The sequence below is a fragment of the Pseudomonas sp. PvP027 genome (assembly GCF_017833005.1).
In the GTDB taxonomy this organism is placed as follows: domain Bacteria; phylum Pseudomonadota; class Gammaproteobacteria; order Pseudomonadales; family Pseudomonadaceae; genus Aquipseudomonas; species Aquipseudomonas congelans.
Window position 1 is genome coordinate 2,367,501 of record NZ_JAFIBK010000001.1, and the last position, 57,671, is coordinate 2,425,171.

The window sequence follows — 57,671 nt, forward strand, 5'->3', positions numbered from 1 at the left end:
CATCGGCGGCACCGGCCCAGCGCGGCATTGCGGTGACGGCAAGACCTGCAAGCGAGCTGGCGAGCAATGTGCGTCGCGAGAGATAAATGGATTCGGGCGTGACGTCCGACTCTTTGGAGTCGGACGCAGAAGGAAGTTTGATTAACATGATGACTCCGCAGGCCAGGGAACTGATGCACCAATAGACTACGGAGTATGGTGGAAATTAGATCCTTGACTAGGCCTTGCGGCGACGAAGTAGATACTGAATCGGCCCGGACAAAGCGTAGGCGAGGAATATCAGCAGCAAAATGCGCGGCGGGTCGCTGAATACGACAGCAAACACCAAGACCACTGCCAGAATCGCAACGAAAGGCACGCGCCCCTTCAAGTCCAGCTCCTTGAAGCTGTTGTACTTGATGTTACTGACCATCAGCATACCGGCGGCCGCGACCAGCAACGCAACGAGAAACGACAGCTTGGAGCCCTGAATCCCGAAGTCGCTGAATGCCCAGACCGTGCCGGCCACCACACCTGCCGCAGCCGGACTGGCCAGGCCGATGAAATAGCGCTTGTCAGCCTTGCCGACCTGAGTATTGAAGCGCGCCAGACGCAATGCAGCGCCGGCTACATAGATGAAGGCAACCATCCAGCCCACCTTGCCCATGTCACCCAGTGCCCAGCCGAATGCCAGTAACGCCGGGGCCACACCGAAGGCGACCATGTCGGACAAAGAATCATACTCGGCGCCAAACGCGCTTTGCGTATTGGTCATGCGCGCAACACGACCGTCCAGGCCGTCGAGCACCATGGCCACGAAGATAGCGATCGCAGCGAATGCGAAATACTTGCTTGCCCCGGCAAAATCACCGGCACTCATGGCGCTTTGCGCACTCATAGAGCTGATGATGGAGTAGAAACCCGCGAACAGATTCGCCGTGGTAAACAGATTGGGAAGCAGATAAATACCCCGATGCCGGACCTGCCGGCCGTCGGCGTCATGGCCCTCTTCCACATGTTCATCGATAGGTAGCAGACTTTCAGCGTCAGAGGCCTTAATGGGCTCTTCAGGACGTTCGCTCATGGAGATTACCTTGCAGCGGTATGAAAAGGTTCGACACAGGTCTGCGGCGAGGGTTCGCCTGCAAACGATGCAGCTTTATACCAGAGCCTGACCCATAACGAAAAAGCGCGACCGGTTGGTCGCGCTTTTTCCTGTAAACCAGCTGTAGTCCGGCAGTGAACCGGAAAAGCTTAGTTCTTGTCCTTGTCGACGATTTTGTTCGCCGCGATCCAAGGCATCATCGAGCGCAGTTTTTCACCGATGATTTCGATACCGTGCGCAGCGTTGTTACGACGCTTGGCAGTCATCGATGGGTAGCCGGTGGCGCCTTCGCTGATGAACATCTTCGCGTATTCGCCGTCCTGGATGCGCTTCAGAGCGTTGCGCATGGCCTGACGGGATTCGGCGTTGATGACTTCAGGGCCGGTGACGTATTCGCCGTATTCGGCGTTGTTGGAAATCGAGTAGTTCATGTTGGCGATACCGCCTTCGTACATGAGGTCAACGATCAGCTTCAGTTCGTGCAGGCACTCGAAGTAAGCCATTTCCGGCGCGTAACCAGCTTCGACCAGTGTTTCGAAACCAGCCTTGACCAGCTCGACAGTACCGCCGCACAGAACAGCCTGCTCGCCGAACAGGTCGGTTTCAGTCTCGTCCTTGAAGGTGGTTTCGATGATGCCGGTACGGCCGCCGCCAACGCCCGAAGCGTAGGACAGGGCAACGTTCTTGGCGTTGCCGGAAGCATCCTGATAAACCGCGATCAGGTCAGGGATACCGCCGCCCTTGACGAACTCGGTACGCACGGTGTGGCCTGGAGCCTTCGGCGCGATCATGATCACGTCGAGGTCAGCGCGCGGTACGACCTGGTTGTAGTGAATCGCGAAGCCGTGGGAGAACGCCAGTGTTGCGCCCTTCTTCAGGTTCGGCTCGACTTCGTTCTTGTACAGCTGAGACTGGAACTCGTCCGGGGTCAGGATCATGACCAGGTCGGCAGCAGCAACGGCAGAAGCAACGTCAGTCACTTTCAAGCCATGAGCCTCGGCCTTGGCGACAGTGGCCGAACCTTTACGCAGACCGACAGTGACATCAACGCCGGAGTCTTTCAGGTTGCACGCCTGAGCGTGGCCTTGCGAACCGTAACCGATGATGGCGACTTTCTTGCCCTGGATGATCGAAAGGTCACAGTCTTTGTCGTAGAAAACTTTCATGGAAATCCCCTGTTATCTTGGCCACGCAGGCCATTTGCTTAATTGATTTAAATGCTCAGCACTTTGTCGCCACGGGCAATGCCCGTTACGCCACTGCGTACTGTTTCCAGGATAGCGGCGGTGCCGATGGCCTGAATGAAGCTGTCCAGTTTGTCGCTCGTGCCGCTCAGCTGCACGGTGTAGACGCTGGCGGTCACGTCGACGATCTGCCCGCGGAAGATATCCGTGGTGCGCTTGATCTCCGCACGCTGCGCGCCGGTGGCCTTGACCTTGACCAGCATCAGTTCGCGCTCGATATGAGCGCTTTCCGACAGGTCGACCAGCTTGACCACTTCGATGAGCTTGTTGAGGTTCTTGGTGATCTGCTCGATCACCTCATCATGACCTACGGTGGTGAGCGTCAGACGCGACAGGGTCGGGTCTTCGGTCGGCGCAACCGTCAGGCTTTCGATGTTGTAGTTACGCTGGGAGAACAGACCGACAACGCGCGACAATGCACCCGGTTCGTTTTCCAGCAGCAGGGAAATGATATGGCGCATGATTATGTCCGCTCCGTCTTGCTCAACCACATATCGCGCATGGAGCCGTCCTTGATTTGCATCGGATAGACGTGCTCGGTCACATCGACCTGAATATCCATGAACACCAGCCGGTCAGTCATGGCAAAGGCTTCTTCCATCTTCGGCTTCAGATCCTTCAGGTCCGTGACACGCATGCCGACGTGGCCATAGGCCTCGACCAGCTTGACGAAATCAGGCAGCGACTCCATGTAGGAGTGCGAGTGACGCGCGCCGTAGCTCATGTCCTGCCACTGGCGGACCATGCCCAGCACACCGTTGTTGAGCAGGATGATCTTCACCGGCAGGCCGTACTGCAGGCAGGTCGACAGCTCCTGGATGTTCATCTGGATGCTGCCTTCACCGGTCACACACGCGACATGCGCATCCGGAAAGTTCAGCTTGACGCCCATAGCAGCCGGGAAGCCGAAGCCCATGGTGCCCAGACCGCCAGAGTTGATCCAGCGGTTCGGCTTGTTGAAGCGGTAGTACTGCGCAGCGAACATCTGATGCTGACCGACGTCCGAAGTGACATAAGCGTCGCCCTTGGTGACTTCGCACAGCGTTTCGATAACGGCCTGCGGCTTGATGACCGTGCCATCGCCACGGTTGTACGGGAACAGATCACCCGTGCCGCGCCACTCGTCAATCTGCTTCCACCACGCGGCAACGGATGCCTTGTCGGGCGTCTCGCCGATCTCTTTCAAAGTGGCGACCATTTCGGTCAGCACGCTTTCGACAGGACCGACGATAGGCACGTCGGCCTTGATGGTCTTGGAGATCGAAGCCGGGTCGATATCGATGTGGATAATCTTGGCGTTCGGGCAGAACTTGCTGGCACCGTTGATGACACGGTCATCGAAGCGCGCGCCGACTGCCAGGATCACATCGGTGTGGTGCATCGCGAGGTTGGCGGTGTAGCTGCCGTGCATCCCCAGCATACCGACGAACTGACGATCAGTGCCCGGATAGCAACCAAGCCCCATCAGGGTGTTGGTTACCGGAGCGTCGAGCAGTTGTGCCAGTTCGGTCAGTTGCGCCGAAGCATTGCCCATGATCACCCCGCCACCGGCGTAGACGATCGGACGCTTGGCAGCCAGCAGCATCTCGACGGCCTTGCGGATCTGACCGGAGTGGCCACGAACCGCCGGGCTGTAGGAGCGCAGCTTGGCTTTTTTCGGGAAGACGTATTCGAATTTTTCGGCAGGGTTGGTCATGTCCTTCGGAATATCGACGACCACCGGGCCCGGACGACCGGACTGTGCCAGGTAGAAAGCCTTCTTCAGGACTTCAGGGATTTCCGACGGGTGCTTGATCATGAAGCTGTGCTTCACGATCGGCCGGGAGATACCGATCATGTCGGTCTCCTGGAACGCGTCGGTGCCCACCAGCGTACTGGCTACCTGGCCGGACAGGACCACCATCGGAATGGAGTCCATGTACGCCGTGGCGATACCGGTAATGGCATTGGTTGCACCCGGACCCGAGGTCACCAGCACCACGCCCGCCTTGCCGGTAGCCCGCGCATAGCCGTCAGCCATGTGCGTGGCAGCCTGCTCGTGGCGAACAAGGATGTGGCTCACCGCCGGTTCTTTGAACAGGGCATCGTAGACATGCAGGAGGGCACCACCCGGGTACCCATAGATATGCTCAACGCCTTCGTCACGCAAAAAGCGGACGACCATTTCAGCGCCAGATAAAAGCTCCACGTTGTTCACCTCTAAAACGCCAGAATACCGTCCACTCCGGGACGGGTCTTAATAGGTTTACTGCCAGCAGAGCATGAGCGACGGTGGTCGCCGACTACGTCAGCACTGACTGAGCAAGTATTGGGAGGTCCCTGAGTGTTGCGGAACATTCCCACCCAGCGCGAGGTAACGCGTTGCGGGTGTTACAGGTCGGCGCGGGTGTGCGCCTCATGATCTACCGAGAGGGTCTGCTTCTGGCAGTCCTTCTACAGCGAACTTTGGATTGTTGTGATTCCCCCCCTTCAAGTCAAGCGATCCGTGCGCTTTCTTGACACCCGACAAGTGAAATCGCACCGTTTCGGACTGAAATGCACTGTTATGGTAGCTTTCTGCATGCACAGACTTTCAAGGACCCGACATGCATTGGATGATTCTCGCCGCCGCGCTGGCCATCAGCGCAACCAGTCAGGCCGCTTCGATCTACAAGTGGGTGGATGCTCAGGGTGTGACGCACTTTGATGCCCAGCCCCCCACTGGCCAGCCAGTGCAGGAAATCAATGTGCAGACGCCGCCACCTGCCGCCCCGCCCGGCATCGCTGCAGACGACGGAGCTGCGCAGCAGCGCGAGATTGACCAGAAAGTCAAAAGCCAGGTGAAGGTTCAGGAAGCGAAGCGCGCGGAAAATTGCGAAAACTTGCGCACCAATCTCGCGCAACTGCAAAACAATCCGCGGGTGCGCGAGCAAGTGGGAGGGGTATCAAGGCGCCTTACGGATGAGAACCGCAAGACGCGTATCGAAGAGACCAACAGGGCTATCAACGACTACTGCCGCTAGAAGCGTGCCGATCAGCGAGCCGCTGTAATCAACTGGTCGAACCGCGCCAGATGCGCCTGCAGTTGCCGGGTTTCACTCATGCACCCGGCATAGACCATCTCGGCCATTTCCAGAATGCCGGAGGCATTCGGCAATGGCAGGTCGCGCTCAAGGATGACCTTCATCCGCGGCAGGAAAATCCATTGCAGCCACTGGGCGAACTCCAGGGTATCGACGCTGAACGGTTCCTGACTGGCGAGCGCCTGCTCGCTGGGCGGTGTCGCATCCCACCAGCCCAGCAGGCGCAACTCGCGCTCTATCAACAGCAACTGCTCGGCAACCTCAGGCAAACGTCCGTCCATCAGCGAGCCTTTTGGCGAGCCAGGGCAGCACCGGCCGCATCACCCTGCTTTTCGCGTGACTGAGCGATCAATCCCCACAGGCTGGCCTGAAGGCTGGTACGTCCATTGGCGTAAGTCAGAGCGCGACGGGCGAGTTGCTCGGCCTGGGCTGCATCGCCCTGAGCCAGACGCACCTGAGCCAGACGATAGAGCACTTGCGGCTCGCGCGGTGCAACCCGCTGCGCACGCTCGAGACTGGACGACGCGCCGTTGAGATCGCCACTGGTCTGCTGTTGCTGTGCGGTGGTCAGCAATGCCAGTACGGGCCCGTCAAGCTGCTCGTCCTCTGACAGACCGCCACCGTTGGACGGTATTCCGGTCGGGGCAGAGGCAGCCGGCATGCTGTAGCTGTTGTTCACAGGAGCCTGACTGACCGGGGCCTGATTGACCGGGGTAGCATCGACAGGCGGAGTGTTTACACTGAACGGCGCCTGACTGGCTGGCGCAGAGAAACTCTGCCCGGCATCGGCACCACCCGCGCCCGGCACCATCACCACAACGCCCGAGTCCTGCGGTACGGCTTGCGGCTGCTGTTGCACCGGAGCAGTGTTGGTGCGGTAAGTACCGGTACGCGACGCTGCCGCACGTTCGCCGTTGGACACCTTGGAGCTCGAATCCACGACCGGAATCGAGCCGCGTTCCACACTGGCGCAGCCGTTCAGCAAGGCCAGTGCCGTTAAAGCTGGAATCCACCATTTATTCACTTCAAAACCTCGATTGCCTAGTTCAACCAACCCTTGACCCAGTCCATCACCTCAGTGGCAGGTGCCGGAGCGCCGCCGCATGTCGCGCCGGGCTGGGGCTCACTGCCGCGAATATACGGCATCTGCACGGCATTCGGGCAGCTTGCATCCGAACCCTGACCGGTCTGTGCATCGACCCACGCCTGAACGACGTTGTCCGGCATCGCCATGTCCAGGGGTAGCGGACCGGCCTTGCGCATGAAACTGGTCCAGACCTGCAGGGCACCGGTGGCACCGGTAAACGGTGTCTTGCCGTTGTCGTCGCGGCCCATCCACACCACGGCCAGGAGGTCCTGACTGAACCCGGCAAACCAGCTGTCGCGCGAGTCATTACTGGTGCCGGTCTTGCCTGCCAGATTCAACGAGCTCGGCAACACGTTGTAAACAGATTTGCCCGTACCTTCACGCATTACCCGCTGCATCGCATTCTGCACCAGATAAATCGCACCTGGATCGAAGCGCTGTTCGATCTGGAACGGATAACGTTTGAGCGGCTCGCCTTCAGCGGTGAGTACGCTGCGAATACCACGCATCGGCGTATTGAACCCGCCGCTGGCGATGGTCTGATACATGGTGGCTACTTCCATCGGACTCAAGCCGCCCGCACCCAGCAGCATCGACGGGTAGGCAGGCCATTCGCGCGTCACACCCAGCCTGGCCAGAGTCTTGAACACGTTTGGAATGCCCAGTTCAAGACCCAGCTTGGCGGTCGACAGGTTGTACGAATGCGCCAGCCCCTGATACAGGAAGATATTGCCGTGTGACTTGTGATCGTAGTTCTGCGGTTTCCAGATCTGGCCATCGGCGCCTTTGACCTGGAACAATTCGTCGGCGATCCAGCTAGTCAACGTGTACTGGCTTGGTCGTTCGAGAGCCGTCAGGTAGATAGCAGGCTTGACCAGCGAGCCGATCGGCCGCACCGCGTCAATCGCCCGGTTGAAGCCCGAAAAACCGGCCTCACGCCCACCGATCAACGCCTGCACTTCGCCGGTTTCCGGGTTGGTGACGACCATGGCCGACTCCACCTCATCAGAGCCCTTGCGCCCGGCGAGCTTCTTGAACGTATCGTCCATGGCAGCCTGGGACTTCATCTGCAAAATCGGATCGAAGCTGGTAAATATCCGCAGTCCTTCTTCGGTCAAGTCTTCGTCGCGATAGTCTTCGCGCAGCTGACGCTTGACCAGATCGAGGAACGCCGGGAACGAGCTGTCGGCGAGGGTCCCGGTCTTGGTCACACCCAGTGGCATTTTCTTCGCAGCGGCAACCACTTCCGGCGTCGCGACGCCCTGCTGCTCGAACAGATCGAGCACCAGGTTGCGACGTTCCATAGCACGTTCCGGATTGCGACGCGGGTTATAGAAAGACGGCCCTTTGACCAGACCGACCAGCATCGCCACCTGATGGATCTTCAGTTCGGAGAGCGGCTGGCTGAAGAAATACTGACTGGCCAGACCAAAACCGTGAACGGCACGCTGGCCGTCCTGCCCGACGAACACTTCGTTGAGATAGGCCTCGAGGATTTCCTGCTTGCTGTAATGAATCTCCAGCAGGATCGCCATCATGGCCTCGGTCAGCTTGCGGGTCAGGCTGCGCTCGTTGGTCAGGTAGAAGTTCTTGACCAACTGCTGGGTCAGCGTACTGCCGCCCTGCCGCATCTGCCCCTTAGAGCTGTTGACCCAGATCGCCCGGGCGATGGATTTGGGTGACACACCGAAGTGGTGATAGAAATCCCGGTCCTCGACCGCCACTAGCCCGTCGAGTAGATAAGGCGGCGCCTGATCCAGCTTGATCAGAATCCGGTCTTCCAGATTCTTCGGGTACAGGCCGCCGATCAGCAACGGCTCAAGCCGCGCCACTGCAAGCTTGGCACCATTGCCCGAGGACAGGTCGGCTACGTAGTCACCGGAAAAGCGCACGCGCACCTGTTGCGCTGCGTCGGTGCCTTCGTAGAACTGAAAGCCACGCGTGTTGAGATCGACAGTATTGCCGTTCACCGCCGCGGCGCCGGGGCCGTTCGCCACGCTTTCGCGGCGATAGCCCAGGGCGTCCAGTTCGAGGAGAAAGTCATCGCGGCTCAGCTTCTGTCCGACGAACAGCTCCAGCGGTCGTGCATAGACCTTGGCCGGAATGGTCCAGCGCTTGCCGGAGAATTTCTCCTGAACGATTGCATCGAGGTAAATGGCCAGGCCGCCCAGCAGAACCAGGCCGACAATACCGAGCTTCAACGCCCAGCCCAGCCACTTGTTGAGGCTGCGGGGGGGTTGTTTTTTTGCAGAACGAGAGGTGCGGGATCGAGTCATGGGCGCGGATTATACGCACTTTGCCAAGGATCGACAGACGCCCGAGTCAGCGGTTTGCAGCCTCGCGCCAAGCGGCCATAATGGCGGCATCGTGTACTTACATCTTGAACACATTCCTGAAGGATCGACCGTGAGCCAGTCTTTGATTGCTGCCCTGCAGAACCCTGCCCTCTTCCCCCATCCGGTGGAGAGTTTCCAGGTCATCGAAACGCACATTTCCTGGGTGCTGCTGACGGGTCCGTATGCCTACAAATTCAAAAAACCGATGAACTTCGGCTTTCTGGATTTCACCACCCTGGCCCTGCGCAAGCATTTCTGCGAGGAAGAGTTGCGTCTGAATCAGCGTCTGACCAAAGACCTCTACCTCGAGGTTCTGCCGATCACCGGTACAGCGGACGCGCCGCAACTGGGTGGCGATGGCGAAACCATCGAATACGCGCTCAAGATGAAACAATTCTCGCAGGATGGCCTGCTGAGCACACTGCAAGCCAACGGTGAGTTGACGACTGGGCACATCGACGAGCTGGCACACCAGATTGCCGGTTTTCACCTCACCTCACCGCAGGTCGGGGCCGAAAGTGAACTCGGCTCGCCTGAAAGCGTGATGGCCCCAGTGGTACAGAATTTCGAGCAGATTCGCCCGCTGATCAGCGAAAAAGCCGACCTGGCACAGCTTGATGCACTGCAGGCGTGGGCAGAGTCGAGCTTTGCGCGTCTCAAGCCGTTGCTGGCTCGCCGCAAGGCCGACGGGTTCATCCGTGAGTGCCATGGCGACATCCATCTGGGCAACGCGACGGTGATTGATGGCAAGGTCGTGCTGTTCGACTGCATCGAGTTCAACGAGCCGTTCCGCAAGACCGACGTCTATGCCGACATCGGTTTCCTGGCAATGGACCTTGAAGACCGTGGCCTGAAATCGCTGTCACGACGTTTGATCAGCCAGTACCTGGAAGTCACCGGCGACTACGCAGGCCTGGAGCTGCTGAATTTCTACAAGGCCTACCGTGCAATGGTCCGCGCCAAGGTGGCACTGTTTAGCCAGCCGGCCGATGCCGACGGTGTGCAGCGCGCGGCGACACTTCGTCAATACCGCAACTATGCCAATCTGGCCGAGAGCTACAGCGCCATCCCTTCACCGTTCCTGACGATTACCCACGGTATATCTGCCGTCGGCAAAAGCCATGTTGCGATGCGTCTGGTGGAATCGCTGGGCGCCATCCGCCTGCGCTCGGACGTAGAGCGCAAGCGCTTGTTTGCCGGCAAGGATCAGGATCTGTACGACGCGCAAGCCAGCAGCGCAACCTATGCACGCTTGCATGAGCTTGCCACTGCAACCCTGCGCGCGGGCTTCTCGGTGGTGATCGATGCCACCTACCTGAAGCGCGAGCAACGCGATGCGGCGGCGAAGATTGCCGAAAACACCGGTGTCCCGTTCCTGATTCTGGATTGCGAAGCGCCGCAGGCAGTGATCGCGGGCTGGCTTGCGCAGCGCCAGGCACAGAGCAACGACCCATCTGACGCGACACTGGAAGTCATCGAAGCTCAGCAGGCCAGTCGCGAGCCGCTCGGCGCCGAGGAAATCCTGCGCAGCAAGAAGGTTGCAACCAACGTCAGCAGCGAACTGGACAGCCTCATTGATAACCTGCGTCAGCGCCTGCCGGGCCTGTGAAAAGACACATGGCCGTTGAGCGGTTAACGCTTCACGGCCTCAAGATGATGGCGATATACTGGCGCCATAATTCCAACGCAATGACATGTCCGAGGCCATCATGAGCCATCCCAAACAGATCGACTCACCGCTTTATATGCTGCTGCGCAAAGATGATGTCGAAGGTTTCAATCAAGAGAAACCGCGAACCGGCACCATCGATATGGCCGGGGGCGACTTCAGAGGGTTGGACCTGCGCGAGCTGGACACCGCCGGTATCGACTTCACCGACGCCTACTTTCGCTCTGCCGACCTTCGTGGCCTGGACCTGCGCAACACGCCGATGGAAGGTGCGAGCATCGCTCACGCACAGATTTCAGGGGTGTTCTTCCCGGCCGAACTCTCGGCTGACGAGATTCTGATGTCAGTGAACTTCGGCACGCGCCTGCGCTACCGTACCCGCTGATACCGCAAAAACGTTGCAGCCTGCATGCGCTACGCACAGCAGGCTGGCGATGTATTGTCCTGTTTTCACCTCCCCTCCTCGCTTGCATGCGCAACCCGGTCGCCGCTGAGGCTACGCTGTGCCCGCCACTTTTAATCCCTTGATGTTTGTTCTGAATCAGGTGCAAGCGCCGGCATGCGTACGGTCAAAAGAAAAGTTTGACTTACAAATGAGAATCGTTATGATTATCACATCCGGTCGCGAGACTGGACGGTAGCCTGAAAGACCTTGGTTCGGACTTTCAGATTATCTCCTCATCAGGCTAATCACGGTTTTTGACCCGGCTCTTTGCCGGGTCTTTTTTTGCCCGGCGCAAAGCTACCGATCATTCAAAAGCCATCGCCGCCGCCATGCGATTCGAGCAGGCCGAGCCTTGCCAGCAAGTCGTCCAGCAAGCTCGATCCCCCCAGCCGTAGGCGCCCGGCGTTGATCCATTGCAGACCAAATCGCGCGCGGACCAATGCCATGTAAATACGTGCCTCGTCGAACGTACGGATCCCGCCTGCAACCTTCAGTCCCACTTGCCCGCCTACGTCCGCAATGGACTCCAGCATGACCCGCGCAGCCTGCGGCGTGACATGAGTGGCGGCCTTCCCCGTGCTGGTCTTGATGAAGTCGGCGCCCGAAACAATCGCATCGCGACAAGCGTCGAGGATCATCTGCGAGTCACGCAAGTCACCGGTTTCAAGTGTCGCTGTAAGCCTGACATGCCCCGCGCACAAGGCAGAGCACGCCGAGATCATCGCAAGACCGGACTGCCGATCTCCGCCAAGCAGCGCGCGAAAGGGATAGACGACGTCGATCTCGTCCGCGCCGGACATCAGCGCAGCGCGTACCTGCGCGATGACTGACTGAACATTGCTGCTGCCATGAGGGAAATTGACCACGGCGACGACCTTGATGTGACGAGCCTGTATGCGATCCAGCGTGGTGCGCGCCAGACACACGAAACGTTGCTGAACGCTGACCGCTGCAACCGGCCCCACAGGCGTGCATGCACGCCGACAGATGCCGACAATGCGCCGCTCCGTGTCGTCTGTATTGAGGGCGAACAGCTCAAGCAGCCCGATGACCTGACGTGCCAGCCGCTCATCATCTGCTGTCATATCTTTCATAGTGTTTCCGCTCTGCAAAACATCAGCGGACGATATACGGCTGCACGGCTTGCAGCCGCGAGTAGTGTGCTTAGAGACGAAGGCTACAAAAAGACAGGAAAGAACCGACGCAGCCTGTAATGACTTCAACGTAACTCAGCGCATCAATCCGAAGAAAATGCCAGACTTGTCCGATCAGGCATCGACCCTGAAGCCGGGTCCCAGAAGAAATGGCCAATGGAGGCTTCTTGATATTCCTTTGCACTTCAAGCCACCTGCCCGAAGCCCATAGCAAAGGCTTCGAGCTGGGCGAACATGCGCTGTTTGCCGTGCGCCGCCAGGGCGAGGTGTTCGTCTACAAAAACCGCTGCCCGCATCGCGGCGTTCCCTTGGAATGGCAACCCGATCAATTTCTGGACAGCAGTGCAAGCCTGATCCAGTGCGCTACGCATGGAGCGTTGTTCCTGATCGAGAACGGCGAATGCGTGGCCGGGCCTTGCGAAGGCCAGTCCTTGACCGTCATCAAAAGCCGTGAAGACGCCGAGGGCATCTGGGTGTCGCTGCATCGGGATGCAGACGGAGCCTGAACCGCCGCCTGTAGCCAGATGCCTCAATCCAGTCCGTGCACCTGCAGGCACCGGTCGATAAAAATCTCTTCCGACGTCAGTTGCGCACCGTAGGCGAGAATTTGCACACCGGCAGCAATGGCTTCACGCAACGCCGCTGCGTAGGCAGGATCGATCTCCTGCGCAGGCCGCACAGCGTCGATACCGCTGAGATTGACGCAATACAACAGCACGGCGCGCACACCCTCGCGTGCCAGCGTCGCCAGTTCGCGCAAGTGCCGCGCGCCACGCTGGGTAACGGCATCGGGGAATGCCGCCACGCTGGAGCCATCGAATCCCAGCGTGACACTTTTCACTTCCAGGTACAGGTAGCCATCCGGATACTCCAGACGAAAGTCCACACGGCTTTTTTCCTGTCCATAGGCCACCTCGCGCTTGAGCGCCGTGAAACCCGTCAGTTCGCTGATGACACCGGCACGCAGGGCCTCTTCAACCAGCGTATTGGCCCGTCCGGTATTGATACAGGCCAGGCGACCCTGCGGGGTTTCGCTGATCTCCCAGGTCCCCGGCAGTTTGCGCTTGGGGTCATTCGAGCGACTGAACCACACGCGCCCGCCGGGCATCATGCAGTTGAGCATCGAGCCGGTGTTAGGGCAGTGAATGGTCAGCAACTCACCGCTATCGGTTTCGATATCAGCCAGAAAGCGCTTGTAACGTACCAGCAGACGACCCTGTTCAAGCTGCGGAGAAAAACGCATCAGACGCCCCAGCTACGCAGACCGCGAGCGATTCGTTCGACCGCCTGTTCAAGGCGCGGCAGGCTTTGCGTGTAGGCAAAGCGCACGTGGTGCCCGGCCTGAAAACGGCCAAAGTCCAGCCCCGGTGTAAAGGCGACGTGCTCGGTTTCCAGAAAGTGTTGGCAAAAGGCAAAGGCATCGCCGCCAAACGCGGAGATATCGGCATACAGATAAAAGGCCCCTTCCGGCTCGACGGCGATACCGAACCCCAGTTCGCGCAGCGCTGGCAGCAGAAAGTCCCGGCGGCGGCCGAACTCGGCGCGCCGTTGCTCGAGTATGGCCAGTGTCTGCGGCTCAAAGCAGGCGAGCGCGGCGTATTGCGCCATGCTCGGCGCGCTGATGTACAGGTTCTGGGCCAGCTTTTCCAGATCGGCCACCGCATCCTGTGGCGCGACCAGCCAACCAAGACGCCACCCGGTCATGCCGAAATACTTTGAAAAACTGTTAAGGACGAAAGCGTCGTTGTCCACTTCCAGCACACTGCTGGCGTCCACGCCGTAGGTCAGGCCGTGATAGATCTCGTCCACCACCAGATGGCCATTGCGGACTTTCAGTGTCTGAGACAAGGCTGCCAGTTCTTCACGACTCAATAGAGTGCCGGTCGGGTTGGCGGGGGATGCCACCAGAGCGCCGACACTGTTCTGGTTCCAGTGCGTGGCCACCAGTTCGGGGGTCAACTGATAGCGCTGTTGCGGACCGACCGGCACCAGTTGCGCCTCACCTTCTATCAGACGCAAAAAGTGTCGATTGCACGGATAGCCAGGGTCGGCCAGCAACCAGTGCTTGCCCGGATCGACCAGCAGACTGCTGGTCAGCAACAAGGCACCCGAACCACCCGGCGTGACCAGAATTCGCTGAGGATCAATGTTGACGCCGTAGCGCTGAGCGTAAAACCCGGAAATGGCCTCGCGAAGCTGCGGCAGACCGCGCGCAGCGGTGTAACGCGTCTTGCCGTCTGCCAGTGCCGCCTGGCCAGCCTTAATGATGGGCTCTGCAGTCGTGAAATCGGGCTCGCCGATTTCGAGGTGAATCACATCATGACCCGCCGCCTGCAATTCATTGGCACGCGCCAGCAGCGCCATGACGTGAAAAGGTTCTATGGCGCGACTGCGCGCACTGTAAGGCTGGCTCATGGATATTCCTTTATGAGGGCGGGCGTTAAAACATGATTGTCATCACGGCACGCCATGATTCTACCCAAGCACCCGCCCGACGGTGCGTTTGCGGACTGAAAAACCTGGCCCCCAAACGCTGAATAAAAGAAAGCTACGACGGTGCGCAGCGACTAGAGTTCATTTAGATGCAGGGCAGATGCGAAATGGCCATCTCCATAGGAAGACGGCGTCGTCATGCTCGACAACCGGGAGTAGCGCACTCCGATTTGATCTGGTAAGTTCGCCCGCTTGCAGCTGCAGGGCCGACGGGTGTCGGTGATGGAACAATCCTGCGCAATAGATTAGAAGAGTGAGAGGCGGTCCAGACATGCCCACCCCAGAAAAGCAACAGAACCATCTAATCAGCGGCTTTGAGCCCTACGTGCAAACGAAGGGTGAAGAGTACATGGGCGAGCCGATGCGCGCGCACTTCACCAAGATCCTGAACAAGTGGAAGCAGGACTTGATGCAAGAGGTCGACCGAACGGTAGACCATATGAAGGATGAAGCTGCCAACTTCCCTGATCCGGCCGACCGTGCCAGTCAGGAAGAAGAGTTCAGCCTCGAACTTCGTGCCCGCGATCGCGAACGCAAGCTGATCAAGAAGATCGACAAGACGCTGCAATTGATCAAGGACGAAGAATATGGCTGGTGCGAATCCTGCGGCGTAGAGATCGGCATCCGCCGTCTTGAAGCACGCCCGACTGCAGACCAGTGCGTCGACTGCAAGACCCTTGCAGAAATCAAGGAAAAACAGGTCGGTAAATGACCTGGGGCCGCCTTTGACTGAAAAGACGCTTCGGCGTCTTTTTTTGTGCCTGAGAGTCCAACTGAATCCGATTCGACGCAACATCATGTCCTGCCCATAGCGACTGCCACCCAAGCGCTCTTTGATCGCGATGGCACTGACGACGCAAATTGCGACGTAAGTGACGGCTGAGTCCTGGCGCTGATCCGGGGGCGCCCCCCGGATCAGTGACAGGGCGAAGGAACCCGACGAAGTCGGGCCGAAAACGGAGCTGGGACTTTGCTCACTTTGGTCCCTCAAAGTGAGTCGCCGAGGGGCGAAAAGGTGAACTGAGTCGAACGCCAATCCACCTGATGTCGCGGAACCGCCGTATGACGCAGAGCGTCACGAACTGCATTCCCACGCGGAGCGTGAGGAACGATAGTCAGGCGTTGCCCGCAGCCACTGCTACAAAAGCGCTTTTCGATCACGGTGGCACTGACAACGCAAATTGCGACGTAAGTGACGGCTGAGTCCTGGCGCTGATCCGGGGGTAGCCTGGCAGGACGCCAGGCTAGCCGCACCGCGCCATGGATGGCGCGTTGCGGCGACCCCCGGATCAGTGACTGGGCGAAGGAACCCGACGAAGTCGGGCCGGAAACGGAGCCAGGGGCTTTGGTCACTTTGGCCCCTTCAAAGTGACTCGCCGAGGGGCGAAAAGGTGACCTGAGTCGAACCCCGCCCCATCTGACATCGCAGAACCGCTTTGCCATCACGCCCGAAAAGCACTTCAAATAGCAGCCCAGCATAACCACCCACTGCGTTCCACTTGCCCGCCCAAGCCCGTCACCCGTAACATCCCGCCCATGAAAAAACCGGCCTATATCGGGCGCTTTGCGCCGACTCCCAGTGGTTACCTGCATTTTGGCTCGCTGATCGCAGCCCTCGCCTCCTATCTCGATGCGCGCGCGGCAGACGGTCAGTGGCTGTTGCGCATGGAGGATCTCGACCCGCCGCGTGAAGTGGCCGGCGCGCAGGCGGCGATTCTCGAGACGCTTGAGCGCTACGGTTTTGAATGGGACGGCCAGATGGTGCGACAAAGCGAGCGCCATGACGCCTACGCCGAGATCCTCCAGCGCTGGTTCAATCATGGCCTGGCCTACGCCTGCACCTGCTCGCGCAAACAGCTTGAAGACTTTCAGGGTGTCTATCCGGGTTTCTGCCGCAATGCAGGACATTCGCCGGACAACGCCGCGATCCGCATTCGCGTACCGGAGCTGGAATATCGCTTCGAAGACCGGGTTCAGGGCACCTTCAAAATGCACCTGGGGCGCGAAAGCGGTGACTTTGTGATCCGCAGGCGCGACGGGCTATATGCCTATCAACTGGCCGTGGTCATTGACGACGCCTGGCAAGGCATCACCGATATCGTCCGCGGTGCCGACCTGCTCGACTCGACCCCCCGCCAGCTGTACCTGCAGGAACTGCTGGGCCTGCCCCAACCGCGCTACCTGCATGTACCGTTGATCACCCAGCCGGATGGCCACAAGCTGGGCAAGTCCTATCGCTCGCCACCGCTGCAGGCCGATCAGGCGACGCCACTGCTGCTGCGGGCCTTGCGAGCATTGGGCCAACCGCTCGATGCACACATGACCGATGGCACTGCGCAGGAAGTGCTTGCCTGGGGCATCCGTCACTGGAACGCTGACCTGATACCTCGACTGCGCAATATTGAGGAAGCCCGGATAGACTGATCCAGAGCGGTCGCCGCAAACTGCGACGCAAGGATACTTGCAGGTTATCCGGCATCCGTTAACATGCCGCTCCTCATCTACCAGCGCAGGGAGACCAGATGTACATATACCGGTTGGTTTTGCTTCTGGTGGTCGGCATTTATCTGTTCTCTCCAGCCATCATGGACTGGTGGATCGATGCCACCGGTGCCTGGTATCGGCCTTACATGTTGTGGCTGATCCTGATTGTGGTGACGTTCATTCTGCAGAGCCAGCGAGATGCCGATGAGCTTTAGTCTGACGCAGATGTTGCTGGTCAGTGCCGCCTACCTGCTGGTGCTGTTCGGTGTAGCCTGGGTCAGCGAACATGGTCTGATTCCGCGCTGGATCATTCGTCATCCGCTGACCTACACCCTGTCACTGGGCGTCTACGCCAGCGCCTGGGCGTTCTATGGCACGGTCGGCCTGGCCTATCAGTATGGCTATGGCTTTCTGTCCAGTTATTTGGGGGTGTCCGGGGCCTTCCTCCTCGCGCCGGTGCTGCTTTACCCGATCCTCAGAATTACCCGCACCTACCAGCTGTCATCACTGGCCGATCTGTTCGCCTTTCGTTTTCGCAGCACCTGGGCCGGCGCGCTGACCACCGTATTCATGCTGATCGGCGTGCTGCCACTATTGGCCTTGCAGATTCAGGCGGTCGCCGACTCCATCGGCATTCTGACCCGCGAGCCGGTGCAGGATCGGGTCGCAGTGGCGTTCTGCGCATTGATCACGCTGTTCACGATTTTCTTTGGTTCACGGCACATCGCGACCCGCGAGAAACACGAAGGGCTGGTATTTGCCATCGCCTTTGAATCGCTGATCAAGCTGATCGCTCTGGGCGGCGTCGGGCTGTACGCCTTGTACGGGGTGTTCGACGGCCCGCAACAATTGGAACTGTGGCTGCTGCAGAACCAGACCGCTCTCGCCTCGCTGCACACACCTTTGCAGGAAGGCCCGTGGCGCACGCTGCTGCTGGTGTTCTTCGCCTCGGCCATCGTCATGCCGCACATGTATCACATGACCTTCACGGAAAACCTCAACCCGCGCTCGCTGGTCAGCGCGAGCTGGGGTCTGCCGCTGTTTCTGCTGTTGATCAGCCTGGCAGTGCCGCTGATCCTCTGGGCAGGGCTAAAGCTGGGCGCCACCACCAGTCCGGAATATTTCACGCTCGGCATCGGTATCGCTGCCAACAGCAAGTCCCTGGCCCTGCTCGCCTACATCGGCGGGCTATCGGCGGCCAGCGGGCTGATCATCGTCACCACGCTGGCGTTGTCCGGCATGGCCCTCAATCACCTGGTGCTGCCGCTTTATCAGCCACCCGCCGAGGGCAATATCTATCGCTGGCTGAAGTGGACGCGACGCGGACTGATCGTGGCGATCATCGCGCTGGGTTACGGCTTCTACCTCATGCTCGGCGCTCAGCAGGACCTGGCCAATCTGGGCATCGTCGCCTTCGTTGCGACCCTGCAATTCCTGCCGGGCGTGCTGTCGGTGCTGTACTGGCCGACCGCCAACCGGCGCGGCTTCATTGCCGGGCTGCTGGCCGGCATTTCGGTCTGGGCGGTCAGCATGCTGTTGCCGCTGATCGGCAACCTGCAGGGCTTCTATATTCCCTGGCTGAACATGATCTATGTGCTGGACGACACCAGTTGGCACATGGCAGCCATCGCCTCGCTCGCCGCCAACGTATTGCTGTTCACCCTGATATCGCTGTTCACCAATGCCAGCCCTGAAGAAGCCGGGGCCGCCGAGGCCTGCGCGGTCGATAATGTGCGCCGCCCGCAACGCCGAGAACTGCACGCCGTGTCGCCGCAGGAGTTCGCCACGCAACTGGCCAAGCCGCTGGGCGCGAAAGCCGCGCAGAAGGAGGTCGAGCAAGCACTGCGCGATCTCTACCTGCCGTTCGACGAGCGCCGCCCTTATGCCCTGCGCCGCCTGCGCGACCGTATCGAGGCCAACCTGTCCGGGCTGATGGGCCCGAGTGTCGCGCAGGACATGGTGGAAACCTTTCTGCCGTACAAATCGGGCAGCGAAAAATACGTCACCGAAGACATACATTTCATTGAAAGCCGGCTTGAGGACTACCACTCGCGCCTCACCGGCCTTGCCGCGGAACTCGATGCCCTGCGCCGCTACCATCGCCAGACCCTTCAGGAACTGCCGATGGGGGTGTGCTCGCTGGCCGAAGATCAGGAGATCCTGATGTGGAACAGGGCCATGGAAGAATTGACCGGAATCGTCGCCCAGCGCGTGGTCGGTTCACGGCTGGAAACCATTGCCGAGCCGTGGAAGGGCCTGCTGACCGGTTTTACCAGCCTGCCCGATGAGCATTTGCACAAGCAGAAACTCGGCCTGGACGGTCAGACACGCTGGCTCAATCTGCACAAGGCGGCTATCAACGAGCCCCTGGCGCCGGGCAACAGCGGCCTGGTGGTGCTGGTCGAAGACCTGACCGACACGCAGATGCTCGAAGACAAGCTGGTGCATTCGGAACGCCTGGCCAGTATCGGCCGGCTGGCCGCCGGGGTGGCGCACGAGATCGGCAATCCGATCACCGGCATTGCCTGCCTTGCCCAGAACCTGCGCGAAGAACGTGAAGAAGACGGCGAGCTCAAGGAAATCAGCAGCCAGATCCTCGAACAGACCAAACGCGTATCGCGCATCGTCCAGTCATTGATGAGCTTTGCCCACGCAGGCGCCCATCAGCATAGCGACGAAGCCGTCTGTCTGGCCGTGGTGGCTCAGGATGCTATTGGTCTGCTGGCGCTGAACCGGCGCAATTTCGAAGTACACTTCTACAACCTGTGCAACCCCGAGCACTGGGCTGTCGGCGATCCGCAGCGGCTGGCGCAGGTATTGATCAATCTGCTCTCCAACGCCCGCGATGCCTCCCCGGCAGGCAGCGCAGTCAGGGTCAGAAGCGAAGTATCCGAGCACACTGTGGACTTGATCGTCGAAGACGAAGGCAGTGGGATTTCAAAGGCAATCATGGACCGATTGTTCGAGCCGTTCTTCACCACCAAGGATCCTGGCGAGGGAACCGGACTTGGCCTGGCGCTGGTCTATTCCATCGTTGAAGAGCATTATGGACAAATCACCATCGACAGCCCGGCCGATCCCGAGCAGCAGCGTGGAACCCGAATCAGGGTGACCTTGCCACGCCATGTCGACGCGACGTCCACCGCGAACTGAGACCGTCGAGAGAACTGAATCAATGCCGCATATTTTGATCGTCGAAGACGAAACGATTATCCGCTCAGCCCTGCGTCGCCTGCTTGAACGCAACCAGTATGAAGTCAGTGAAGCAGGCTCCGTTCAAGAGGCTCAGGAACGCTTCAGCATCCCGTCGTTCGATCTGATCGTCAGCGACCTGCGCCTGCCCGGCGCACCCGGCACCGAGCTGATCAAGCTTGGCGAAGGCAAACCGGTGCTGATCATGACCAGTTACGCGAGCCTGCGTTCGGCAGTCGATTCGATGAAGATGGGCGCGGTGGATTACATCGCCAAACCCTTCGATCACGATGAAATGCTGCAGGCAGTCTCGCGGATCCTGCGTGATCGGCAAACGGTCAAGCACCTTCAGGACGAACGCAGCACCACTGCCAAAACCAGCAGCGCTGAAAAAGGCCCGTCTCAGAACCATAACGGCGAGATCGGCATCATCGGCTCATGCCCACCCATGCTGGATCTCTACAGCAAGATCCGCAAAGTCGCCCCGACTGATTCAAACGTCCTGATTCAAGGGGAATCGGGCACCGGCAAGGAACTGGTCGCCCGCGCCCTGCACAACCTCTCACGCCGTGCCAAGGCGCCGATGATTTCCGTCAACTGTGCGGCCATTCCCGAATCGCTGATCGAGTCCGAACTGTTCGGTCACGAGAAAGGCGCGTTCACCGGGGCCAGCGCAGGCCGCGCAGGGCTGGTCGAGGCCGCTGACGGTGGCACGCTGTTTCTCGATGAAATCGGTGAACTGCCGCTGGAAGCCCAGGCTCGACTGCTGCGCGTATTGCAGGAAGGCGAGATTCGTCGCGTCGGTTCGGTGCAATCGCAAAAGGTCGATGTGCGCCTGATTGCCGCGACCCACCGCGACCTGAAAACGCTGGCCAAAAATGGCGAGTTTCGTGAAGACCTGTTCTATCGCCTGCACGTCATCGCCCTGAAACTCCCCGCGCTGCGGGAACGGGGCAGCGACATCCTGGAAATCGCCCGTGCGTTTCTGGTCCGCCAGAGCAGCAAGGTCGGGCGCGACGACCTCACATTTGCACACGACGCCGAACAGGCGATCCGTCATTACAGCTGGCCGGGTAACGTACGCGAGCTGGAAAACGCTGTGGAGCGCTCGGTGATTCTGTGCGAGAACCCGGAAATCACCGCTGACCTGTTGGGTATCGACATCGAACTCGACGGTCTGGATGACGACGAGTATATGGGCATGGCGCCGTTGCCGGGCTCTTCCGGCTCGTCGGGCAACGAGCCTGCCGAAGACCTGTCCCTCGAAGACTATTTTCAGCACTTCGTTCTGGAACATCAGGACCACATGACTGAAACCGAGCTGGCGCGCAAACTGGGCGTCAGTCGCAAATGTCTGTGGGAACGCCGTCAGCGTCTGGGCATCCCGCGACGCAAGGGCGTCGCCAGCGAGACATAAAACCAGCCCAAGGCTCTGGCACGCGGTGCGCAGGGCGGGGACAAACTGTTACCTCAAGCGCTTCACGTAACAAAAGCCGGGTCTTACGGTAACGCAGGCCCGGCTTTTTTTTGTGAGCAAAAACCGTCTGATGCCCGCAAAGGCCCGGTTTACGGGGCTTGGTAAAAGTTGGCACAGCTTCTGCTATATCCTTAGTACAAGAAGAACAACAAGCAGTACGACACCTACAATAAAAACAATACGAATCGACTCACGCATAACAAGAACAACACGGCGGAGGCGCAGCTAACTGATTCTTTTGGAGAGGAGTTGTATTTGGGGCTTGCCCCGCAACCAGGCCGAGAACAACAAAAACTACCCTTAGGTAGCGCCTGAACTGGTTGGATCGAATGATCATTGCAACGCAGCGACCAAAGCAATCCGTTTGCTCTTGACTCCCGACTGGGAGGTTTCACAGACGCAAGTCTCGTGAATGGGCACTCAACAAAAACAAGAAGCCCAGGCAGAAAACAATAATAAAGAGCACACACTTTGGGGGAGCTTCGGCTCCCCCAGTAGCTTCCCCGCCTTTATCCGCGTCATCGTTTGTCCTTCAGCGACAGCTTCCTACACCATCACTCGACTAAATGCTAGAATCCCCGCCCATCATGCGGTCATTCCACGTTTTTGGCCGAATATTCCTTCAAACAGTGCATCCCATGCTGAAGAAGTTGTTCCAGTCATTTCGTTCCCCACTGCGCAAACCGCAGCAACATACGCGCACCACGCCTGAAGTGCTCAACAGCAGCCAACACTCGCTGCAACGCAGTCAGTTCAGCCGCTATGCCGTGAATATCGTCGAGCGCCTGCAGAATGCCGGCTACCAGGCCTATCTGGTCGGTGGCTGCGTACGCGACATGATGCTCAACATCACGCCCAAGGACTTCGACGTCGCCACCAGCGCCACGCCCGAACAGGTGCGTGCCGAGTTCCGCAACGCGCGGATCATCGGCCGCCGGTTCAAGCTGGTGCACATCCATTTCGGTCGCGAAATCATCGAAGTGGCGACGTTCCGCGCCAATCATCCCCAGGATGATGAAGAAGAGGACAGCAACCAGTCCTCGCGCAATGAAAGCGGACGCATCCTGCGTGACAACGTATACGGCACGCTTGAAGAAGACGCCCAGCGTCGCGACTTCACGATCAACGCGCTTTACTACGACCCGGTCAGCGAGCGCGTTCTGGATTACGCCAACGGCGTGCATGACATCCGCAATCGCCTGATCCGCCTGATCGGCGATCCGGAACAGCGTTATAAAGAAGACCCGGTACGCATGCTGCGTGCCGTGCGTTTCGCGGCCAAGCTGGACTTCGGCATCGAGAAGCACAGCGCTCAACCGATCCGCGCACTGGCGCCGATGCTGCGTGACATTCCATCGGCACGCCTGTTCGAGGAAGTGCTGAAACTGTTCCTTTCCGGACATGCCGCCCCCACCTTTGAAATGCTGGTGGATCTGGAACTGTTCGAACCGTTGTTCCCGGCCAGCTCCAAGGCCCTGGAATACAACCCGACCTACACCCACACGCTGATCAGCAATGCGCTGATCAATACAGACCTGCGCATCAAGCAGAACAAACCGGTCACGCCGGCGTTCCTGTTCGCTGCCCTGCTCTGGCCTGCGCTGCCCGCCAAGGTGCTGCGTGCCCAGGAACGTGGCATGCCGCCGATCGCAGCCATGCAGGAAGCCGCTCACGAACTGATCATCGAACAATGCCAGCGCATCGCGATCCCCAAGCGTTTCACGCTGCCGATCCGCGAGATCTGGGACATGCAGGAGCGCCTGCCGCGCCGTTCGGGCAAACGCGCCGACCTGCTGCTCGACAACTCGCGGTTCCGCGCAGGCTACGACTTCCTGCTGTTGCGTGAAACGGCGGGCGAACAGACCGATGGTCTGGGCCAGTGGTGGACCGACTACCAGGACTGCAACGACAGCGAGCGCCGCGACATGATTCGCGACCTGAGCAACAAGCCCGAGGCGGCGGGCACTGCCCCGCGCAAGCGTCGTCGTAACAGCGGTGCCAAACGCAAGCGCACCACGGGCGAGGCGCAAAGCGGTGAATGAACCGCTGTTGGCCACTGAACGCGTATACGTCGGTCTGGGCAGCAACCTGGCTGACCCGGCCGAGCAATTGCGCAGCGCCCTCAAGGCCATCGCACAGTTACCCGATTGCCACTTGAGCGGCGTGTCGTCCTTCTATATCAGCGACTCGCTACTACCCGGCCAACCGCGCTTCACCAATGCCGTCGCCGCAATCGACACCGCTCTGGCGCCTCTGACACTGCTTGATGCGCTACAGGCCATCGAACTGGACCAGGGCCGCGAACGCCACGAACGCTGGGGGCCGCGCACGCTGGACCTCGATATCCTGTTGTTCGGCGACCGTCTGATCGACGAGCCACGCCTCAAAGTGCCGCATTACCACATGCAGGCCAGGCCATTCGTGCTGTACCCGCTGGCAGAGCTGGCGCCGGGCCTCACGCTGGCCGATGGGCGCCCACTGAATCGTTTGCTCGATGAATGCCCGTTCACAGGTCTCGAGCGTCTGCCCGCCGAGGCATGAAGCCTGTCTGTCAGCGCACCGGTGTAACCGGTCCGACGCACAGGTAACACCTTCAATTGACTTCACGCCCCCTCCTCACGAAGATAGGCCTCCCGCCGCCACACCACAGGCGAACGGGCGCGAAACAGGCCTTTGCAAAACACCGCGACACGACGGTGTGCCTGCTTTTCCAGGATGACTCTCACGCGCTGAGCACCCGTCTTCACAGCGCCTGATGGAGGACTTTACATGCCGAACATAACCGTTACGTCGCTGCTGGCCATGAAGCAGAAGGGTGAGAAAATCACCATGCTCACCTGCTACGACGCAACCTTCGCCCACACGGCCTCCCAGGCGGGTGTCGAAGTGCTGCTGATAGGCGACTCGCTGGGCATGGTCCTGCAGGGCCACGACAGCACCCTGCCTGTTACCACCACTGAAACGGCGTACCACGTTGCATGCGTGAAACGCGGCAACCAGGGCGCAATGATTCTCGCCGACCTGCCGTTCATGGCCAACGCCACACTGGAGCAGACCCTGATCAACAGCGCGACGCTGATGCAGGCGGGCGCACACATGATCAAGGTCGAAGGTGCTGCCTGGCTGGGCGAGTCGATCCGTTTGCTGGCCGAGCGCGGCATTCCGGTGTGTGCGCACATGGGTCTGACGCCGCAGGCAGTCAACGTGCTGGGCGGTTACAAGGTTCAGGGTCGGCTGGAGGCGCAGGCGCGTCAGATGCGTGCCGATGCAATTGCGCTGGAACAGGCGGGCGCAGCAATGATCCTGCTGGAGTGCGTGCCCAGCGAACTGGCCGAGGAAATAACCCATGCGGTGAAGATCCCGGTCATCGGCATTGGCGCAGGCAGCGCCACCGACGGTCAGGTACTGGTGCTGCATGACATGCTCGGCCTGTCCATCACCGGGCGCGTGCCCAAGTTCGTGAAAAACTTCATGACCGGTCAGCCCGATATCCAGTCGGCTATCCGGGCCTACGTGGCCGCGGTCAAAGACGTCAGCTTTCCGGCCACTGAACACGGATTCTCGGCATGAACACAGTAAAAACCGTACAGGACCTGCGCGCCGCTGTTGCGCGGGCACGCAGCGAAGGCAAGCGGATCGCGCTGACCCCGACGATGGGCAACCTGCACAGCGGCCACGCCGCGCTGGTCACCAAGGCGGCGCAGCGTGCCGACTTCGTGGTCGCCACCATCTTCGTCAATCCGCTGCAGTTCGGCCCCAACGAAGACCTGGCCACCTACCCTCGCACGCTGGCTGCCGATCAGGAAAAGCTCCTGCAGGCCGGTTGCAACCTGCTATTCACCCCAGGCGTCGAAGAAATGTACCCGCACGGCATGGCCGACCAGACGCTGGTCAGCGTGCCGCACCTGTCGCAAGGCCTGTGTGGCGCCAGTCGTCCCGGCCATTTCGAAGGTGTCGCGACCGTGGTCAGTAAGCTGTTCAACATGGTGCAGCCTGACCTGGCCATCTTCGGGGAAAAAGACTTCCAGCAACTGGCCGTGATCCGGGCCATGGTCCGTGATCTGAACATGCCGATCCAGATCATCGGCGAACCGACGGTACGTGCCGACGACGGGCTGGCGCTGTCCTCGCGCAACGGCTATCTGAGCGACGATCAGCGCGCCGCAGCACCCGCGTTGTATCAGGCGATCCGCCAGACCGCCGACGCAATAAGTGCCGGCGAGCAGGATTTCGACACGCTGCTGGCAAGCAAGAAACAGCAACTGGAGAACGCTGGTTTTCGCATCGATTATCTGGAGATACGCGACGCCACCAGCCTGCGCCCGACGACTGCCGAAAATCGCGACCTGGTCATCCTCGCCGCGGCATTTCTGGGCACAACCCGCTTGATCGACAACCTGCACCTGACCAGAAGCTGACAGGATGTGCGCAGGCAATGAACTAAGACACACCGGTAATGCCATACCGGTACAGGTTGCCTGAACCGCAACCGGCAGTATTCGAGACAAAGCCCCGGTTGCCTGTGTGCGAAAAAGTACCGGGGTCATGTAAGGCGAGGCGCAGACAAACAGGTACGCGAAGGGTAGTCTGCGATGTGTAGCCTGTGAGAAAGCTTGCGACCTCGCTCCAAGAATATCCAAAGACAGAACCAGTTAAAGGAAACCCGCAGCGATGGCGTACTACCGCACTCCTTCCGATGTGACCGCTCTGCCCGCCTGGCAAGCGTTGAACAAACACCGCCAGGCCATGCAGAACTTCAGCATGCGCGAAGCGTTCAACACCGACCCGCAGCGCTTCAGCCAATTCACTCTCAGCAGCGCTGGCCTGTTTCTCGATTACTCCAAAAACCTGATTACCACCGAAACCCGCGACCTGCTGGTCAGCCTGGCTGGCGAAGTGGGCCTCAAGGACGCGATCAAGGCTCAGTATGACGGCGAGCTGGTCAACTCATCCGAAGGCCGCCCTGCCCTGCACACCGCTCTGCGCCGCCCGGTAGGCGACAAGTTGAAAGTCAACGGCGTCGATGTGATGCCGGACGTACACCGCGTACTCAATCAAATGACCGAACTGGTCGGCCGCATCCATGACGGCCTGTGGCGCGGTTACACCGAAAAGCCGATCACCGACGTGGTCAACATCGGTATCGGTGGCTCGTTCCTCGGCCCGGAGCTGGTTTCCGAAGCGCTGGTGGCCTACGCGCACAAAGGTGTCCGCTGCCATTACCTGGCCAACATCGACGGCAGCGAGTTCCATGAGCTGTCGATGAAGATTCGTGCCGAGACCACGCTGTTCATCGTTTCGTCGAAATCCTTCAACACGCTGGAAACCCTGAAAAACGCACAGGCTGCACGTGCGTGGTATCTGGCGCAGGGCGGCTCGGAAGTCGAACTGCATCGCCACTTCATCGCTGTGTCCAGCAACAACGCGGCGGCCGTGGCATTCGGCATTCGTGAAGAAAACATCTTCCCGATGTGGGACTGGGTCGGCGGTCGCTATTCGCTGTGGTCGGCCATCGGTCTGCCTATCGCGCTGGCCATCGGCATGTCCAACTTCAAGGAACTGCTGTCCGGTGCCTACACCATGGACCAGCATTTCCAGAGCGCGCCTTTCGAACAGAACATGCCGGTATTACTGGGCTTGCTGGGCGTCTGGTACGGCAATTTCTGGAACGCACAAAGCCACGCGATCCTGCCGTACGACCACTACCTGCGCAACATCACCAAGCACTTGCAACAACTGGACATGGAATCCAACGGCAAGAGCGTCCGTCAGGATGGTACGCCGACCTCGACCGACACCGGGCCGGTGATCTGGGGCGGCGTGGGTGCCAATGGTCAGCACGCCTACCACCAGTTGCTGCACCAGGGCACGCAGATGATTCCGGCCGACTTCATTGTGCCGATCGTCAGCTTCAACCCGGTTTCCGACCATCACCAGTGGCTATACGCCAACTGCCTATCGCAGAGCCAGGCGCTGATGATGGGCAAGACCCGCGCAGAAGCCGAAGCCGAACTGCGCGAGAAGGGTATGGACGAGAAAGAGGTGCAGAAGCTGGCGCCGCACAAGGTCATCCCCGGCAACCGTCCTAGCAATACGCTGGTGGTCGAGCGCATCAGCCCGCGTCGTCTTGGCGCGCTGGTGGCCATGTATGAACACAAGGTGTTCGTGCAGAGCGTGATCTGGGGCACCAACGCCTTTGACCAATGGGGTGTGGAGCTGGGCAAGGAAATGGGCAAGGCGGTGTACCAGCGTCTGACCGGCGGCACCGAAGAGCCGGCTGACGATGCCTCGACCCAAGGCCTGATCAATTACTTCCGCGGCCGTCACCGCGGCTGATTTGTCCCGTTCGTGAATATCGTTCCCACGCTCTGCGCTCAGCGTTATGCAGATGTATTGATGAGTAGGGGAACGATGCTTTCGTAGGAGCGACCGGGGCGGCGATCCGCCTTGTTCGCGAAGGCGTTATGTCAGGCACAGAAACTTCTGCGGCTGCACAGGGCCCTTTCGCGAACAAGTTCGCTCCCACGCCCTGCGGGCAGAAGCCCTGTACATCTTCAGCGGATGTACGCTCTCCTTGTGGGAGCGAACTTGTTCGCGAAAGCTTTATTTCAGGTGATACATCTTTAGTGGATGTACCGGCCCTTTCGCAAGCAAGCGAAGGGTCGCCCGGTCGGTTACCACAAAAGCCTCTTTGCCGTACTTCACTCCCCGATGCACGAGCACGACATGGAATTCATCCGTACCCGCATCGAAAACCAGGTCATCAGCCTTACCGGCCTGGCGCTGGGTCAACTGGATCTGGCAAGCCCCAAGGGCGACCCAGGCCTGTTTGGTCCCCAGGCAGTGTGCTGGAAGGTGCATGGCGATTTCACCAGCATGCTGGTCGGCGGTATCAGCGCATTGATGCTCCAGGCGTTGCACCCGTTGGCACTGGCGGGCATCTGGGATCACTCCAACTTTCGTCAGGACATGCTTGGCCGCCTGCGGCGTACCGGGCAGTTTCTGTCCGGTACCACCTACGGCTCCACGCGAGATGCCAACTGGCTGATCGACAAGGTTCGCAACATTCACCTGAACATCGTCGGCACTGCGCCCGATGGCCGGCCATACTCCGCCAGCGATCCGGATTTGCTGACCTGGGTGCATGTAGCCGAAGTCAGCAGCTTTCTCGCAGCGCATATGCGCTACCTCAACCCGGACATGCCGCTCGCCGATCAGGACGCGTACTACGCTGAAACAGCGCTGGTTGCCGAGCGACTCGGCGCCCGCAACGTGCCGCGCTCCCGTCAGGCCATTGCTGACTATCTGGCAGACATTCGTGGTCAACTGGTCTGTGACCAGCGCAGCCGCGAAGTAATGCGCCTGCTGATCGATACGCCGGCACCCAACTGGCTGGCCAAGCCGTTTGGCGTGCTGATGATGCGCGCCGGTATCGATCTGCTGCCGGACTGGGCCAGCGAAATGCTCGACGTCACGCAAAGCCCCGTCACACGTCGGATAATCCGTCTGGGCGTCAACAGCACCGCGCCCATTCTGCGCTGGGCGGTGCGCGACGGATCGGCGCAACGTGCCAGACGCCGCATGGACGTTTGAACGAGACATGAAGGTTTTCGGCAAACCGTGACCGAGCGGTTCACGGTTGGAACCTGCCCGCCTATCTGTGCCACCATGAGCGCTCAATAACAATGAGGATCAGCACCATGCACGACGTCGTTATCGTCGCCGCCACCCGTACCGCCGTGGGCAGTTTTCAGGGCTCACTGGCCACTGTATCCGCAGTCGACCTCGGCGCAGCGGTCATTCGTCAACTGCTTGCCCGCACCGGCATAGACGGCGCGCAGGTCGATGAAGTCATCATGGGTCAGGTGCTGACCGCAGGCGCTGGTCAGAACCCCGCGCGGCAGGCAGCCATCAAGGCCGGCCTGCCCTTCTCGGTACCGGCCATGACCCTCAACAAGGTCTGCGGCTCTGGCCTCAAGGCGCTGCACCTGGCGACTCAGGCGATCCGCTGCGGCGACGCCGAGATCATCATCGCCGGTGGCCAGGAAAACATGAGTCTGTCCAACTATGTGCTGCCGGGCGCACGCACCGGATTGCGCATGGGCCACGCCAGCATGGTGGATACGATGATCACCGACGGTCTGTGGGATGCGTTCAACGATTACCACATGGGCATCACCGCCGAGAACCTCGCGCAGCAGTACGACATCGGCCGTGAGGCCCAGGATCAGTTCGCCGCGTTGTCTCAGCAAAAGGCGATGGCTGCGATTGAAGCCGGACGTTTCGTCGATGAGATCACCCCGATCCTGATCCCGCAGCGCAAGGGTGATCCGCTGTCGTTTGCAACAGACGAGCAGCCCCGCGCCGGCACCACCGCCGAGACCCTGGCCAAGCTCAAGCCCGCCTTCAAAAAGGACGGCACGGTCACCGCCGGCAATGCTTCGTCGCTGAACGACGGGGCTGCCGCCATGATGCTGATGAGCGCCGCCAAGGCCGAGCAATTGGGCTTGCCGGTGCTGGCGCGCATTGCCGCGTATGCCAACGCCGGTGTCGACCCGGCGATCATGGGCATCGGACCGGTCAGTGCCACACGTCGCTGCCTGGACAAGGCTGGCTGGTCGCTGGCCGAACTGGACCTGATCGAAGCCAACGAAGCCTTTGCCGCACAGTCCCTGTCGGTCGGCAAGGAGCTGGGGCTGGATCCGCAAAAGCTCAACGTGAATGGTGGCGCTATCGCCCTTGGCCACCCGATTGGCGCGTCGGGCTGCCGCGTGCTGGTGACACTGCTGCACGAGATGATCAGGCGCGATGTGAAGAAGGGTCTGGCCACGCTGTGCATCGGTGGTGGTCAGGGGGTTGCCCTGGCGCTGGAGCGCTAGGGCAGGCAGAAGGCGCGGGTCAGCCCGCGCCTTGCATCATCAGGCGGCTGCGGCAGCCACTTCCATGTCAGCAGGCTCCGGACGCTTGATCAGCGCGTAGATCACACCGGTCAGCACACTGCCGGCGATGATCGCCACCAGATAAAGCAGCGCATGGTTGATCGCGTTGGGGATCAGCATCACGAACAGGCCGCCATGCGGTGCCATCAGCTTGCAGCCGAAGTACATCGACAACGCACCGGTCAGCGCACCACCCACGACACTGGCCGGAATCACCCGCAACGGGTCCTTGGCAGCGAAGGGAATAGCACCTTCCGAGATGAAGCACAGCCCCAGCACGAACGCCGCCTTGCCTGCTTCACGCTCGCTCTGGGCGAACTTGCGGCGAGCCAGGATCGTGGCGATGCCCATACCGATGGGTGGCACCATACCGGCAGCCATGGCGGTGGCCATCGGCGCATAGCTCTGAGACGCCAGCAAACCGACCGAGAACGCATAGGAGGCCTTGTTGATCGGCCCACCGAGGTCGACGCACATCATTGCGCCCAGCACCACACCCAACAGGATCGCGTTGGTGGTGCCCATGCTGTCGAGGAAGTGCGTCAGCGCTTCGAGCATCCCGGCAACCGGCTTGCCGACCACGTAGATCATCACCAGACCGGTGAACAGGCTCGACAGCAGCGGGATGATCAGAATCGGCTTGAGCGCTTCGACGCTGGCAGGCAGACGTGCGTAGCGGTTGATCGCGGCAGCGCTGTAACCGGCGAGGAAGCCTGCGACGATACCGCCAATGAACCCGGCACCCAGCGTACTCGCCAGCAGACCACCGATCATGCCGGGTGCCAGCCCCGGACGGTCGGCAATCGAGTAGGCGATGTAACCGGCCAGCAACGGCACCATCAGTTTGAACGCCGCTTCCCCACCGATCTGCATCAGGGCCGCAGCCAGCGTGCCCGGCTCCTTGAACGCAGTGATACCGAACACGAAGGAAAGAGCGATCAACAGCCCGCCCGCCACGACCATCGGCAACATGAACGACACGCCGGTCAGCAGGTGCTTGTAGACGCCCGCCTTCTCCTGTCTGGCAGGTGACTTGGCGGCGGCCTCGTCGGATTCCACCTGGCCTTCCGCCAAGGCTTTTTTCAGGGTTGCTTCGGACTGCTTGAGCGCTATCCCGGTGCCGCAACGGTAGATCTTCTTGCCGGCAAAGCGGTCGGTGTTGACCTCGATATCCGCCGCCAGCAGCACCACGTCGGCATCGGCGATGGCCTTGGCGCTGAGCGGGTTGCGCGCGCCTACCGAGCCCTGGGTTTCGACTTGCAGGTCGTAATTCAGACGCTTGGCAGCCTGCTGGATCGCTTCGGCAGCCATGAACGTGTGCGCGACACCGGTCGGACAAGCGGTGATCGCAACGATGCGCGGTTGCGCGCCCGTGCCATCGCTAGCCTGAGGCACCGCCGCTTCAGTCGCTGCATGCACCTGCGCGTCTCGCTCGGCGCGCTGCAGAAAACTGTCGACATCCTGCAAGGCATGCGCAGGCGAATCCTGAAACAGGCGTTTGCCGACAAAGCGGCTCAAGTCCACAGGACCGGTATTGACTACCAGGACAAGGTCGGCGGCTTCGATGTCCTGGGCGGACAACTGCTGATCGGCCTTGTTGGGGTCGATGATTTCGACGCTGGTTTCCCAGCCCTGGCGCAGGGCCGCCGCTTCGAGCAATCGTGCGCTGAGTACGCTGCTGACCTTGCCGTTCGGGCAGGCCGTAACTATGGCTAACTTCATGACGATCCTCTCTTATTGTTCTGAAAGGCTGCGTACAGTGACGCCGCCTTCAAGCCGTTTGAGTTGCGCGGCATCGGTGATACCGAAACCGATCTGGGTCACCGCCATGGCGGCGATCGCTGTGGCAGTGCGCAAGGTCTTGTGCGGCTCTTGACCACTGATCAAGCCGTGCACCATGCCTGCCAGCAGCGAGTCGCCAGCACCGACCGTACTGGCCACCGTGACCTTGGGCGGCAGTGAGTGCAGCGCCACGCTCGGGCTGAACCAGTGCACGCCTTCGGAGCCTTGCGAGATCACCACGTGCTCGATGCCCTGCGCCTGCAGACGCGCAGCCGCCTCGGCTTGCGCAGCGATAGAGATGATCGGTGCGTCAAGTGCATCAGCCAGCTCTTCGGTATTGGGTTTAATCAGCCAGGGCCCGGCCTTCAGACCGGCACGCAAGGCCAGACCACTGCTGTCCAGCGCCACTTTCAGACCGAGGTCCTTGAGCATCAGCAGCAGTTTTTGCAGCCACTCCGGGGTGACGCCGCGCGGCAGACTGCCCGCCACGACCACCACGTCGAAACCCTGGGCGATCTGTTCGACGCGGGTGAACAGCGCTTGCTGCGCCTCTTCACTGACCTGGGGCCCGGGGCCGTTCAGGTCGGTGATACGCCCACTGCCTTCGGCCAGCTTGATATTGCTGCGCGTTTCGCCCGGCACCCGGACAAACTCGTCGACGAACTGACGACGCTCGAACAACGCTTCGAACGCTTGCTGATTGTCGACACCAAGAAAGCCGGCAACGGTCAGGTCATGGCCCAGGTCAGCCAGCACCTGCGCCACATTCAGGCCCTTGCCCGCGGCGTGAGTGAGCATCGCCGTGCTGCGGTTGACCTGGCCCAGCTCCAACTGCCCCAACTGCACAGTCAGGTCCAGCGCCGGGTTCATGGTCAGGGTAAGAATCTTCGCCATTACACAGCCTCCACAAGCGCGCGGACTTCGGCGGCGCTGCCCGCCGTCAGCGCATTCTGCGCCAGTTCCCGAGCGCTGCTCAGGGTCAGTTCACGCACGCAGGCCTTGACCTCGCCAATGCTGCGCGCCGAGACACTCAATTCATCCACGCCCAGACCGACCAGAATCGGCACCGCCAGCGGGTCTGCAGCCAGTTCGCCGCACACGCCCACCCATTTGCCGTTGGCATGCGCAGCACGTACGGTCATGTCGATCAGTTGCAGCACCGACGGGTGCAGCCCGTCAGCCTGGGCCGACAGTGTCGGGTGGCCGCGGTCGATGGCCATGGTGTATTGCGTCAGGTCATTGGTACCGATACTGAAGAAGTCCACTTCCTTCGCCAGCACCGGGGCGATCAGCGCAGCCGATGGCACCTCGATCATGATCCCCAGTTGCAGGTCGCTGACCGGAATTTCCTCGCGCAGGCGCTGGGTCATGTCCCGCGCCTGACGCCACTCTTCAAGCGTGCCGATCATCGGGAACATGATGCGCAGCGGGCCACTGTCTGCCGAACGCAACAGGGCACGAAGCTGGCTTTCCATGACGTCCGGTCGCTGCAGGGTAAGACGGATACCGCGGACGCCGAGGAACGGATTTTCCTCTTTGGCGATCGGCCAGTAAGGCAGCGGCTTGTCGCCACCGACGTCCAGCGTGCGCACCACCAGCGGACGCCCGCCCAGATCGGTCAGCACGCGGCGGTATTCAGCTTCCTGCGTGGCTTCATCCGGCGCCTGGGAATGCGCCATGAACAACAGCTCGGTGCGCAGCAGGCCGACACCTTCCGCGCCCTGCTCGACGGCGGCCGGTGTGCCGGTGCTGTCGCCGATATTGGCGAAGACTTCGACGGCGTGACCATCACGCGTCACAGCAGGCTCCATGCGCGCTTCGGCGGCCGCCTTGAGACGTTGCTCACGCGCGTCACGGTCCTGAACGGCGCGCTGCAGGGTCGCTTCGTCAGGCGCGACGGTCAGCCGTCCGCGCTGGCTGTCGAGCAGCAGTACAGTGCCAGGCTTGAGCAGCAGCACTTCATCGCCGGCACCTACCAGCGCAGGAATGCCCAGTGCACGCGCCACGATGGCACTGTGCGCCGTGGCACCGCCACGCGCGGTAAGAATGCCGGCGACCTGCGCCGGGTCGAGACGGGCAACGTCGGACGGGCCGACTTCATCCATCACCAGAATGTAGGGTTCGTCGGGGGCCGCAACGGTTTCGACGCCACAGATCTGCGCCAGCACGCGGCGACCGACGTCACGCAGGTCTGCGGCGCGCTCGGCGAGCAGTGCGTCCTGCAGTTGTTCCTGCTGAACGGCAGCGGTCTCGATAACCGTTGCCCAGGCCGCAGCGGCGCTTTCGTCGTTGTTGAGGCGCGCCTCGACTTCGCTGGTCAGTTCCGGATCTTCGAGCATCTCCTGGTGGGTGATGAAGATTTCCCGGATGGCCTTGGACTTGCTGCGCTGAATGAGATTTTCGATATCGCTGCGCACCTCGCCGATCGCCTTGTGCAGGCGCTCGCGCTCGGCAGCCACCGACTCGCCCCGTTGGGGATAATCGAAGCTTTGCAGCACTTGAACGTGGGCCGGCCCCATGGCAATGCCCGGTGAAGCAGGCACGGCCTGCAACACGCTACCGGCTGGCGGAGCGTTGAGCGGTTTGGCCGCAGCCGGGACCGGCGTTGGCGCAGCCTCGGTCGGCGAGACGGCGGGCAAGGGTTCGACTTCCTCGCCCAGACCTTGCTCCACGGCTGCGATCAGGGCGGGCAGCGCGTCGTCGGCGATGCTCGGCTCGGCAATGAATTCCAGCGTCTGACCACGGCGGGCGCCGAGGCTGAGCAGCTTGCTCAGGCTCTTGGCCGACACGGCAGCTTCGCCGGTTTCCAGCACGCGCATGCGGATCTCGCCGTCAAACTCCTTGGCCAACTGCGCCAGTATCTTCGCCGGGCGGGCGTGCAGGCCATGGGCGTTGGCCAATTGAATCTGCCGGGTCGGCCACTCGGCTGGCAGTTCGCCGCCCAGCGCTTCGAGCACGGCGCGACTGTTGGTGGCGTGACCCAACTCGTGGCCACGGCCTTCGATCAGCAACAGGCAGAGACGCTCGAGCAGCGCTTGATGCGCCTCACCGAGGCTGGCCAGGCAGAACAGACCGGTCAGCGGCTGGCCCAGATAGCGCATCGGTTTGTCGGGGGTGACGAACGCCAGACCGGGACGCTTGACGGTTTGCTCGCTGTGCAGCCACCAGAGGCCATCACCCAGCGACAACGCTTCCACTTGCTGGAGCACGGCGGAAAATCCGTTACTCACGCAGTCGGCCTTGCGCAACAGGCGTGCGCCGCGCCAGACCAGTTCTTCAAAATCGTCGGCTGATACGCCGAGGCTGATCATCTGTGCGTCGAGCGCCAGTTCCTGCGGAGCGCCCTGCAATAGCTTGAGCAGGTCTTCCGGGGTCTTCGCTTCGCGCAGCGCCTGGCCAAGATCCTCTTCGCCCAGTGCGCGAGTCAGCAGTTGCAGCAGGCGCAAGTGCTCGTCGGATTTGGCAGCGATACCAATCGCCAGGTAAACCATTTGTCCGTCGCCCCAGTCCACCCCTTCGGGGAACTGCATCAGACGTACGCCGGTGGTAAACACCAGGTCGCGGGTCTCGGGTGTACCGTGTGGGATGGCGATGCCCTGACCGAGGAAGGTCGAGCCTTGCTGCTCACGGTTCATCAGCCCGGTGAGGTAACCCTCGGCAACCAGACCATCAGCGACCAGGTGGTCGGCAATCAGCTTAAGTGCGGCAGTTTTATCCACAGCCGACTGGGCCATGGATATTTGCTCCAGAGTGAGTTCGAGCATTGCCTTGACTCCTGTGCAGCGCCAAGGCGCCACCTGATTCTTGTTTTAATGGCGATCATGTGATCGACAGCTTAGGGGGGATGAAGGTGATATCTGTCCGAGCATCGTATCGGACATCACTTTCATCTCGATTGCAGCAGACAACAGGCGTGCTGAATCGTTTAATCTAGAATTGCCCGGCACGTTACTCGATTCTGGGGTTTCATTGAAGCCCGGTCGGTCCGATCACTGTGGGACACTTCCCAAAATACTTGAAGTACTTGGGAATTTCCTACGGTCTGGTGTAAAGATCAGCGCCATGAAAAAAATAACTCGATTGTCCTGAGCCGCGTACCTAATAAAAGGAAATTCCGGGGTGAAACTTAGCGATATCGCACGTCTGGCAGGTGTTTCTGTCACTACGGCCAGTTACGTGATCAATGGCAAGGCCGAAAAACAGCGCATCAGCCCGGCAACGGTCGAACGTGTCAAAGCCGTGGTCGAGCAGCACGACTTCCGACCCAACCCACAAGCGGCGGGCCTGCGCAGCCGCCATAGCAAAACACTGGGCTTTATCCTGCCCGACCTGGAAAACCCCAGCTATGCGCGCATCGCCAAATTGCTCGAACAAGGCGCGCGCAGGCTCGGTTATCAACTGCTGATCGCCAGCTCCGATGACGACCCCGCCAGCGAGCTGCAGCTATTACAGCTGTTCCGGGCACGTCGTTGCGACGCGCTGCTGGTCGCCAGTTGCCTGCCGACCGGTGACGACAGCTACCGGGACCTGCAGCTCAAGGGCATGCCGATCATCGCCATCGACCGGGAAATGAATCCGGAGTTTTTCTGCTCGGTGGTCAGCGACGACCATGACGCCTGCCAGCAACTGACTCATAGCCTCCTGCAAACCCGACCGCGACACATCGCCCTGATCGGCGCACGTCCCGAACTGAGCATCAGCCGCGCGCGCGCCGCAGGCTTCAAACACGCACTCGACGGGTTTGCCGGAACCACCATCATCGAGCACGGCGAAGCGTTCAGCCGCCAGTGTGGCCAGCGTTTGATGACCGAGATGCTACAGCGCCAGGGGCATTTTCCGGACGCGTTGATCACCACGTCCTACGTGCTGCTGCAAGGCGTGTTCGATGTGCTGCAAAGTCAGGCACTGCAATCGACCCCGCTGCATCTGGGCACCTTCGGTGATACGCAATTGCTCGATTTTCTGCCGCTGCCCGTCAATGCCATGGCCCAGCAACACCAGTTGATCGCCGACAAGGCCCTGCAGCTGGCGCTGGCCGCTATCGAGAAGGACGATTACCAGCCGGGCGTGCACGCTATTGTCCGGGCCTTCAAACAACGTATACACGAGGCGTGAATGTGACGCTGATCGATACCCACACCCACCTGGATTTTCCGGATTTCGATGCAGACCGCGCCCGAGTGCTGGACAACTGTCGGACGCTTGGCGTGCAGCGCATGGTGGTGCTCGGGGTGTATCAGCGTAACTGGCAGCGGCTTTGGGAGCTGACCGAAGCCAACCCCGCGCTGCATGCAGCGTTCGGCATGCATCCGGTGTACATCGATGAGCACCGCACCGAACACCTGACCGAACTGGGCGACTGGCTGACGCGCCTGCAAGGACATCCGCAGCTGTGTGCGGTGGGTGAGATCGGTCTGGACTATTACGTCGAGCAGCCTGACAAGGCGCGTCAGCAAGCGCTCTTTGACGCGCAATTGCAATTGGCGGCGGACTTCAACCTGCCTGCCTTGCTGCACGTGCGTCGCAGTCATGCCGATGTGATCGCGACTCTCAAGCGCCACAAGCCAAAGCGCAGCGGCATCATTCACGCCTTTGCCGGCAGCCGCGAAGAGGCGCGTGAATACATCAGGCTGGGGTTCAAACTGGGTCTGGGCGGAGCGGCGACTTGGCCGCAGGCGCTGCGCATGCATCGGGTCATTGCCGAACTGCCGCTGGACAGCGTGGTGCTGGAAACCGACTCACCGGACATGGCACCCGCCATGCATCCCTATCAGCGCAACAGCCCGCAGCACTTGCCCGACATTTGCGCGGCCCTCGCGGGGCTGATGAACATCAGCCCCGCGCGCCTGGCCCAGGCGAGCACGGACAATGCCTGCGAACTGTTCGACTGGCCTCGCCTGTCACATGCCTGAGCCTGCGCGGCCAGGATCGGATCAGAGCAGAAGCGTCCACAGGGCGAACCCTGCGTACCAGACCACCGCGGCACGTACCAGCAGCTCCCAGAGCATGTCGAGGCCGGTAACACCTTGCGCGCCCATCATCGGAGGCGGGACCTCGCTGGCGGCACAGCCCACGCGCGTAATCAGTTGTGCGGCACTGATGTTCCAGTTCAGCAACTCGTGCAGCATCACCCGGGTGACCGCCACAAAATTGCCGACCAGCGCGAAGCTGGCGGCGAGCAACCTGACCGGCACCCAGTCAAAGGCGTGGCGTAACTGCCCTGCACGCTCGACCAGTGCGGGTGTCTTGCCATGTTCGACAGCAAGCGCCAACAGCCTGTAGGCCAGCGCAGCCACCGGGCCGAGTACGAAATACCAGAAAATCACGGCGAAGAAACTCTGGAACGCCTGCCAGAGCAGGTAGCCCTGCACGCCCTGCAGCAATTGCTCGCTGTTGTCCGCTTGCACGCCCATGTCGCGCTCGGCCACATGCACCGCAGCCTGTGCATCGCCACGTCGGCAGGCATCGCGAAACGGCCCGAGCACAGCAATCAGGTCAACACGGCCAAGGCTATAGATCAACACCAGCAGGTGAACGGGCAGAACCAGCCAGCCATAGGCAACCGAGCCGATGATGGTCAGCGCCAGGTGCAGGATCAGCACGGGAACAAGCACCAGCAACGCCAGCATTACCCAGGGGCGTGTCGACGTCCGCGGGCTGGCCTCGAGTTTTGCCAGCTCTTTCAGCCACGGCCCGTCACGCTGAACGCGCTGACGCAGAGCAGAAAACTTTTCGATAAGAACGGCCAGCAGTAGCACCAGAAAACTCATTGTTCGTCCCTCACATCAATCCAGCAAAGCCGCTCGAAACCTGGCCCAGTCAAAACAGGGCCCAGGATCAGTCTTGCGTCCCGGCGCCACGTCACTGTGACCACAGATACGCTCGGGGGTGATTGCCTCGAACGCCTGTCGCAACTGTCGCGTCAGGTCGATGAGCGCGTCGTATTGCGCATCGGTGAAAGGCTGGTCATCCGTTCCCTCCAGTTCAATGCCGACAGAAAAGTCGTTGCACCCTTCACGGCCCTGAAAACTGGAAACACCGGCGTGCCACGCGCGATCAAGACAAGAGACGAACTGAACGACCTCGCCATCACGTTCGATCAGAAAATGCGCTGAAACGCGCAGATCGGCAATCCCCACAAAGTAGGGATGCTCATCGATGTCGAGCTGGTTCTGAAAGAAAGCCTGCACCTTGCCAGTCTTGAATTGCGCTGGCGGCAGGCTGATGTTGTGGATCACCAGCAGCGAGATTTCGCCTTCGGGTCGCGCATTGAAGTTGGGCGAAGGGCAATGCTGCACGCCGTCGCACCAGCCGCTTGCGGAGTCCAGTTGCATGAATGCTCCTTGAACAGGGGAAAAAAGTAGCGCTGATTATGCCCGTGACAGGAGCCGATGTGAGGGCTTGGCTACAGACCTGCAGCGTCGAACGCCAGAGATCTGCGGCGACGCGTGTCGAACTGCGTGCCGACGCGGGGCGTCGGCAGCATGGTCAACCGCGTGTCTGGCGACCGGCACCGCAGGGGAACGACAGCTTGAAATCCGCCAGTCAGGCGCCCTTGAGCTTGCGCAGGTTGCTGATGACGGATTCCAGGGCACGGTCGAAGAGCAGCGCATCGTCGAGAATACGTACTGCGCCGCGACGAAATTCGACGGCAAGACCGGTACGGGTCTTTTCCAGAACCTTCATGCCCGTACGATTGACGAACACATAACGCCCGGTCGGCTCGACAATCGCAGTCAATTTGCAACGCAGCTTGTGCTCCTCATCTTCCTGAATCTCGACCCAGCAACCGACCCGCAGCTTGTCAACCATCTGCAGACCTGCGTCGTCGTCAGGTAACTGAACAACAGGCTCATTGAGCATCCGTTCTTCAGGGGTGATCAGAACGATTTCCTCGACCACCGCCATCATCGGCGGGCCTTCGATGGCCTGACCGTCTGCCTGCGCCGTATCACCTTGCGCGGTGCCGCCCTCGCCTTCCTGCAAACGCGAGAAGTGCTGAAACGCCTGGACATGCAGCGACTCCAGCTGACTGAAGAATTCACTGGTGGCGAACGGGTCGAAGGCGGCGCTGGTCAAGCCGTCACGCAGCGACTTGAGCAGTCCAGGAACCAGCTCCAGCAGGCGCTGCAGAGCCTGCGGGTCGTCGTGCAGCTCGACGCTCCAGATCAACTCGTCCATGGTCTCCAGCCCGGCCTGCCACTCGCTGGACTCCTCGCCATGCTTGAGGCAGGTCAGCAGCAGGACCTTGCTCCAGGCCTCCTGCAACAGACGCACCACTACTTCCGGCAAGGTTCTGCCCAGCAGGCGCTGATTGAGCTCGTGCTGCACCTGCTGTCGGGCCAGTTCGGCACGCGCGCGGCCCTCTTCGGCATCGCGGGTGCGCTGCTCGAGCAACTCGCTGCGGCGACGCTCGTCACTGGTGAAGGCCAGAAAATCCGCCAGCAATTCGGAGAAAATTGCCGGGTCATCGACAAAATCATTGAGCAGGCGCTGCACGATCTGCTCGACGCGCTGATACAGCGAGTCGCGCTGATAGTCGTCACGGCCACCCCAGCCCAGTGCGGCAGTGGCTATTTCGTTGAGCAGGCGGCGGGCGGGATGACTGCCGCGGCTGAAGAAGCTTTTGTCGATGACCGCCACCTTGAGCATCGGAATCTGCAGGCGTCCAATCAGCGCACGCAATGAAGGTGTCAGGTTGCGGTCATCGAGAATGAATTCGAACAGCATGGCAATCAGGTTGATGACGTCTTCGTCACCGACACCGACAATTCTGGATTTACCGGTCTTGACGTTGACTCGCGTCAGCAGCTGTTCCAGCTGGTTGCGCAGGTCGAAATCGTCTGAAGTGTCCTGGGACGGCACATATTGCTGCAGGTGAGACAGCAGGCGCAGCAGGTCACGGCTGGAAATCGGACGCACTTCTGCGTTGGGTTCATGACGCGGCGCGAGGCTGCCGCGAACGTGCAGCAGCAGTTCCTGCAAGGCCGAGAAAACCTCCTGCACACCCTTGTCGAGCTTGTCGGCGGCTTCACTAAAGGCAGGGTCGGACATCTCGGAGACGCGACTTCTAGGCGCCGCCCGGTCGGAAGAGCGCCGGGCCGGCAAGGCTTTCATGTCCGGCAATACACCTGTGGCAATCAGCAGTTGATTGGCTTCGCTGTACAGATCATCCGTATTGGCCAGGACGTACTTCTCGAACAGTTTGAGAATGATCAGTTTGACCTTGATCTCGACGCCAAGGCTGCGCCCGGCCTCCAGAAAGAACCTGCAGAGCATCGCCGGCCCCAGAGGATTGGAGTCTTCGGCAATCGCTTGAGGAATGAGTACGTTCAGGCGTGCAGTGAGCTGGCCCAGAGCGAGGGCATCACGGCTCATGACCTTGCTGACCATGGCATCCACGGCCACGGTTTTCTCGAGATCATCGTTGTGCACCAGCGACAGCTTGTCGAAGGACACAGCGGCCGGAAGCACGGGCTCCTGAATCTGATACTGACCCAGGACCAGGAAAGACTCGTAGAACTTGTCGAGGAAGCCACGTTCTATGCTTTTGCGCTTGAGGCGCAGGTCACGCATGGCTTCAAAAAAGATGTTCTGCTCAGTGTTGCTGCGGGCACGGTCAGCCATTTCGAACAGCGTATCGTCGGCGTTATCGAACAACGCCTGCAATGCATCCTTGAGCTGCTGGGCCGCCTTGTCGCGAACCTGCAGCAACACAACAGGTAATCGGGCCAAAGGAGTACCCGCCCCCTGCAGAGGGAACGATTTGCTCAACGGCACTACTTTTTCGTCGTTCGGCATTACACCCCCTGACAGGAAACAACCTGAACCCCATCACAAACGTGGCTTGTTACCCTCGCACTGTGAAGCGACCCCCTTGGTCTTGCGCAACGTCAAACTCATGGCGTCAATTACAAGTCGGATTATCTTTCAAAACTTGTCATTAACGCCAGCGGGACTTTTCTTTCACTCTCGCGAAGGAAGCGGCAAGACATTCATGTGCAGCGATAGACCGCGATATTCGCTTTCCATCGCAAACGAATTTGCCAAACCGACCAACTGCATGTTCCCGGAGGTAACACCCTGGCATTGGCGCAGGTGGGTAAGCGGGATGCGGTGCCTTATACTCGAACGACTTTGCTACTGGAGCCCGCTATGCCGAATTTACGAATTGCCGACCTGACCGCCGAGATCGAGGCCAATGTGCGTCGCGCATTGCTGGAGGATGTCGGCAGCGGCGATATCACCGCCCAACTGATTCCGGCAGAACGGCTGGCCAAGGCCACCATCATTTCCCGCGATGCAGCGGTGATCGCGGGCACTGCCTGGGTCGATGCGGTATTCCGGCAACTGGACCCGCGCGTGGCGGTGCACTGGCAAGTGACAGACGGCGACCGCGTCAGCGCGAATCAGGCGCTGTTTCACCTTGAAGGCCCGGCACGCTCTCTGCTGACCGGCGAACGTAGCGCACTCAACTTTCTGCAGATGCTCTCGGGAGTGGCCACGCGGGCGCAGTACTTCGCGGACATGGTCGCGGGCACTCAAGTCAGACTACTGGATACCCGCAAGACCCTGCCGGGCCTGCGCCTGGCGCAGAAGTACGCGGTCACCTGCGGCGGCTGCCACAATCACCGCATCGGGCTATACGACGCGTTTCTGATCAAGGAAAACCACATCGCAGCCTGTGGCGGCATCGCTCAGGCAGTAGAAGCGGCGCACCGGATTGCACCGGGCAAGCCTGTCGAAGTCGAGGTGGAGAGCCTCGGTGAACTCAAGCAGGCGCTGGACGCAGGCGCCGACATCATCATGCTTGATGAGTTGAGCCTTGATGACATGCGCGAAGCCGTGCGCCTCACCGCAGGCCGTGCCAGTCTGGAAGCCAGCGGCGGCATCAACGACGATACCCTTCGGGTTATTGCTGAAACGGGTGTGGATTACATTTCCATCGGTGCGATGACCAAGGATGTGAAAGCCGTGGACCTGTCCATGCGCCTGAGCCTCTGACGTATCGCGCACAGCCAACTCACTATTCGCTCGGGAGTAGACGCTTTGGAACAATGGTTTGTGATGAACGCGGGCAAGCAACTCGGCCCGATGGACGCGGATGCTGCGCGGCTGATTGCCCGTGAGTCACCCGGTGCGTGGTGCTGGAAGCAAGGCATGCCGGACTGGCAGCCGATCTATCAGGTGCCGCAGGTACGCGCCATGAAGAAGGACGGTGTGACGCCTTTTCCTGATCCGACCCCGGACATGATCCAGCCCAAACCGTCCGCGCTGCCGGCGCAGGCAGCCCCGACACCCGCGCCTGCCTCTGTGCCCGCCAGACGCCCTTCGTTTACGCCCGACCCGAACGCCTCGGGCGGCTATGGCCTGGCGCAGACCACCGACGGGGTGGACTTCAAGCTGTACGGTACGGAAACCCAGTTCATCGAACTGGAGCTTGACCCTGGCGAAAGCGCCGTCGCCGAAGCCGGGGCGATGATGTACAAGACCTGCGATGTGCAGATGGAAACCATCTTCGGCGACGGCAGCAATCAATCGTCTGGGCTGCTGGGTTCGCTGTTCGGCGCAGGCAAGCGCATGCTGACCGGCGAAAGCCTGTTCACTACGGTGTTTTCGCAACAGGGCTCGGGCAAGGGCCGCGTGGCATTTGCAGCGCCCTACCCGGGCACGATCCTGCCGCTCAACCTGCGCGATTTCGGCGGCAAGTTGATCTGCCAGAAAGACAGTTTTCTGGCCGGTGCCAAAGGCGTCTCCATCGGTATCCAGTTCCAGAAGAAAATCCTTACCGGCCTGTTCGGGGGCGAAGGTTTCATCCTGCAAAAGCTGGAAGGCGACGGCTGGGTGTTCGTGCACATGGGCGGCACGGTGCGCAAGATCGAGCTGGCGGCAGGCGAGGCTCTGGATGTCGACACCGGGTGCCTGGCAGCCATGACGCAGACGGTCGATTACGATATCCGCACGGTCGGTGGCGGCATCAAGTCGATGCTGTTCGGCGGCGAAGGGGTGTTTTTCGCCAGACTGACCGGGCCTGGCACGGTATGGCTGCAAAGCCTGCCCTTCTCTCGACTGGCCGGGCGCATGCTGGCCGCGGGGCCTTCGGGTGTGGGCAGAAGCGAGCGTTAATTTCAGCACTCCGTTATTAGACCGGAGAAATCTCGACTATCGTGCCAATGCTCCGCGTTGGCATGCCGTTCCGGACGCTCCGCGTCCTCTTGACGACGCAGAGCGTCGTGAACTGCATTCCCACGCTGGAGCGTGAGGAACGATAGCTGTAATCAGCACCCAATAAAAAACCCCCGCCATTGCTGGCGGGGGTTTTTAGTGGGCGCTGCTCGGGTTTAGCCGATTGCCACGCCGTGAGCTTCTGCCAATGGCTTCAGACCGCCGGCAAAGCCCTGGCCAATGGCCTTGAACTTGAACTCTTCGCCATTGCGATAAAGCTCGCCGAAGATCATCGCAGTTTCAGTGGATGCATCTTCCGACAGGTCGTAACGAGCGATTTCCTTGCCATCTGCCTTGTTCACAACGCGGATGTAAGCGTTGGAAACCTGGCCAAAGCTTTGCTTGCGCTCGTCGGCGGAATGGATGGTGACCGCGAAAACCAGCTTCTTCACTGCTGCTGCCAGGCCAGTGAGCTTGACCGTTACCGACTCGTCATCACCTTCGCCGGCACCGGAGCGGTTATCGCCCAGGTGCTCGACCGAACCATCAGCCGATTTCTTGTTGTTGTAGAAAATGAAGCTGTTGTCATCCAACACCTTGCCATTTTCGCCAACGATGAAGATCGAAGCATCCAGGTCGAACTCGGTGCCATCGGTAACACGCGGATCCCAGCCCAGGCCCACGGTGATTTCTGTCAGGCCCGGAGCCTCTTTGGACAGGGAAACGTTACCGCCTTTACTCAGACTTACTGCCATGTTCTTGATCCTTTCCAGAAAAGTGGTGGGGCGTGAATCAGAAATTCATGCCGAAAGAGTTGGCGACGGCTTTCAATCCACCGGCAAAACCGCTACCCACGGCGCGGAACTTCCACTCGCCATTGTTGCGGTACAGCTCGGCGAAGATCATCGCGGTTTCAGTGGAAGCGTCTTCTGCCAGGTCGTAGCGAACGACTTCAGAACCTGACTGTTCATTCAATACGCGAATGAACGAGCCACCCACCTGACCGAAGTTCTGCTTGCGGCTGTCTGCATCGTGAATGGTCACGACGAAAACAACTTTCTCCACATCGGCAGGAACACGGGCCAGGTCGACCTTGAGGACTTCGTCATCGCCGTCGCCGGCACCGGTACGGTTGTCACCGGTGTGCTCGACAGAACCGTCGGCGCTCTTGAGCTGGTTGTAGAAAATGAAGTCAGCTTCACTGCGGACCTTGCCATTGGCGGCCAACAGGAATGCGCTGGCGTCCAGGTCGAAATCCTGTCCGTCAGTGGCTCGCGGATCCCAGCCCAGACCGATCAATACTTTGGTCAGGGTAGGGTCGGTTTTCGACAGCGAAAGGTTGCCACCTTTTTGCAGAGTCAAAGCCATGATTCGTTTATCTCCTTTATCCAGTGTTTACGCTTTTTCTTCCGCGGATTCGTCTTTGCCCGGGAAGAGCAGGCTTGCAACGATACCGATGATCAATACGACGACTACCACCAGCAGGCTGGTGTTGGCGCTGATCTCGTAACCGTGATGGAACAGGTGGTTGGTCGCGTTCAGGCCCAGTTTGACGGCGATGAAGAACAGCAAGGCGATAACCGCTTTCTCCAGGTGCACCAGGTAACGCTTGAGGGCTTCCAGAACGAAGTACAGGGTACGCAGACCGAGGATCGCAAACAGCATGGCCGAGAACACGATCAGCGGCTCGCGGCTCACGGCGATGATTGCCGGCACGGAGTCGAACGCGAACAGCACGTCGGAGATTTCCGCCACAACCAGACACAGGAACAGCGGAGTCGCGAACAGAGCGCCTTTGGCGGCCAGGGTGATACCGGCGTTTTCAGGCTTTTTGACTTCCTGTTCCAGAACCGAGCGGCTGACAAAGAAGTTGCTGCCGTGCAGTTTTGGCCACACCGGGAACAGCTTCTTGGCAAAGCGATAAGCCATGTGTTGCGAGTAGTCGACTTCTTCGTCGTCGTCATCACCCGCCCTGAGCATCATGATGGCTGTCCAGGCAACGATGACTGCAAACACCACTTCGACCCATGGACCAAGCGCCAGCAGGCCGGTACCAATGGCGACGAAGATGCCGCGGAAGACGATGGCGCCGATGATGCCCCAGTACAGAACGCGGTGGCGCAGGCCATCCGGAATCTTGAACCAGGAGAACAACGCCATGAACACGAACAGGTTGTCGACGCTCAACACTTTTTCCAGCGCATAACCGGTCACGAACAGCGTGGCGACTTCAGAGCCGTGCTGGACATACAGGAAACCGGCAAAAGCCAGCGAAATGGCGACCCAGAAAATCGACCACGCCGAGGCTTGCGCGAGGGTGATTGGCTTGTTTCCCCGGTGGGAAAACATGTCGATAGCCATGGCCGTAATGGCCAGGCCGACGAAAACCGCCATCGTGAGTGGAGGGAAGCCAAGAGAGGTGCTTTCCATTTAACTGCGTTCCTTAGGGTAAAAAATTACAGGTCGAAATCGGACGGGTTGAGGCCAAGCTCTCGACAGATCGTGCGGCAGACTTCCCGCTCTTTCTCATCGAAGCTGCCATCGGCGCCACCGATAGCACAGCAGACGCGCACCAGCAAACGGGCTGCATCTTCTTTCTTTTTGATCTTGCCAATGGCTTTCAAGGCCTCGGCGCGACCAATTTCAAAATCGAACTCGAACTTCGAGCAGGCTTCCTGGAAGCCCTGGATGACCTCCTTCATGTCGAAAACTTTCAGTTCCTGAGAGTTCTGAATGAAGCCCGCCATCTTCTGCTTTTCACTGGAGCTGATATCACCGTCTGCGGCCGATACCAGAGCACAGCCGGAGACCACAGCCTCCATGAATTCGCGATTCTTGAACTTCGAAACTTCCGAAGCCAGCTTGTCGCGAGCAGCTGTTGCGTTTGTTTTCAACCAGTCCAGCATGTCTATCTCCCATGAGGCGGCACAGCCAGCCCAGAAATACCACGGTATTGTTTACTTGGAACCGGCAGCCCAGCGCATGCCCCATCCGTAGGCCTTGTCCATGTTGCTGTGGCCGTTGTGGAAATCCACACGACGCGTCACCTTGACCGCACCGTTGTCATTTTCCAGCAGCGCAATGGCACACATGCCCTGACGACCGCCCTCTTCATTGAGGCGAACCTCGATGGGTGGCTGACCCGGAGCATGAATGGTGACAACCCCATCGGTTTCCTTCCAGTTCGGCGCACCTTCATAGATGAACGCGTAAACCAGAATGCGACGGATCTTGCTCCAGTGCGCACCATTGATATGCAGCCACTCACCGTCGCTGATCGAGCCGGTACGGTCATCGCCCATCAACTTGATGAAAGGCTCGGAGTTGAGCGAACCGAACGAGTTGCCCAGCGCCTGGACAGCGCCTTTGAGGCCGTCCTGCATTTCGAAGAGGCAGCCTACATCAAGGTCAATGGCATTGCTCTTCTTCATCGAGAAGAAGCCGCCGCCCTTGCTGTCGCTGCGACGGTTCCAGTTCAGGTTGACCCGGATCTCACCGAAACCGGCACTGGATTTTTCCAGACTGATCGAAGCACGGGTCTTGTCGAGCGTGATCTTGCTCAGACTGACGGTCGACTTGGGCGCCGGTGCTGGAACAGGTGCAGGTGCAGGTGCAGGTGCAGGTGCAGGCTGATCCTGTGGCGCGGCGACTTCAACGCCAAAGTTTTTCGCCAACGGTTCAAGGCCGCCGGCAAACCCCTGGGCCACGCAACGGAATTTCCATGCCCCCTGACGCAGGTAGAACTCGCCCAGAATCAGCGCGGTTTCTTTCATGCCGCTGGTAGGGATATCGGCTTCGATACCGCCGGTGATGCTCAGCGCCAAGCGTGACACGCTGCCAAAACTGGCCTTGTTCTCATAGATGGTCGCCGTCAGGGCAACCTTCTCGATGACCGGGTCGAGACGGCTCGGGTCAAGACTGAACACCGCACGTCCCGCTGACGCTTCCGTCTGCTGCAGCGCTCCGCTGTTCACACTTTTCTTGCCGTAGAAACACATGTCCTGATCGCCACGGACCTTGCCGGTATCGGTCAGCAGAAAAGCAGAGACATCGATGTCCGCATCCGCCAGCGGGGAATAGCTGATTTCGACCGTCAACGGCCCGGTGGTGACTGGTGCGTTGGCACCCGGGACAAGTTGGGTCATACGCGTACAGCCCCGATCGCCAGCTCGACCAGATCATCGGCAGTACGCCCGTTGGTGACCTGGCCTACTGCGGTGAAGTCCCAGCCCGATGGCGTGCGTGCCAGATAGGACATCACCACGCCGGTGTGCTGGCCTTTCTCGGACAGATCAAAGCGGCCCAGCTCGTTACGGCTGCCCAGATCGACAATACGGCAGTAGGCATTGGCGACTTTTTCGAAATTCTGACCGGTGAACGAATTGACGGTGAACACCAGGTATTTGACGGTGGCTGGCAGTTTTTCCAGATCGACGCTGATGGTTTCATCGTCGCCCGCGCCTTCGCCGGTACGGTTGTCACCCGAATGCTGAATGGCACCGTCACGCGATTGCAGCTGGCGGAACCAGACCAGGTCGAGGGGCTTTTTGTCGGCGTCGAGCATGATGCACGAGGCATCCAGGTCGATATCGCCGCCGCCACCACCGAGCAATTTACCGAAGAAACCGCTGGCTTTTTCAGGGTCCCATCCAAGTCCCATGCTGACTTTCTTGAGGCCTGTACCAGCAGTTTTCTCGAGTGAGATCGTCTGGTTCTTTGCCAAAGTGAGTGCCATTTTTCGCTCCATGTGACGTTGGATTTCGGATAAAAGTGTTACAGCCTTACTGTGTTGGCCCGTCTTTGCCATCAGGATTGTGTAACTTGGCGTTAACGGGGCCTTTATAACGGCCTCGACGCCACGTCGGATGGAACAGACGCCAGTGCGCATCCTGAGCAGCGGCAAGCAATTCGTGGTCACCTCGGGTGTCGCCCCAGGCGCGAACCCGGAACTGGGTCAATGGCCCGTAGACACTCTCCAGGCGCGCAACTTTCGAGTCGCAACGACAGTTGCTGCCTTCGATCAAGCCGGTCAGCTTGCCGTCGATTACTTCCAGGTTGGTGCCGATCAACTCTACTTTCAAGCGATCAGCGAAAGGTTGCAGGACCATAGCAGGCGATGCTGAACAAAGCGTGACAATGGCACCCTTCTCGATTTCAGCGGCAATGGATTCCAGCGCGGCAGGACGCATCAGGCGTTTCCAGTGCGACTGGCAGAACGCTTCAGCCTTCTGCTGCAGCCACTGCACTTCGACGCCACTGAGGAAGGCCTTGATCAGGCGCCCCTTGAGTTCATCGCGGGTCAGGCGCTTGGCCAGGTAGCCGATGCTGGGCAGCACTAGCCGCGCCATGCGCACCGAAAAGGCACGTTGCCCGAAGGCGAATTTGAGAAACGGGACAAAACTGTCGTGGCGGGTAATAGTCCCGTCGAAATCGAAGACCGCCAGCAGGCGCTGTTCCACTTCGATTTCAAGGTCGGGCCCTACAGGCTCAAGATCAGGTCCTACGGTTTCAAGGTCAGGTTCTATCATCTAGCTAACTGCCTCAGCGAGTCGAATGCTGGCATCCATGATCGAAGCGGGTGCGGATAACACTCCATGCCATTTGGCGCGCTCCATGATGTGGGTTGCCCATTTGTAGTGAGTAGCCGGTTCACACATCGCATCGTTGTACTTGAACACTGCGGGGGCCACAGAGTTCAAAATCATCCGGGCGGAGTTCATGTCCTCCAGACTGACGCGTAACGCATTCTGAATGATATTGACCTGCGAGGGGTGAATTGCCGTTTTACCGACCAACCCATTGGTAATATCCAGCGCCAGCTCATGTTGAAGAATGTCAGGGGTTGCCAGTTGCTCGAACACCGGTGCGGTGAGCGCAAAGCCCTGCGAACCCATGACACCGGCCAGCATGGGGATGACATACCCCATCGGCGTAGAATACAGGGTCATGGCCGGATTACGACGCAGCCCCAGGCAGCCCATCAGGTCATTGCCCCCGATGCGCAGCGCAATGATCCGCTCGTAGAGACTGGCCTTCAAGGCTTCCCCCAACTCGACCATCGCTGCCGGATTGAACACTTCAGGGGTTTCAAGTGTAGGCATCAACGCCAGCGCCGGGTTGGTGACAGCCTGCTCCCAGCTCGTCAGACTTTTCAGCGAGAGCTTGGGCACAACGAAACCGTCGACGTGCGCCATCAGCGGCCAGTCGTTGAGAATTCGCGCCATCGCGGCGTCTCTCGGACGTACGAACAGCAGCGGGCCATGGGCAGGACGACCGCCACGATCACGGATACGGGTGAGTACCTGACGAAGATTGAGCAACGCCGTGTCGACGTCGGTCAGCGCTACGGCGTCTTCCAGACAGACAACCAACGAGCGCAGCTCGGGAATCTTTTCACCGAACACCACATCGACGATGTCGTCCCGGGTCGCGGGCATGTACAGCGTTGCGCCCAGCGCGTAAGGCGAGAATAAGGCCATTAGCTCAGACTCCGAATGATGGTCACGGCCCGATAGGGCCCCAGGAGATCGCCAACTTCTTCGACGGGAATCCCCGCTTTTTCGGTCAGGTGCAACAGCAATTGCACGTCGCTGTCAGCCAGGTTGCGCACCAGTACGTGATCCGGCACGCGGCGCATGACCGCTCTGGTGGCTTCGGCAATGCCAGGCTTGATGCGATTGAGGTTATTGATCCTGAAGCGCTCGGCCAGACGGTCGACCACCAGTGATGCGGCGGCCTTGAGTTCAGTCCGCTGTGGCAGCGTCCAGGGTGTCAGCGTGAGCGTAGAACTGTTTTGACGACGCTGGCTGTCGATCTGTTCAATAAAAGACTGCGTGACATCGTGGTCCAGCAACTGCTCGTACACCACGCAACCGTGCAGCCCGCCGTCTGTCGGCCAGATCGAGCGCGACACCAGGCCGGACACCGTAGCACCGAGAATGCCGGACGGAATCACCCAGTCTTCTGCCGACGCTGCCAGCCAGGCGCTGCCGCACGGATCGGCCAGCACCACCAGCCGTGGCTGATCAGGGAAGCGTGTGTCGCCCGCCAGACTGCGACGGATCTCACTCGATATCGCGCCCTTGCCGGTCCAGCCGTCGACGAACACGATGTTCTGCGCGCCGTGGGCCTGAATGATGGCTTCAAGCGCCACCGTATCAATGCCGCGATCACGCACGATACTGATGCCGTAGTGATGCGCTTCGCGGCCCAGATCGATCAGCGCCCGCCGCAACAGCACACCCAGCGGCAGACCGGCGCGCACGAACGACACCAGAATGATTTCAGCGCCCGTGCACTCGCGGACGAGCGCCTGGGCCAGGGCCTGCACGTCTTCGGCCATGCGCGCGCCGTTCTGCTCGAGCGCACGCTCATACAGCGCCTTGTGAGCCGCGCTTGGGGCCGACTCTTCACTGATCATTTCCGAATAATGCTTCTTTCGCGTCTGGATCAGGCGCTCCTTCTCCTCGACGCTGGTGGTCTGCATTGCCACGCCACGCAACAGAAAATGCACGTCATCGTGCAGGTAACTGCCACTGCCGACCGTATCGAGCCCGTGAACGGGATCACTCATGCGCTGCTCCGACAAACATTTTTGCCAACTGACTGCGGGCAGGTGTCGCCCACCAGTGGCACTCGTCCATGAAACCAAGATCGGTAATGCTGTCGCCAAAACCGAGCACCGGGCGTTCGCCATTGACCGCCTTGTCGCGCCGCAGCCACTCCTGGACCGCGTAACGCTTGGCCAAACCCTCGGGCAGGAAGGCCATATTGTTGCCGTTGCCGTGGATATGCATGCCATCGAGCAAGCCCCGGGCCTGCACTTCGGCCAGCACTTTGCCGAGGATGCTGTCATCGCTCTCGTTGTGCTTGGTCACCACGTAATGGAACAGCTGCGCCTCTTCGACTACCCAGCCGCGCAGTGAAAATCCCAGCTCCTGACCGATCGCCAGTGTCGTCGCCGACAGCTCATGCAGGCGCGACTGGTAGCTTGCCAGAGTCTTTTTCATCTGCTCGTTCCAGTCATGATCGAGCCGACCCATGACATCGAGCATCACGCCACCATGGGAGCAGATCGCGCCTGCGGTGAACGGCAATTTGACCCGGCTGTAGGCCTCGACACTGCGCGCCGTCACGGGCACCACATCGGAATGCGCCAGCAACCAGTGCGCGAACGACTTCTGCACGTTGGTCATATAGCCATTGGCATTGCCAGTGATGTCCAGCGTTGCGACATGCTTTTCAATGTCAGCCGGGGTTTTGCGCGCGGTCTGGAACAGGGTGTCGTCCAGATCGACGAAGATCAGCGGGCGGTCGTTACTCATCGCAGATAACCTCGGCGTTCAGTGCTTCGATCAGCTCGGCAGGCACGGCCTGCCTTGGGGTTTCGGTACAGATCAGCACCCGGTCGAACTGACCTGGCCGCACGTTGTAGAGGAAGTTGGGGATGCCCAGGCCATAGTTGTCGGAGAACGACAGCGCATGGTCGATGGCATGACCGAGTGCAATCGGTGAACGGCTGGTGGAACTGAAATGTACGTCGGCTCCGGCTTTTTCCAGACGCTCGGCGAGCAGGAACGGACGCCAGACGAATTCACTGGTGCCAACCACCAGAATGCGTTCACCCTTTTTGACGATAATACCGGGGGCCAGCGTATCGGCCACAGACAGCACGCCCATGCGCCCCCAATCATTGGCAGTGACCAGCGGCCAGTCGCCCATGGCGACGGTGCCTACCTCCGGCATCTCCGGCAGCGGCGCGCTTACGTCTTCATCAAAGGAGTACGAGCCTTGCAACAGCGAAACCTGCTCCGCCACTGCGCCCATCGATGTACTGACTGCGCCGGCCGACCAGTCGGTGAGCACGCAGGTCACCACCCGTTCGAGCTTGCTCAAGCCAGCGTCGACCAGCGCCTGATGCAGGTTGATGAAAGTCTTGCCCGTCGACGCCTCGTCATCGACCAGCACCAGCGAACGGGCGCCAAGCATCATCTCGCGTAACGCAGGATCAGCGGGCAGGTGAATCAGGTGAGCGCTGGCGTGGCTGTGCTCTTCTTCAAAGCGGGCGAACAGCGCGCTGCCGGTTGGATGGCGCGTGCTGACCATGTACAAGGCGTCCGGGCGTGTTGCGCTATAGGCACGGTGTACGCCGGCGCCGAGGCCCACGGCCGTTTCGGCCATGCCGATGACCAGCACCGGGCCGGGCAGTTCTGTGGGGATCTTCTGCGCCAGATCCTGAAAACTTTTCAGCATCACGCTTGGGCGCGCAGGGATGTGGCGTCCCAGCACTCGGGACACGAAGAGAAACGCGCGCTTGGGGTTGCGCCGCTCGGCGAAGCCGAACAGTGAGTCTGGAGCAATGGTCGACGAATCGACGCTGACATTAAGGCGACCACGAAGCAAATCAGCACGAAGCTTTGTAGGGTTGGAAAAAGCTGCGCTGCTGTCCATCGATAAATTCCTGATTAGCGGGGCCGCAGCCCCTGACGCCTGCGGATCGGGCAGGCAACACCGGCTTCATTGGCGAGAGGCTTCAACGAGCCATAACGATGACTGAGCGGTGCGTGAGATTTCTGTGGTGGTGTACGACCTTTCCGGGCGGGCATGCGCAGCGTCGATGCGGCACGCCTGCAGAAAGGCCAGCAGCAGTGCGGACTTCACGGCGAAGTTCATGTTCTGCCCGTCCGGTACGGTGGACGTCACCATACCGATCACCGCGCCCCCGTTGTCGAACAACGGGCTGCCACTGGACCCCGGCTGTATGGGTGCCGTGAACTGAAACAGGCTGGCATCGTTGTGCAGGCCGAACAGACCGGAGATCCCGCCCTGAGTCACCTGCAACCCGCCACCTGAAATGGACGCCAGTGGATAGCCCAAAACCGCTACGGTATCACCCGGCTCACAGCCCTGCCCGTCCCGGAATGTAACCGGAGACAACGGCGGTGCGCCTTGCACGCGCAGCAGCGCGATGTCGTTACTGCGGTCGATGACCACCGGCTCGGCCTTGTAACGACCTTCCAGTGAAGTGATATAGAACACGCCCATGTCTTCGATGACATGCGCACAGGTCATGACGTGCGAAGGGCCGACCACGAATGCCGTGCCGGTCGCCGACTCATGCCGGGGCCCGCCACCCGAGGGCCCGCCAGACGGACGGCGCGGATGACGATCGTCCACGTCCAGACCGATCTTGCGCCCGAACGCCGACAGCCCATACGCCGAGCCTTCGCTCAGCGCGCGGAATTTCCATTGCTCATTGCGCTTGTAGAACTCGCCGATGATGATCGCTGCTTCGCCGTTATCGCGCAGGTCCAGGCGGTGCTCGATATCGCCATCCACCTTCAGGTGCAGGCTGCCGATATCACGAACCGGGCCCATGGCCGCGTAGACGTAGACCATCAGCAGCACGCGATCACTGCCCGTCGGCAACCTGTCCAGCCGGAGCGTGCAACCAACGTCCTGAGGGCCGCCGCTCCACTCCATCCAGCCCTGTTCCTGATGCAGCAGTGCTGGATCGCCCATCGGCTGGCGCTTGTCGTTGACCGCCAGCAAGGCGACCGCTGCGTACTCACCAAAAACCGAAGACTTGCCGCTCTCCAGGTTCCAGGTGCAGTGGGCGTCAGCTAAAGCAGTGTTTGCACCTGGCGCAAGAAGCTTCATGCCCGATCCTCCCTGATAAGAGCGATTAGTGATAGCAAAAATCTATTATCACGATCAAACCGAGGCCCGTACAGCGACCGTGATGGCCTTCACGCGGATATCTTCCAGCCAATGTGTTTCCGGTTCTTTCAAGCCGAGACGCCGTGCCGCGAAAATACCCGGCAGGTTGACGCCGGTTTCACGGGTGTAGCCAATGCCGCCTGAGTAACGCGGGTTGATCTCCAGCAAGCGCGGCTTGCCATCCGCGTCGTCACGGGTCTGTACATTGATCAGCCCGTCGCAGGCAAAATGCTCCGCTGCGCGGACCGCCAGCTGTACCGCCTCGCTGTCACGCTCGAAGGTCTGATTGAGCCCCACCTTGCGCCGCCCGACGAAGGCAACCGCCTTGCCGTGCTCGCAGACCATGTCCACCGAACACTCACTGCCCGGCATGTACGGCATGAGCAGCATCGCCGGGACGCCATCGGCCTGACGATAAGCATTAAGGTACGCCTGAAAGGTCGTCTCACGCGCATCGGGGTTGGCGAAACAACGAAAATCGTCAACGTCGGTCTTGAAGCGCCAAAAGCCGCGCCCGTAAATCCCGACCACCGGCTTGATACACACCTCGCCAGACACCGCCAACGCATCATAGGCCGCCTGCAACTCCTCGGCATTGCAGACGGCAATCCCCGGAATACACGCCAGCCCCGCCGCCTCGGCCGCCGCAGTGAAACGACTCTTGTCATCGACATCCATGAAGGTCTGCAGGGACGTTCCGCCCGTAACGAGGTCCAACCCTTCAGCGACAAAACGTGCACGCTGCGTTTCGTAAAAGCTGCCTATACGCCCGGCGACAATAATCTTGACGCCCAGCGAGCGAGCGGTCTGCAGCACCCAGTCGATACGCTCGTCGTTATCGACTGGCTCTTGCAGCGCCACATCGGCCTGCCCGGTAATTTCGGAACGCTGCTGGCGATGCGAAGCGATAATCTGCACCGACGCAGGCAGCGCATCGCGTGCGCCCATGATCACTTCACGCTGGCTGGATTGCCCTTCAAGGAACCAAATCATGTCAATCTCCGGGAGACAACGCCGTCAGCAACGGCCTTGTCGAATTTTGTAATAACTGTTTTGCTTCGAAATGTTCGGTTTAGGGCAAAGTCACGCAATTTTAAACAGAGGACGCTGGTATGAAGTGGCTGAGAAGGTCGATTTGGCTTGTGGTATTCGTTGCACTCGGGATCGGCGCATTAAGCCTCTACTACGTCCTGCCGCGCCATGATGTCGTGATGATCACCGGCGTGGAAGTCAAAAGAATGGACGCCGACGGCGTCATCAACGCCGAAAACCCGGCAGACGGCCCGACCCGCGACGTGTACTTCATCAACACCGAAGACCCGGACAGCAAGAAAGTCGTGGTCTACCGCAACGAAGACACCGGCTGGAGCTTCCCGTGGTACTTCAAATTCGACTCCGCCGACATCCAGGCCAAAGCCCAGGGCTACTCGCGCGATTCCCAGCAACTGGCGTTGATTCGTTACTACGGCTGGCGCATAACGATCCTGTCGATGTTTCCCAACGTGACAGAGGTTGAAGCGGTGACGAGTCGTGATCAGCCGTTTCCGGTTTTTAACACGATCTTTTTTGTGGTGGTGGGGTTACTGGTGGTGATGGTTGTGGTTGGGGTTAGGAGGAGGTTTCGTAGGCAGCCGCGGGTTGATGGGGTGGCGAGGTAACACTGGGCTTTGACCTCTGGCTCTCGACGGATGACTTCCGTTGAGAGCCTTAGTGGGCAGAAGTGTCGGGCTTCACTGCGAGGATACCGCCCAGCAGCAGGCAGATAGTAAGTATGGCTTCTGAAGAGACGGTTGCCCATGCAGCTCCCATGACCCCATGTAGTGGTACAAGCCACGCATTAAGGCACACGTTCGCGAATAACGAAAATGCCGCACTGATCAGAAAGAAACGCTCTTGATGAGTTGCAACTGCGCATTGCGTAAGAACAAAATTCGGGATGGCAAAGAACAATGAAATCGACAACCAGCCCATGATCGGCTGTGTTTCGTCGACATAAGCGCTACCAAAAAGCAAGCCTACTCCCCAGCCGCCGGACATCCAGCCACCGCCTGCCAGCAACGCACCAATCGCAAAAGCGATCAGGATCGCCTTGCGGCTGAAACCAACGCTACCGCCGGGCGTCTCCGCCAGATGACGCATGCGCCGAAATATCACTAGCGCGACAGGAGTAGCAAGCAGCATGACGCCGTCGATCAACCTGCAGGCAACGGCATAGGAGCCCACTTCCGGGACATAGCCCAACACGCTGTGCAAAATAACGATGTCTAAGCGGTGGTAGATAGTTGTTAGCAGGTCCAACAACAGAAAAACAAACGCACTGCGGTAAGCCCATAAGGGCA

Annotated in this window: 52 protein-coding genes (2 of these 52 cut by a window edge); 21 read left to right on the top strand and 31 right to left on the bottom strand. The window is 60.0% G+C overall.

Annotation, left to right across the window (positions count from 1 at the left end; genetic code table 11):
* From msrP to JOE33_RS09915, 5 genes are all read right to left on the bottom strand, one after another.
* Nucleotides 1-148, bottom strand: the beginning of a protein-coding gene (msrP, locus tag JOE33_RS09895; protein WP_032613691.1) for a protein-methionine-sulfoxide reductase catalytic subunit MsrP. Its footprint begins 866 nt before the window's first position; only the first 148 of its 1,014 coding nucleotides appear in the window; it begins with the start codon at nt 146-148; its stop codon lies beyond the left edge, outside the window.
* Nucleotides 149-217: 69 nt separating this feature from the next.
* The gene (gene pssA / locus JOE33_RS09900; RefSeq protein WP_010427369.1) at nt 218-1,063 is read right to left on the bottom strand and encodes a CDP-diacylglycerol--serine O-phosphatidyltransferase; all 846 of its coding nucleotides are present in this window, start codon (nt 1,061-1,063) and stop codon (nt 218-220) included.
* Nucleotides 1,064-1,233: 170 nt separating this feature from the next.
* Nucleotides 1,234-2,250 carry a ketol-acid reductoisomerase gene (ilvC, locus tag JOE33_RS09905; protein ID WP_002552076.1) on the bottom strand — a complete coding sequence of 339 codons (1,017 nt, stop codon included), beginning with the start codon at nt 2,248-2,250 and terminating at the stop codon, nt 1,234-1,236.
* Nucleotides 2,251-2,297: 47 nt separating this feature from the next.
* The gene (gene ilvN / locus JOE33_RS09910; RefSeq protein ID WP_002552075.1) at nt 2,298-2,789 is read right to left on the bottom strand and encodes an acetolactate synthase small subunit; all 492 of its coding nucleotides are present in this window, start codon (nt 2,787-2,789) and stop codon (nt 2,298-2,300) included.
* Between the two features lie 2 nt (nt 2,790-2,791).
* Nucleotides 2,792-4,516: an acetolactate synthase 3 large subunit gene (locus JOE33_RS09915; protein WP_025990798.1), complete on the bottom strand. Its 1,725-nt coding sequence runs from the start codon at nt 4,514-4,516 to the stop codon at nt 2,792-2,794.
* A 397-nt stretch (nt 4,517-4,913) separates the two neighbouring features.
* Here JOE33_RS09915 and JOE33_RS09920 point away from each other — a divergent pair, with 397 nt between their 5' ends.
* Complete coding sequence (locus JOE33_RS09920) at nt 4,914-5,330, top strand: DUF4124 domain-containing protein (protein WP_187625664.1); 417 nt, start codon at nt 4,914-4,916, stop codon at nt 5,328-5,330.
* Nucleotides 5,331-5,341: 11 nt separating this feature from the next.
* Here JOE33_RS09920 and JOE33_RS09925 read toward each other — a convergent pair whose 3' ends face one another.
* Genes JOE33_RS09925 through mrcB form a run of 3 tightly spaced genes read right to left on the bottom strand, consistent with a single transcriptional unit; the run spans nt 5,342 to nt 8,753 of the window.
* The gene (locus JOE33_RS09925) at nt 5,342-5,671 is read right to left on the bottom strand and encodes a YqcC family protein (protein ID WP_003392631.1); all 330 of its coding nucleotides are present in this window, start codon (nt 5,669-5,671) and stop codon (nt 5,342-5,344) included.
* Nucleotides 5,671-6,414, bottom strand: coding sequence for a hypothetical protein (locus JOE33_RS09930; RefSeq protein WP_338125253.1), 744 nt, complete (start codon nt 6,412-6,414; stop codon nt 5,671-5,673). Before JOE33_RS09930 ends, JOE33_RS09925 begins: the two co-directional genes overlap by 1 nt.
* Before the next feature lie 17 nt (nt 6,415-6,431).
* Nucleotides 6,432-8,753, bottom strand: a complete 2,322-nt coding sequence (mrcB, locus tag JOE33_RS09935) for a penicillin-binding protein 1B (protein WP_010427382.1) — start codon at nt 8,751-8,753, stop codon at nt 6,432-6,434.
* Between the two features lie 130 nt (nt 8,754-8,883).
* Here mrcB and JOE33_RS09940 point away from each other — a divergent pair, with 130 nt between their 5' ends.
* Together JOE33_RS09940 and JOE33_RS09945 are read left to right on the top strand one after the other, a co-directional pair.
* Nucleotides 8,884-10,422, top strand: a complete 1,539-nt coding sequence (locus tag JOE33_RS09940) for a bifunctional aminoglycoside phosphotransferase/ATP-binding protein (RefSeq protein WP_209924068.1) — start codon at nt 8,884-8,886, stop codon at nt 10,420-10,422.
* Between the two features lie 100 nt (nt 10,423-10,522).
* Nucleotides 10,523-10,867 (top strand): pentapeptide repeat-containing protein, encoded by a 345-nt coding sequence (locus JOE33_RS09945; RefSeq protein ID WP_010427385.1) that lies wholly within the window; start codon nt 10,523-10,525, stop codon nt 10,865-10,867.
* Between the two features lie 368 nt (nt 10,868-11,235).
* On the opposite strand, the gene deoC is transcribed toward JOE33_RS09945, so the two are convergent.
* Nucleotides 11,236-12,021, bottom strand: a complete 786-nt coding sequence (gene deoC, locus JOE33_RS09950; RefSeq protein WP_032613683.1) for a deoxyribose-phosphate aldolase — start codon at nt 12,019-12,021, stop codon at nt 11,236-11,238.
* A gap of 227 nt (nt 12,022-12,248) precedes the next feature.
* On the opposite strand from deoC, the gene JOE33_RS09955 reads away from it, so the two are divergent.
* Nucleotides 12,249-12,587 carry a Rieske (2Fe-2S) protein gene (locus JOE33_RS09955; RefSeq protein ID WP_162091519.1) on the top strand — a complete coding sequence of 113 codons (339 nt, stop codon included), beginning with the start codon at nt 12,249-12,251 and terminating at the stop codon, nt 12,585-12,587.
* Nucleotides 12,588-12,610: 23 nt separating this feature from the next.
* Here JOE33_RS09955 and sfsA read toward each other — a convergent pair whose 3' ends face one another.
* Nucleotides 12,611-13,324 (bottom strand): DNA/RNA nuclease SfsA, encoded by a 714-nt coding sequence (sfsA, locus tag JOE33_RS09960; protein ID WP_187625662.1) that lies wholly within the window; start codon nt 13,322-13,324, stop codon nt 12,611-12,613.
* A complete protein-coding gene (locus JOE33_RS09965) occupies nt 13,324-14,496 on the bottom strand; it encodes a pyridoxal phosphate-dependent aminotransferase (RefSeq protein ID WP_010427393.1) in 1,173 nt (390 codons plus the stop codon). The genes sfsA and JOE33_RS09965 overlap by 1 nt, the downstream gene beginning before the upstream one ends.
* 349 nt (nt 14,497-14,845) lie before the next feature.
* On the opposite strand from JOE33_RS09965, the gene dksA reads away from it, so the two are divergent.
* The 12 genes from dksA (at nt 14,846) to JOE33_RS10025 (ending at nt 30,606) form a co-directional block, all read left to right on the top strand.
* Nucleotides 14,846-15,286 (top strand): RNA polymerase-binding protein DksA, encoded by a 441-nt coding sequence (gene dksA / locus JOE33_RS09970; protein ID WP_003317723.1) that lies wholly within the window; start codon nt 14,846-14,848, stop codon nt 15,284-15,286.
* Nucleotides 15,287-16,110: 824 nt separating this feature from the next.
* Nucleotides 16,111-16,998: a tRNA glutamyl-Q(34) synthetase GluQRS gene (gene gluQRS, locus JOE33_RS09975; RefSeq protein WP_187625661.1), complete on the top strand. Its 888-nt coding sequence runs from the start codon at nt 16,111-16,113 to the stop codon at nt 16,996-16,998.
* Between the two features lie 98 nt (nt 16,999-17,096).
* Nucleotides 17,097-17,273, top strand: a complete 177-nt coding sequence (locus JOE33_RS09980) for a hypothetical protein (protein ID WP_002552060.1) — start codon at nt 17,097-17,099, stop codon at nt 17,271-17,273.
* Nucleotides 17,257-20,211, top strand: a complete 2,955-nt coding sequence (locus JOE33_RS09985) for a sensor histidine kinase (protein WP_024641215.1) — start codon at nt 17,257-17,259, stop codon at nt 20,209-20,211. Before JOE33_RS09980 ends, JOE33_RS09985 begins: the two co-directional genes overlap by 17 nt.
* Nucleotides 20,212-20,233: 22 nt before the next feature.
* Nucleotides 20,234-21,667, top strand: coding sequence for a sigma-54 dependent transcriptional regulator (locus JOE33_RS09990; protein ID WP_010428596.1), 1,434 nt, complete (start codon nt 20,234-20,236; stop codon nt 21,665-21,667).
* 698 nt (nt 21,668-22,365) lie between these two features.
* Complete coding sequence (locus JOE33_RS09995; protein ID WP_003345072.1) at nt 22,366-23,769, top strand: polynucleotide adenylyltransferase PcnB; 1,404 nt, start codon at nt 22,366-22,368, stop codon at nt 23,767-23,769.
* The gene (folK, locus tag JOE33_RS10000; protein ID WP_032613675.1) at nt 23,762-24,268 is read left to right on the top strand and encodes a 2-amino-4-hydroxy-6-hydroxymethyldihydropteridine diphosphokinase; all 507 of its coding nucleotides are present in this window, start codon (nt 23,762-23,764) and stop codon (nt 24,266-24,268) included. Before JOE33_RS09995 ends, folK begins: the two co-directional genes overlap by 8 nt.
* Nucleotides 24,269-24,496: 228 nt before the next feature.
* The gene (gene panB / locus JOE33_RS10005; protein WP_032613674.1) at nt 24,497-25,297 is read left to right on the top strand and encodes a 3-methyl-2-oxobutanoate hydroxymethyltransferase; all 801 of its coding nucleotides are present in this window, start codon (nt 24,497-24,499) and stop codon (nt 25,295-25,297) included.
* The gene (gene panC, locus JOE33_RS10010) at nt 25,294-26,145 is read left to right on the top strand and encodes a pantoate--beta-alanine ligase (protein ID WP_096103555.1); all 852 of its coding nucleotides are present in this window, start codon (nt 25,294-25,296) and stop codon (nt 26,143-26,145) included. Before panB ends, panC begins: the two co-directional genes overlap by 4 nt.
* 253 nt (nt 26,146-26,398) lie before the next feature.
* The gene (pgi, locus tag JOE33_RS10015) at nt 26,399-28,063 is read left to right on the top strand and encodes a glucose-6-phosphate isomerase (RefSeq protein WP_096124960.1); all 1,665 of its coding nucleotides are present in this window, start codon (nt 26,399-26,401) and stop codon (nt 28,061-28,063) included.
* Between the two features lie 390 nt (nt 28,064-28,453).
* Nucleotides 28,454-29,320 carry an oxygenase MpaB family protein gene (locus JOE33_RS10020; protein WP_187625660.1) on the top strand — a complete coding sequence of 289 codons (867 nt, stop codon included), beginning with the start codon at nt 28,454-28,456 and terminating at the stop codon, nt 29,318-29,320.
* A 107-nt stretch (nt 29,321-29,427) separates the two neighbouring features.
* Nucleotides 29,428-30,606 carry an acetyl-CoA C-acetyltransferase gene (locus JOE33_RS10025; protein WP_187625659.1) on the top strand — a complete coding sequence of 393 codons (1,179 nt, stop codon included), beginning with the start codon at nt 29,428-29,430 and terminating at the stop codon, nt 30,604-30,606.
* A 39-nt stretch (nt 30,607-30,645) separates the two neighbouring features.
* Here the strand turns inward: JOE33_RS10025 and JOE33_RS10030 are convergent, their stop codons facing one another.
* The 3 genes from JOE33_RS10030 to ptsP are packed head-to-tail and all read right to left on the bottom strand — an operon-like array spanning nt 30,646 to nt 36,212.
* Nucleotides 30,646-32,388: a PTS fructose-like transporter subunit IIB gene (locus tag JOE33_RS10030; RefSeq protein WP_187625658.1), complete on the bottom strand. Its 1,743-nt coding sequence runs from the start codon at nt 32,386-32,388 to the stop codon at nt 30,646-30,648.
* A 12-nt stretch (nt 32,389-32,400) separates the two neighbouring features.
* Entirely contained in the window at nt 32,401-33,342 is a 942-nt protein-coding gene (gene pfkB / locus JOE33_RS10035; RefSeq protein WP_003406610.1) for a 1-phosphofructokinase, read from the bottom strand.
* Nucleotides 33,342-36,212, bottom strand: a complete 2,871-nt coding sequence (gene ptsP, locus JOE33_RS10040; RefSeq protein WP_187625657.1) for a phosphoenolpyruvate--protein phosphotransferase — start codon at nt 36,210-36,212, stop codon at nt 33,342-33,344. Before ptsP ends, pfkB begins: the two co-directional genes overlap by 1 nt.
* Nucleotides 36,213-36,567: 355 nt before the next feature.
* On the opposite strand from ptsP, the gene cra reads away from it, so the two are divergent.
* Nucleotides 36,568-37,563, top strand: coding sequence for a catabolite repressor/activator (cra, locus tag JOE33_RS10045; protein ID WP_096130698.1), 996 nt, complete (start codon nt 36,568-36,570; stop codon nt 37,561-37,563).
* A complete protein-coding gene (locus JOE33_RS10050; protein ID WP_187625656.1) occupies nt 37,560-38,360 on the top strand; it encodes a TatD family hydrolase in 801 nt (266 codons plus the stop codon). Before cra ends, JOE33_RS10050 begins: the two co-directional genes overlap by 4 nt.
* A gap of 21 nt (nt 38,361-38,381) precedes the next feature.
* Here JOE33_RS10050 and ampE read toward each other — a convergent pair whose 3' ends face one another.
* The 3 genes from ampE to JOE33_RS10065 all read right to left on the bottom strand — a co-directional run bounded on the left by ampE (nt 38,382) and on the right by JOE33_RS10065 (nt 42,249).
* A complete protein-coding gene (gene ampE / locus JOE33_RS10055; RefSeq protein WP_010428561.1) occupies nt 38,382-39,218 on the bottom strand; it encodes a regulatory signaling modulator protein AmpE in 837 nt (278 codons plus the stop codon).
* Nucleotides 39,219-39,233: 15 nt separating this feature from the next.
* The gene (gene ampD / locus JOE33_RS10060; RefSeq protein ID WP_010428559.1) at nt 39,234-39,782 is read right to left on the bottom strand and encodes a 1,6-anhydro-N-acetylmuramyl-L-alanine amidase AmpD; all 549 of its coding nucleotides are present in this window, start codon (nt 39,780-39,782) and stop codon (nt 39,234-39,236) included.
* 211 nt (nt 39,783-39,993) lie between these two features.
* The gene (locus tag JOE33_RS10065; RefSeq protein WP_122694354.1) at nt 39,994-42,249 is read right to left on the bottom strand and encodes a DUF1631 domain-containing protein; all 2,256 of its coding nucleotides are present in this window, start codon (nt 42,247-42,249) and stop codon (nt 39,994-39,996) included.
* 354 nt (nt 42,250-42,603) lie between these two features.
* Here JOE33_RS10065 and nadC point away from each other — a divergent pair, with 354 nt between their 5' ends.
* Nucleotides 42,604-43,452: a carboxylating nicotinate-nucleotide diphosphorylase gene (gene nadC, locus JOE33_RS10070; RefSeq protein ID WP_096139144.1), complete on the top strand. Its 849-nt coding sequence runs from the start codon at nt 42,604-42,606 to the stop codon at nt 43,450-43,452.
* Between the two features lie 45 nt (nt 43,453-43,497).
* Nucleotides 43,498-44,574, top strand: coding sequence for a TIGR00266 family protein (locus JOE33_RS10075; protein WP_054992634.1), 1,077 nt, complete (start codon nt 43,498-43,500; stop codon nt 44,572-44,574).
* A gap of 215 nt (nt 44,575-44,789) precedes the next feature.
* Here the strand turns inward: JOE33_RS10075 and JOE33_RS10080 are convergent, their stop codons facing one another.
* From JOE33_RS10080 to JOE33_RS10140, 13 genes are all read right to left on the bottom strand, one after another.
* The gene (locus tag JOE33_RS10080) at nt 44,790-45,368 is read right to left on the bottom strand and encodes a TerD family protein (protein ID WP_122694355.1); all 579 of its coding nucleotides are present in this window, start codon (nt 45,366-45,368) and stop codon (nt 44,790-44,792) included.
* 37 nt (nt 45,369-45,405) lie between these two features.
* Nucleotides 45,406-45,981 (bottom strand): TerD family protein, encoded by a 576-nt coding sequence (locus JOE33_RS10085; RefSeq protein WP_010437904.1) that lies wholly within the window; start codon nt 45,979-45,981, stop codon nt 45,406-45,408.
* Between the two features lie 27 nt (nt 45,982-46,008).
* Complete coding sequence (locus JOE33_RS10090) at nt 46,009-47,043, bottom strand: TerC/Alx family metal homeostasis membrane protein (protein ID WP_010437902.1); 1,035 nt, start codon at nt 47,041-47,043, stop codon at nt 46,009-46,011.
* Between the two features lie 26 nt (nt 47,044-47,069).
* Nucleotides 47,070-47,519: a tellurite resistance TerB family protein gene (locus JOE33_RS10095; protein WP_122529117.1), complete on the bottom strand. Its 450-nt coding sequence runs from the start codon at nt 47,517-47,519 to the stop codon at nt 47,070-47,072.
* A gap of 51 nt (nt 47,520-47,570) precedes the next feature.
* On the bottom strand, nt 47,571-48,758 hold the full coding sequence (locus JOE33_RS10100; RefSeq protein WP_209924069.1) for a TerD family protein: 1,188 nt from the start codon (nt 48,756-48,758) through the stop codon (nt 47,571-47,573).
* Nucleotides 48,755-49,348 (bottom strand): TerD family protein, encoded by a 594-nt coding sequence (locus JOE33_RS10105; protein ID WP_010437893.1) that lies wholly within the window; start codon nt 49,346-49,348, stop codon nt 48,755-48,757. Before JOE33_RS10105 ends, JOE33_RS10100 begins: the two co-directional genes overlap by 4 nt.
* Nucleotides 49,349-49,394: 46 nt before the next feature.
* Nucleotides 49,395-50,141, bottom strand: a complete 747-nt coding sequence (locus JOE33_RS10110) for an HAD family hydrolase (protein WP_032613655.1) — start codon at nt 50,139-50,141, stop codon at nt 49,395-49,397.
* Entirely contained in the window at nt 50,142-51,092 is a 951-nt protein-coding gene (locus JOE33_RS10115; RefSeq protein WP_122591258.1) for an HpcH/HpaI aldolase/citrate lyase family protein, read from the bottom strand.
* A complete protein-coding gene (locus tag JOE33_RS10120) occupies nt 51,092-52,186 on the bottom strand; it encodes a cysteine protease StiP family protein (protein WP_122529119.1) in 1,095 nt (364 codons plus the stop codon). Before JOE33_RS10120 ends, JOE33_RS10115 begins: the two co-directional genes overlap by 1 nt.
* Nucleotides 52,179-52,937, bottom strand: coding sequence for a trehalose phosphatase (locus JOE33_RS10125; RefSeq protein WP_187625654.1), 759 nt, complete (start codon nt 52,935-52,937; stop codon nt 52,179-52,181). Before JOE33_RS10125 ends, JOE33_RS10120 begins: the two co-directional genes overlap by 8 nt.
* Nucleotides 52,930-54,063, bottom strand: a complete 1,134-nt coding sequence (locus tag JOE33_RS10130; RefSeq protein ID WP_122591260.1) for a phosphoribosyltransferase domain-containing protein — start codon at nt 54,061-54,063, stop codon at nt 52,930-52,932. The genes JOE33_RS10125 and JOE33_RS10130 overlap by 8 nt, the downstream gene beginning before the upstream one ends.
* 66 nt (nt 54,064-54,129) lie before the next feature.
* The gene (locus JOE33_RS10135; RefSeq protein WP_187625653.1) at nt 54,130-55,272 is read right to left on the bottom strand and encodes a trypsin-like peptidase domain-containing protein; all 1,143 of its coding nucleotides are present in this window, start codon (nt 55,270-55,272) and stop codon (nt 54,130-54,132) included.
* 54 nt (nt 55,273-55,326) lie between these two features.
* Complete coding sequence (locus JOE33_RS10140; RefSeq protein WP_187625652.1) at nt 55,327-56,325, bottom strand: ATP-grasp domain-containing protein; 999 nt, start codon at nt 56,323-56,325, stop codon at nt 55,327-55,329.
* Nucleotides 56,326-56,444: 119 nt separating this feature from the next.
* On the opposite strand from JOE33_RS10140, the gene JOE33_RS10145 reads away from it, so the two are divergent.
* Nucleotides 56,445-56,990 (top strand): DUF1523 family protein, encoded by a 546-nt coding sequence (locus JOE33_RS10145; RefSeq protein WP_054992642.1) that lies wholly within the window; start codon nt 56,445-56,447, stop codon nt 56,988-56,990.
* A 49-nt stretch (nt 56,991-57,039) separates the two neighbouring features.
* Here the strand turns inward: JOE33_RS10145 and JOE33_RS10150 are convergent, their stop codons facing one another.
* Nucleotides 57,040-57,671 carry the final stretch of a polysaccharide biosynthesis C-terminal domain-containing protein gene (locus JOE33_RS10150; RefSeq protein WP_187625651.1) on the bottom strand. It continues 655 nt past the right edge of the window, so 632 of the gene's 1,287 nt are visible here — the last part of the coding sequence; the start codon falls outside the window, past its right edge; the stop codon is at nt 57,040-57,042.

Bases quoted from the DNA above. Each gene is read 5' to 3' on its own strand.
- panB (WP_032613674.1), top strand. From the start codon at position 24,497: ATGCCGAACATAACCGTTACGTCGCTGCTGGCCATGAAGCAGAAGGGT.
- JOE33_RS10105 (WP_010437893.1), bottom strand. From the start codon at position 49,348: ATGGCACTCACTTTGGCAAAGAACCAGACGATCTCACTCGAGAAAACT.
- nadC (WP_096139144.1), top strand. From the start codon at position 42,604: ATGCCGAATTTACGAATTGCCGACCTGACCGCCGAGATCGAGGCCAAT.
- JOE33_RS10065 (WP_122694354.1), bottom strand. From the start codon at position 42,249: ATGCCGAACGACGAAAAAGTAGTGCCGTTGAGCAAATCGTTCCCTCTG.
- sfsA (WP_187625662.1), bottom strand. From the start codon at position 13,324: ATGCGTTTTTCTCCGCAGCTTGAACAGGGTCGTCTGCTGGTACGTTAC.
- JOE33_RS10025 (WP_187625659.1), top strand. From the start codon at position 29,428: ATGCACGACGTCGTTATCGTCGCCGCCACCCGTACCGCCGTGGGCAGT.
- JOE33_RS10095 (WP_122529117.1), bottom strand. From the start codon at position 47,519: ATGCTGGACTGGTTGAAAACAAACGCAACAGCTGCTCGCGACAAGCTG.
- JOE33_RS10135 (WP_187625653.1), bottom strand. From the start codon at position 55,272: ATGAAGCTTCTTGCGCCAGGTGCAAACACTGCTTTAGCTGACGCCCAC.
- ampD (WP_010428559.1), bottom strand. From the start codon at position 39,782: ATGCAACTGGACTCCGCAAGCGGCTGGTGCGACGGCGTGCAGCATTGC.
- dksA (WP_003317723.1), top strand. From the start codon at position 14,846: ATGCCCACCCCAGAAAAGCAACAGAACCATCTAATCAGCGGCTTTGAG.
- gluQRS (WP_187625661.1), top strand. From the start codon at position 16,111: ATGAAAAAACCGGCCTATATCGGGCGCTTTGCGCCGACTCCCAGTGGT.
- pssA (WP_010427369.1), bottom strand. From the start codon at position 1,063: ATGAGCGAACGTCCTGAAGAGCCCATTAAGGCCTCTGACGCTGAAAGT.
- JOE33_RS10130 (WP_122591260.1), bottom strand. From the start codon at position 54,063: ATGGACAGCAGCGCAGCTTTTTCCAACCCTACAAAGCTTCGTGCTGAT.
- JOE33_RS10090 (WP_010437902.1), bottom strand. From the start codon at position 47,043: ATGGAAAGCACCTCTCTTGGCTTCCCTCCACTCACGATGGCGGTTTTC.
- JOE33_RS10140 (WP_187625652.1), bottom strand. From the start codon at position 56,325: ATGATTTGGTTCCTTGAAGGGCAATCCAGCCAGCGTGAAGTGATCATG.
- JOE33_RS10125 (WP_187625654.1), bottom strand. From the start codon at position 52,937: ATGAGTAACGACCGCCCGCTGATCTTCGTCGATCTGGACGACACCCTG.
- JOE33_RS10085 (WP_010437904.1), bottom strand. From the start codon at position 45,981: ATGGCTTTGACTCTGCAAAAAGGTGGCAACCTTTCGCTGTCGAAAACC.
- deoC (WP_032613683.1), bottom strand. From the start codon at position 12,021: ATGAAAGATATGACAGCAGATGATGAGCGGCTGGCACGTCAGGTCATC.
- JOE33_RS09980 (WP_002552060.1), top strand. From the start codon at position 17,097: ATGTACATATACCGGTTGGTTTTGCTTCTGGTGGTCGGCATTTATCTG.
- JOE33_RS10120 (WP_122529119.1), bottom strand. From the start codon at position 52,186: ATGAGTGATCCCGTTCACGGGCTCGATACGGTCGGCAGTGGCAGTTAC.
- pgi (WP_096124960.1), top strand. From the start codon at position 26,399: ATGGCGTACTACCGCACTCCTTCCGATGTGACCGCTCTGCCCGCCTGG.
- JOE33_RS09925 (WP_003392631.1), bottom strand. From the start codon at position 5,671: ATGGACGGACGTTTGCCTGAGGTTGCCGAGCAGTTGCTGTTGATAGAG.
- JOE33_RS10080 (WP_122694355.1), bottom strand. From the start codon at position 45,368: ATGGCAGTAAGTCTGAGTAAAGGCGGTAACGTTTCCCTGTCCAAAGAG.
- ampE (WP_010428561.1), bottom strand. From the start codon at position 39,218: ATGAGTTTTCTGGTGCTACTGCTGGCCGTTCTTATCGAAAAGTTTTCT.
- ilvN (WP_002552075.1), bottom strand. From the start codon at position 2,789: ATGCGCCATATCATTTCCCTGCTGCTGGAAAACGAACCGGGTGCATTG.
- JOE33_RS09945 (WP_010427385.1), top strand. From the start codon at position 10,523: ATGAGCCATCCCAAACAGATCGACTCACCGCTTTATATGCTGCTGCGC.
- mrcB (WP_010427382.1), bottom strand. From the start codon at position 8,753: ATGACTCGATCCCGCACCTCTCGTTCTGCAAAAAAACAACCCCCCCGC.
- JOE33_RS10030 (WP_187625658.1), bottom strand. From the start codon at position 32,388: ATGAAGTTAGCCATAGTTACGGCCTGCCCGAACGGCAAGGTCAGCAGC.
- JOE33_RS10100 (WP_209924069.1), bottom strand. From the start codon at position 48,758: ATGACCCAACTTGTCCCGGGTGCCAACGCACCAGTCACCACCGGGCCG.
- JOE33_RS09990 (WP_010428596.1), top strand. From the start codon at position 20,234: ATGCCGCATATTTTGATCGTCGAAGACGAAACGATTATCCGCTCAGCC.
- ilvC (WP_002552076.1), bottom strand. From the start codon at position 2,250: ATGAAAGTTTTCTACGACAAAGACTGTGACCTTTCGATCATCCAGGGC.
- JOE33_RS10145 (WP_054992642.1), top strand. From the start codon at position 56,445: ATGAAGTGGCTGAGAAGGTCGATTTGGCTTGTGGTATTCGTTGCACTC.
- ptsP (WP_187625657.1), bottom strand. From the start codon at position 36,212: ATGCTCGAACTCACTCTGGAGCAAATATCCATGGCCCAGTCGGCTGTG.
- JOE33_RS09985 (WP_024641215.1), top strand. From the start codon at position 17,257: ATGCCGATGAGCTTTAGTCTGACGCAGATGTTGCTGGTCAGTGCCGCC.
- panC (WP_096103555.1), top strand. From the start codon at position 25,294: ATGAACACAGTAAAAACCGTACAGGACCTGCGCGCCGCTGTTGCGCGG.
- JOE33_RS10020 (WP_187625660.1), top strand. From the start codon at position 28,454: ATGGAATTCATCCGTACCCGCATCGAAAACCAGGTCATCAGCCTTACC.
- JOE33_RS10110 (WP_032613655.1), bottom strand. From the start codon at position 50,141: ATGATAGAACCTGACCTTGAAACCGTAGGACCTGATCTTGAGCCTGTA.
- JOE33_RS10115 (WP_122591258.1), bottom strand. From the start codon at position 51,092: ATGGCCTTATTCTCGCCTTACGCGCTGGGCGCAACGCTGTACATGCCC.
- pfkB (WP_003406610.1), bottom strand. From the start codon at position 33,342: ATGGCGAAGATTCTTACCCTGACCATGAACCCGGCGCTGGACCTGACT.
- JOE33_RS09920 (WP_187625664.1), top strand. From the start codon at position 4,914: ATGCATTGGATGATTCTCGCCGCCGCGCTGGCCATCAGCGCAACCAGT.
- JOE33_RS09995 (WP_003345072.1), top strand. From the start codon at position 22,366: ATGCTGAAGAAGTTGTTCCAGTCATTTCGTTCCCCACTGCGCAAACCG.
- JOE33_RS09965 (WP_010427393.1), bottom strand. From the start codon at position 14,496: ATGAGCCAGCCTTACAGTGCGCGCAGTCGCGCCATAGAACCTTTTCAC.